This is a genomic window from Parazoarcus communis, from assembly GCF_003111645.1.
Classification (GTDB): domain Bacteria; phylum Pseudomonadota; class Gammaproteobacteria; order Burkholderiales; family Rhodocyclaceae; genus Parazoarcus; species Parazoarcus communis_A.
Map to the genome: position 1 here is coordinate 1,947,782 of NZ_CP022187.1, position 55,318 is coordinate 2,003,099.

Annotated in this window: 57 protein-coding genes, 1 tRNA gene and 2 pseudogenes (2 of these 60 cut by a window edge); 37 read left to right on the forward strand and 23 right to left on the reverse strand. The window is 64.0% G+C overall.

Annotated features, from left to right (window positions below):
- The 11 genes and pseudogenes from CEW83_RS08805 to CEW83_RS08860 form a co-directional block, all read left to right on the forward strand.
- Positions 1-576, forward strand: partial view of an FAD-dependent oxidoreductase gene (locus CEW83_RS08805; RefSeq protein WP_108951292.1) — the 3' portion only. The gene continues 588 nt to the left of window position 1, outside the view; 576 of the gene's 1,164 nt are visible here — the last part of the coding sequence; the start codon falls outside the window, past its left edge; it ends in the stop codon at positions 574-576.
- Between the two features lie 35 nt (positions 577-611).
- Positions 612-836, forward strand: a complete 225-nt coding sequence (gene nrtS / locus CEW83_RS08810) for a nitrate/nitrite transporter NrtS (protein ID WP_108949009.1) — start codon at positions 612-614, stop codon at positions 834-836.
- 288 nt (positions 837-1,124) lie between these two features.
- Positions 1,125-2,522 (forward strand): sodium:solute symporter family transporter, encoded by a 1,398-nt coding sequence (locus CEW83_RS08815; RefSeq protein WP_108951293.1) that lies wholly within the window; start codon positions 1,125-1,127, stop codon positions 2,520-2,522.
- Positions 2,523-2,536: 14 nt separating this feature from the next.
- Complete coding sequence (locus CEW83_RS08820; protein ID WP_108949010.1) at positions 2,537-3,202, forward strand: glycosyltransferase; 666 nt, start codon at positions 2,537-2,539, stop codon at positions 3,200-3,202.
- A gap of 5 nt (positions 3,203-3,207) precedes the next feature.
- Positions 3,208-4,119, forward strand: coding sequence for an HD-GYP domain-containing protein (locus CEW83_RS08825; protein WP_199915251.1), 912 nt, complete (start codon positions 3,208-3,210; stop codon positions 4,117-4,119).
- Between the two features lie 47 nt (positions 4,120-4,166).
- Positions 4,167-4,856, forward strand: coding sequence for a haloacid dehalogenase type II (locus CEW83_RS08830; protein WP_108949011.1), 690 nt, complete (start codon positions 4,167-4,169; stop codon positions 4,854-4,856).
- A 109-nt stretch (positions 4,857-4,965) separates the two neighbouring features.
- Positions 4,966-5,934, forward strand: coding sequence for an arsenosugar biosynthesis radical SAM (seleno)protein ArsS (arsS, locus tag CEW83_RS08835; protein WP_108949012.1), 969 nt, complete (start codon positions 4,966-4,968; stop codon positions 5,932-5,934).
- Positions 5,935-5,939: 5 nt separating this feature from the next.
- Entirely contained in the window at positions 5,940-6,626 is a 687-nt protein-coding gene (locus tag CEW83_RS08840; protein WP_108951295.1) for a TVP38/TMEM64 family protein, read from the forward strand.
- Between the two features lie 7 nt (positions 6,627-6,633).
- Positions 6,634-7,281: a TIGR04282 family arsenosugar biosynthesis glycosyltransferase gene (locus tag CEW83_RS08845; RefSeq protein ID WP_108949013.1), complete on the forward strand. Its 648-nt coding sequence runs from the start codon at positions 6,634-6,636 to the stop codon at positions 7,279-7,281.
- A gap of 152 nt (positions 7,282-7,433) precedes the next feature.
- Positions 7,434-9,593, forward strand: coding sequence for a carboxy terminal-processing peptidase (locus CEW83_RS08850; RefSeq protein WP_108949014.1), 2,160 nt, complete (start codon positions 7,434-7,436; stop codon positions 9,591-9,593).
- A gap of 212 nt (positions 9,594-9,805) precedes the next feature.
- A pseudogene (locus CEW83_RS08860) lies at positions 9,806-10,617 on the forward strand (IS481 family transposase); the annotation flags it as partial.
- Between the two features lie 197 nt (positions 10,618-10,814).
- On the opposite strand, the gene CEW83_RS08865 reads toward CEW83_RS08860, so the two are convergent.
- Together CEW83_RS08865 and CEW83_RS08870 are read right to left on the reverse strand one after the other, a co-directional pair.
- A tRNA-Ser gene (locus tag CEW83_RS08865) sits at positions 10,815-10,907 on the reverse strand.
- Between the two features lie 66 nt (positions 10,908-10,973).
- A pseudogene (locus CEW83_RS08870) lies at positions 10,974-11,784 on the reverse strand (aspartate kinase).
- A 250-nt stretch (positions 11,785-12,034) separates the two neighbouring features.
- Between CEW83_RS08870 and CEW83_RS08875 the strand changes: the two are divergent.
- Entirely contained in the window at positions 12,035-12,328 is a 294-nt protein-coding gene (locus CEW83_RS08875; RefSeq protein WP_108951297.1) for a helix-turn-helix domain-containing protein, read from the forward strand.
- A gap of 40 nt (positions 12,329-12,368) precedes the next feature.
- Here the strand turns inward: CEW83_RS08875 and CEW83_RS08880 are convergent, their stop codons facing one another.
- Positions 12,369-13,223: a radical SAM protein gene (locus tag CEW83_RS08880; RefSeq protein WP_108949015.1), complete on the reverse strand. Its 855-nt coding sequence runs from the start codon at positions 13,221-13,223 to the stop codon at positions 12,369-12,371.
- A gap of 88 nt (positions 13,224-13,311) precedes the next feature.
- On the opposite strand from CEW83_RS08880, the gene queD reads away from it, so the two are divergent.
- A complete protein-coding gene (gene queD / locus CEW83_RS08885; RefSeq protein ID WP_108949016.1) occupies positions 13,312-13,761 on the forward strand; it encodes a 6-carboxytetrahydropterin synthase QueD in 450 nt (149 codons plus the stop codon).
- A gap of 91 nt (positions 13,762-13,852) precedes the next feature.
- Here queD and CEW83_RS08890 read toward each other — a convergent pair whose 3' ends face one another.
- The 7 genes from CEW83_RS08890 to CEW83_RS08920 all read right to left on the reverse strand — a co-directional run bounded on the left by CEW83_RS08890 (position 13,853) and on the right by CEW83_RS08920 (position 20,898).
- Entirely contained in the window at positions 13,853-15,022 is a 1,170-nt protein-coding gene (locus tag CEW83_RS08890; protein ID WP_108949017.1) for a fatty acid desaturase, read from the reverse strand.
- An 89-nt stretch (positions 15,023-15,111) separates the two neighbouring features.
- Entirely contained in the window at positions 15,112-16,443 is a 1,332-nt protein-coding gene (locus CEW83_RS08895) for a mechanosensitive ion channel family protein (RefSeq protein ID WP_108949018.1), read from the reverse strand.
- A 2-nt stretch (positions 16,444-16,445) separates the two neighbouring features.
- Complete coding sequence (locus CEW83_RS08900; protein ID WP_108949019.1) at positions 16,446-17,027, reverse strand: phospholipase D family protein; 582 nt, start codon at positions 17,025-17,027, stop codon at positions 16,446-16,448.
- Positions 17,020-18,327, reverse strand: a complete 1,308-nt coding sequence (locus CEW83_RS08905; protein WP_108949020.1) for an RsmB/NOP family class I SAM-dependent RNA methyltransferase — start codon at positions 18,325-18,327, stop codon at positions 17,020-17,022. The genes CEW83_RS08900 and CEW83_RS08905 overlap by 8 nt, the downstream gene beginning before the upstream one ends.
- A gap of 9 nt (positions 18,328-18,336) precedes the next feature.
- Positions 18,337-19,482 (reverse strand): DUF3108 domain-containing protein, encoded by a 1,146-nt coding sequence (locus CEW83_RS08910; protein WP_108949021.1) that lies wholly within the window; start codon positions 19,480-19,482, stop codon positions 18,337-18,339.
- Positions 19,483-19,495: 13 nt separating this feature from the next.
- Positions 19,496-20,149, reverse strand: a complete 654-nt coding sequence (gene purN, locus CEW83_RS08915; RefSeq protein WP_108949022.1) for a phosphoribosylglycinamide formyltransferase — start codon at positions 20,147-20,149, stop codon at positions 19,496-19,498.
- A 26-nt stretch (positions 20,150-20,175) separates the two neighbouring features.
- Positions 20,176-20,898, reverse strand: a complete 723-nt coding sequence (locus CEW83_RS08920; protein ID WP_234419033.1) for a hypothetical protein — start codon at positions 20,896-20,898, stop codon at positions 20,176-20,178.
- Positions 20,899-21,064: 166 nt separating this feature from the next.
- Here CEW83_RS08920 and mutL point away from each other — a divergent pair, with 166 nt between their 5' ends.
- The gene (mutL, locus tag CEW83_RS08925; protein ID WP_108949023.1) at positions 21,065-22,912 is read left to right on the forward strand and encodes a DNA mismatch repair endonuclease MutL; all 1,848 of its coding nucleotides are present in this window, start codon (positions 21,065-21,067) and stop codon (positions 22,910-22,912) included.
- Positions 22,913-22,948: 36 nt separating this feature from the next.
- Here the strand turns inward: mutL and CEW83_RS08930 are convergent, their stop codons facing one another.
- Positions 22,949-23,527 (reverse strand): YqaA family protein, encoded by a 579-nt coding sequence (locus CEW83_RS08930; RefSeq protein WP_108949024.1) that lies wholly within the window; start codon positions 23,525-23,527, stop codon positions 22,949-22,951.
- A gap of 101 nt (positions 23,528-23,628) precedes the next feature.
- Positions 23,629-24,300, reverse strand: coding sequence for a DUF4124 domain-containing protein (locus CEW83_RS08935; RefSeq protein WP_108949025.1), 672 nt, complete (start codon positions 24,298-24,300; stop codon positions 23,629-23,631).
- Between the two features lie 219 nt (positions 24,301-24,519).
- On the opposite strand from CEW83_RS08935, the gene CEW83_RS21620 reads away from it, so the two are divergent.
- Positions 24,520-26,271: a sensor domain-containing diguanylate cyclase gene (locus CEW83_RS21620; RefSeq protein WP_108949026.1), complete on the forward strand. Its 1,752-nt coding sequence runs from the start codon at positions 24,520-24,522 to the stop codon at positions 26,269-26,271.
- A gap of 506 nt (positions 26,272-26,777) precedes the next feature.
- Positions 26,778-27,353, forward strand: coding sequence for a HupE/UreJ family protein (locus CEW83_RS08945; protein WP_108949027.1), 576 nt, complete (start codon positions 26,778-26,780; stop codon positions 27,351-27,353).
- Between the two features lie 10 nt (positions 27,354-27,363).
- On the opposite strand, the gene CEW83_RS08950 is transcribed toward CEW83_RS08945, so the two are convergent.
- Positions 27,364-28,230, reverse strand: coding sequence for a DNA ligase (locus CEW83_RS08950; protein WP_108949028.1), 867 nt, complete (start codon positions 28,228-28,230; stop codon positions 27,364-27,366).
- Between the two features lie 133 nt (positions 28,231-28,363).
- On the opposite strand from CEW83_RS08950, the gene miaA reads away from it, so the two are divergent.
- The gene (miaA, locus tag CEW83_RS08955; RefSeq protein WP_234419035.1) at positions 28,364-29,350 is read left to right on the forward strand and encodes a tRNA (adenosine(37)-N6)-dimethylallyltransferase MiaA; all 987 of its coding nucleotides are present in this window, start codon (positions 28,364-28,366) and stop codon (positions 29,348-29,350) included.
- A 23-nt stretch (positions 29,351-29,373) separates the two neighbouring features.
- Entirely contained in the window at positions 29,374-29,919 is a 546-nt protein-coding gene (locus CEW83_RS08960) for a DUF1415 domain-containing protein (protein ID WP_108949030.1), read from the forward strand.
- Here CEW83_RS08960 and CEW83_RS08965 read toward each other — a convergent pair.
- Genes CEW83_RS08965 through CEW83_RS08980 form a run of 4 tightly spaced genes read right to left on the reverse strand, consistent with a single transcriptional unit; the run spans position 29,904 to position 31,859 of the window.
- Positions 29,904-30,404: an RDD family protein gene (locus CEW83_RS08965; protein ID WP_108949031.1), complete on the reverse strand. Its 501-nt coding sequence runs from the start codon at positions 30,402-30,404 to the stop codon at positions 29,904-29,906. The genes CEW83_RS08960 and CEW83_RS08965 overlap by 16 nt on opposite strands.
- The gene (locus tag CEW83_RS08970) at positions 30,401-30,862 is read right to left on the reverse strand and encodes a DUF3106 domain-containing protein (protein ID WP_108949032.1); all 462 of its coding nucleotides are present in this window, start codon (positions 30,860-30,862) and stop codon (positions 30,401-30,403) included. The genes CEW83_RS08965 and CEW83_RS08970 overlap by 4 nt, the downstream gene beginning before the upstream one ends.
- Positions 30,835-31,245, reverse strand: a complete 411-nt coding sequence (locus CEW83_RS08975) for a DUF3619 family protein (RefSeq protein ID WP_234419036.1) — start codon at positions 31,243-31,245, stop codon at positions 30,835-30,837. The genes CEW83_RS08970 and CEW83_RS08975 overlap by 28 nt, the downstream gene beginning before the upstream one ends.
- The gene (locus CEW83_RS08980; RefSeq protein WP_234419037.1) at positions 31,242-31,859 is read right to left on the reverse strand and encodes an RNA polymerase sigma factor; all 618 of its coding nucleotides are present in this window, start codon (positions 31,857-31,859) and stop codon (positions 31,242-31,244) included. The genes CEW83_RS08975 and CEW83_RS08980 overlap by 4 nt, the downstream gene beginning before the upstream one ends.
- A gap of 60 nt (positions 31,860-31,919) precedes the next feature.
- On the opposite strand from CEW83_RS08980, the gene CEW83_RS08985 reads away from it, so the two are divergent.
- The 7 genes from CEW83_RS08985 (at position 31,920) to CEW83_RS09015 (ending at position 38,323) form a co-directional block, all read left to right on the forward strand.
- Positions 31,920-33,623, forward strand: a complete 1,704-nt coding sequence (locus CEW83_RS08985) for an acetolactate synthase 3 catalytic subunit (protein WP_108949033.1) — start codon at positions 31,920-31,922, stop codon at positions 33,621-33,623.
- Between the two features lie 48 nt (positions 33,624-33,671).
- Positions 33,672-34,163, forward strand: a complete 492-nt coding sequence (ilvN, locus tag CEW83_RS08990; protein WP_108949034.1) for an acetolactate synthase small subunit — start codon at positions 33,672-33,674, stop codon at positions 34,161-34,163.
- 88 nt (positions 34,164-34,251) lie between these two features.
- Positions 34,252-35,268 (forward strand): ketol-acid reductoisomerase, encoded by a 1,017-nt coding sequence (ilvC, locus tag CEW83_RS08995; protein WP_108949035.1) that lies wholly within the window; start codon positions 34,252-34,254, stop codon positions 35,266-35,268.
- 182 nt (positions 35,269-35,450) lie between these two features.
- The gene (locus tag CEW83_RS09000) at positions 35,451-35,711 is read left to right on the forward strand and encodes a PepSY domain-containing protein (RefSeq protein ID WP_108949036.1); all 261 of its coding nucleotides are present in this window, start codon (positions 35,451-35,453) and stop codon (positions 35,709-35,711) included.
- Between the two features lie 81 nt (positions 35,712-35,792).
- Complete coding sequence (locus CEW83_RS09005) at positions 35,793-36,338, forward strand: cytochrome b/b6 domain-containing protein (RefSeq protein WP_108949037.1); 546 nt, start codon at positions 35,793-35,795, stop codon at positions 36,336-36,338.
- 33 nt (positions 36,339-36,371) lie between these two features.
- On the forward strand, positions 36,372-37,025 hold the full coding sequence (locus tag CEW83_RS09010) for a response regulator transcription factor (RefSeq protein ID WP_108949038.1): 654 nt from the start codon (positions 36,372-36,374) through the stop codon (positions 37,023-37,025).
- Positions 37,022-38,323 (forward strand): ATP-binding protein, encoded by a 1,302-nt coding sequence (locus CEW83_RS09015; protein ID WP_108949039.1) that lies wholly within the window; start codon positions 37,022-37,024, stop codon positions 38,321-38,323. The genes CEW83_RS09010 and CEW83_RS09015 overlap by 4 nt, the downstream gene beginning before the upstream one ends.
- A 19-nt stretch (positions 38,324-38,342) precedes the next feature.
- Here CEW83_RS09015 and CEW83_RS09020 read toward each other — a convergent pair whose 3' ends face one another.
- On the reverse strand, positions 38,343-39,224 hold the full coding sequence (locus CEW83_RS09020) for a cation diffusion facilitator family transporter (protein WP_234419038.1): 882 nt from the start codon (positions 39,222-39,224) through the stop codon (positions 38,343-38,345).
- A gap of 228 nt (positions 39,225-39,452) precedes the next feature.
- Here CEW83_RS09020 and pssA point away from each other — a divergent pair, with 228 nt between their 5' ends.
- From pssA to CEW83_RS09055, 7 genes are all read left to right on the forward strand, one after another.
- Complete coding sequence (pssA, locus tag CEW83_RS09025; RefSeq protein ID WP_108949040.1) at positions 39,453-40,238, forward strand: CDP-diacylglycerol--serine O-phosphatidyltransferase; 786 nt, start codon at positions 39,453-39,455, stop codon at positions 40,236-40,238.
- A 111-nt stretch (positions 40,239-40,349) separates the two neighbouring features.
- Complete coding sequence (locus CEW83_RS09030) at positions 40,350-42,245, forward strand: sulfatase-like hydrolase/transferase (protein WP_108949041.1); 1,896 nt, start codon at positions 40,350-40,352, stop codon at positions 42,243-42,245.
- 22 nt (positions 42,246-42,267) lie between these two features.
- Positions 42,268-42,951 carry a response regulator transcription factor gene (locus tag CEW83_RS09035; RefSeq protein ID WP_108951302.1) on the forward strand — a complete coding sequence of 228 codons (684 nt, stop codon included), beginning with the start codon at positions 42,268-42,270 and terminating at the stop codon, positions 42,949-42,951.
- Entirely contained in the window at positions 42,944-44,206 is a 1,263-nt protein-coding gene (locus CEW83_RS09040; RefSeq protein WP_108949042.1) for a sensor histidine kinase, read from the forward strand. Before CEW83_RS09035 ends, CEW83_RS09040 begins: the two co-directional genes overlap by 8 nt.
- A gap of 106 nt (positions 44,207-44,312) precedes the next feature.
- Positions 44,313-45,008: a class I SAM-dependent methyltransferase gene (locus CEW83_RS09045; protein ID WP_108949043.1), complete on the forward strand. Its 696-nt coding sequence runs from the start codon at positions 44,313-44,315 to the stop codon at positions 45,006-45,008.
- Complete coding sequence (locus CEW83_RS09050) at positions 45,005-45,685, forward strand: lipopolysaccharide kinase InaA family protein (protein ID WP_108949044.1); 681 nt, start codon at positions 45,005-45,007, stop codon at positions 45,683-45,685. Before CEW83_RS09045 ends, CEW83_RS09050 begins: the two co-directional genes overlap by 4 nt.
- Positions 45,686-45,769: 84 nt before the next feature.
- Positions 45,770-46,417 carry a class I SAM-dependent methyltransferase gene (locus tag CEW83_RS09055; protein ID WP_108949045.1) on the forward strand — a complete coding sequence of 216 codons (648 nt, stop codon included), beginning with the start codon at positions 45,770-45,772 and terminating at the stop codon, positions 46,415-46,417.
- A gap of 44 nt (positions 46,418-46,461) precedes the next feature.
- Here CEW83_RS09055 and CEW83_RS09060 read toward each other — a convergent pair whose 3' ends face one another.
- From CEW83_RS09060 to CEW83_RS09070, 3 genes are read right to left on the reverse strand one after another with little or no spacing between them, the layout of a single operon-like run.
- Positions 46,462-47,829, reverse strand: coding sequence for a sensor histidine kinase (locus CEW83_RS09060; RefSeq protein ID WP_108949046.1), 1,368 nt, complete (start codon positions 47,827-47,829; stop codon positions 46,462-46,464).
- Positions 47,826-48,488, reverse strand: coding sequence for a response regulator transcription factor (locus tag CEW83_RS09065; RefSeq protein WP_108949047.1), 663 nt, complete (start codon positions 48,486-48,488; stop codon positions 47,826-47,828). The genes CEW83_RS09060 and CEW83_RS09065 overlap by 4 nt, the downstream gene beginning before the upstream one ends.
- Positions 48,488-48,850, reverse strand: a complete 363-nt coding sequence (locus tag CEW83_RS09070; RefSeq protein ID WP_108949048.1) for a PepSY domain-containing protein — start codon at positions 48,848-48,850, stop codon at positions 48,488-48,490. Before CEW83_RS09070 ends, CEW83_RS09065 begins: the two co-directional genes overlap by 1 nt.
- Before the next feature lie 187 nt (positions 48,851-49,037).
- On the opposite strand from CEW83_RS09070, the gene CEW83_RS09075 reads away from it, so the two are divergent.
- The 4 genes from CEW83_RS09075 (at position 49,038) to CEW83_RS09090 (ending at position 53,161) form a co-directional block, all read left to right on the forward strand.
- Positions 49,038-49,457 carry a DUF1924 domain-containing protein gene (locus tag CEW83_RS09075; protein ID WP_108949049.1) on the forward strand — a complete coding sequence of 140 codons (420 nt, stop codon included), beginning with the start codon at positions 49,038-49,040 and terminating at the stop codon, positions 49,455-49,457.
- 16 nt (positions 49,458-49,473) lie between these two features.
- Positions 49,474-49,968 carry a diheme cytochrome c gene (locus tag CEW83_RS09080; RefSeq protein WP_108949050.1) on the forward strand — a complete coding sequence of 165 codons (495 nt, stop codon included), beginning with the start codon at positions 49,474-49,476 and terminating at the stop codon, positions 49,966-49,968.
- 41 nt (positions 49,969-50,009) lie between these two features.
- On the forward strand, positions 50,010-51,332 hold the full coding sequence (locus CEW83_RS09085) for a ferric reductase-like transmembrane domain-containing protein (RefSeq protein WP_108949051.1): 1,323 nt from the start codon (positions 50,010-50,012) through the stop codon (positions 51,330-51,332).
- A 293-nt stretch (positions 51,333-51,625) separates the two neighbouring features.
- Positions 51,626-53,161 (forward strand): 2-isopropylmalate synthase, encoded by a 1,536-nt coding sequence (locus CEW83_RS09090; protein ID WP_108949052.1) that lies wholly within the window; start codon positions 51,626-51,628, stop codon positions 53,159-53,161.
- Positions 53,162-53,185: 24 nt separating this feature from the next.
- Here the strand turns inward: CEW83_RS09090 and CEW83_RS09095 are convergent, their stop codons facing one another.
- Entirely contained in the window at positions 53,186-53,539 is a 354-nt protein-coding gene (locus CEW83_RS09095) for a DUF2069 domain-containing protein (protein ID WP_108949053.1), read from the reverse strand.
- A complete protein-coding gene (gene wrbA, locus CEW83_RS09100) occupies positions 53,536-54,135 on the reverse strand; it encodes an NAD(P)H:quinone oxidoreductase (protein ID WP_108949054.1) in 600 nt (199 codons plus the stop codon). The genes CEW83_RS09095 and wrbA overlap by 4 nt, the downstream gene beginning before the upstream one ends.
- Before the next feature lie 70 nt (positions 54,136-54,205).
- Between wrbA and CEW83_RS09105 the strand changes: the two genes are divergently transcribed.
- Positions 54,206-55,318, forward strand: partial view of a YihY family inner membrane protein gene (locus CEW83_RS09105; RefSeq protein ID WP_108949055.1) — the 5' portion only. Its footprint extends 102 nt past the window's final position; only the first 1,113 of its 1,215 coding nucleotides appear in the window; its start codon is at positions 54,206-54,208; the stop codon falls past the right edge of the window.

The window sequence follows — 55,318 nt, forward strand, 5'->3', positions numbered from 1 at the left end:
GCGGGCGTCGTCAAGCGCGCACAGCAAAGTCTCAACAAGGCAGGCATCGGGATCCATCGCGCGCGTGCCCGCGCCAGCGAATCCGGACTGGTGCTTGCCGATGGCACGCAGTTTCCGGCCGACAAGGTGATTGCCACGACCGGCGCACGGCCACTGGGCTGGCTCGCGCACTGCGGCCTCAAGCTTGACGCGCGCGGCTACATCCTTGTGGATGCCCACCACCGCAGCCTGTCCCATGCCGACGTCTTTGCCGCGGGCGACACCTGTGCGCGCGCAGACGTACGCATGGCGCGTTCAGGCGTGCACGCGGTGCACGCGGGTCCGGTCCTCGCCCGCAACCTGCTGGCAACGATCGAAGGCGGCGACCTGCAAACCTACCAGCCGCGCCGTCGCTCCCTGTACCTGCTGGCCACCGGGCCCCGGCATGCGATCGCGTCCTGGGGTCGCTGGTCGGCCGAAGGCGCCTGGGTGTGGCGCTGGAAGGACCGCATCGACCGCCGCTTCATGAACCGCTTCGCCCTGCCCGGCAGCGCCATCAGCGCTGCCACGCCGGCCAGCGCCGAGCGCAAGTGCTAAGCATCCACCCCTGCAGACTCACCATTCGACCCAACATGTCCGAAGTCCTCCGCCTCGCCCTCGCACCCGCGATCGTGCGCAATGCGCTGCGCGTCGCCCTCGTTGTGGGCACCATCCTGAACCTGATCAATCAGGGCGCGCCTCTCATCTCGGGGGAGGCCGTATCCTGGTTTCATGTGTTCCTGAACTATCTGGTGCCCTACTGCGTGTCCAGTTACAGCGCGGCGAGCCACGAACAAGCGCGCAGACGCGCCCACTGATCTGCCAGCAACGAAGCAAAGAGAATCAAAGGGGTCAGAGTCGTTTGAAAATTTCAAACGACTCTGACCCCTTTGATTCTGACCCCTTTGATATTGTCCATTGGGCGCTCCGTAAGGATTTGCGCCGCTCGCGCGACGAAACGCAAACGATCCGTTTGTGGAGCCCCTCATGCAGTATCCCGCCTCGAACCCGCGCCAGCGCCAGCGCACCTGCGCCCTGCTTGCCGACAATCCGCTACAGCGCGCCAGCGCGACTGCCACCTCGCACAGGGGGAGCGCATGAGCGGCATGACCGAACTTCAGGGTGTCTTCTTCTGGTCCTTCCTGGTTGTCTTCGGACTGGTGATGTACTGGATCTCGCCGCGCGCACGGGACGAGGCCGGCTTCTTTCACGGTGCCGACGATGCCGGCAGGCCGGCTTCGCAATGGGCGCTGATGATGAGCGTGTTCATCAGCTGGATCTTTGCCAAGTCGGTCACCAATGCCGCGAACCTGGGCGCGGCCTACGGCATTGTCGGCGGGCTGGCCTATGCCGCTTACTGGCTGTCGATCCCGGTGGCCGGCTGGATCATCTACCGCCTGCGCACCCGCGAAGGGGCGACCGGCATGGTGTCCTTCCTGATCGCAAAGTACGGACGCGGCGCGGCGCTGGCGTTTTCGGCCGCCATCCTGGTGCGGCTGTTCAACGAAGTGTGGAGCAACACCGCCGTGGTTGGCGGCTACTACGGTGAATCGGGCTCGGGCGCCTTCATCGCCGCAGCGCTGCTGTTCACTGCGTCGGTGCTGTTCTACAGCCTGAAAGGCGGGTTGCGCAGTTCGATCTTCACCGACGTCATCCAGACGGTGGTGTTCGTGCTCTTTCTCGGCCTGACGCTGCTGTGGGTCGTGCCGACCCACGGGCCGGTGGCCCTGCTCACCGAAGGCGAGTTTGCGCTCGGTTCGGGCGTCGACCTGCTGCTGGTGGCGGTGCTGCAGGTGCTGTCCTACCCCTTCCATGACCCGGTGCTGACCGACCGCGCCTTTGTCACCCGCGAGAAAACCATGCTGCGCGCCTTCATCGTGGCCGGCGTGCTCGGCTTTGTCGCCATCGTGGCCTTCAGCCTGGTGGGCGTGCATGCGCGCCTCGAAGGCATGCCGGTGAGCGGCAACGTGCCGGCGGATGTGGCGCGGGTGCTCGGCGTGGCGGGCTTCTTCGCGATGGCAGTGGTGATGATCTCGTCGGCAGCATCGACGCTGGACTCCACCTTCACCTCGCTCGCGCGCTCGGTCGCGCATGATCTGCCGCTGCTGGCCGGACGCGCGAAATTGCTGCGACCGGTGCTGGCGGGGACGATTGCGATGGTGGTGTTTGCGCTGATCGGCAACCTGCCGATGATCGCCGGCACCGACATCCTGAAAGCCACCACGATCAGCGGCACCATGGTGATCGGTTTGGCGCCGGTGTTCCTGTTTTCGCGCTGGGTGGGCTATTCGCCGCTGTCCTTCCACCTCAGCTTCTGGACCGGCATGATCCTTGGCACCTTGCTGGCGGTCGGTGCAATTCCGCCGGGCTGGGCGATTGGCGACGGCAAGTACGCGCTGCTGCTGGGTACCAACCTCTATGGTCTGGGGCTGTGCATGACCGGCTTCCTGCTGCCGCTGGCTTTCGGCCGTCGCCCGGCGCGCGGCTGCGAAGGCGCGACCTGAGGCGCCACACCAGCATGCCGGATACGCCTGCCCCGCCCAGCGCAGACGACAGCGCAACGCCACGGCTGTCGATCATCGTCCCGGTGCTGAACGAGGCGATGCAGGCGTATGCGCAACTGCGCCTGCTCGCGCCCTTGCGCCGCTGCGGGGTGGAGGTGATCGCAGTCGATGGCGGCAGTACCGACGACACCCTGGCAGTCGCCCGTCGACACGCCGGGCGCGCGATCACGGTACCGGGGCCACCGGCCCGGCAGTTCAACGTCGCTGCCGCGTTCGCCAGCGCCGAGGTGCTGCTGCTGACCGGGGCCGGCATCGTGCTGCCCGCCTTCGCCGACCAGCTGATCGACCAGGCCATGCAGGACGACGCCTGCGAGTGGGGACGCATCGACCTGCGCATCAGCGGCACACCTTGGCGACGCCTGCTGGCCAGCCTGCCCGATGCCATCACCGGTCGCCATGCCGAACGCGAAGTCGCGGCGCCGCTGTTTGTCAGTCGCAGGGCCTTCATGGCCGTGGGCGGGATTCCAGCCGACGCGTGCCCCCCGCTGGCGGCGCTCGCGAACCGGCTCCGCGAGGCCGGCTTCAAGGCCACGAGGGTACGCAAACCCGCACGCGTACGGCGCTCAGCGCAGGCCTCTCCGCCAATGCTACAGTGGCTGGGGAAGCACATCAGAGAATAGCGCGCATGAGTCTGTTCGACTATTTCAAACCTCGACGCAAGGTGGCGGACGACAGGTCGGCCCAGATGCTGGCCAGCCTGCTGGTCATGGCCTGGGTTGTCGAGGCGCGGGACCCGTACACCGGCGGCCACCTGTGGCGCGTGTCGCGCTATTCGGCCCTGCTCGCGGAGGCGGCCGGCATCAGCGGCGGGGCGCTGGCGCGCATCGAGATTGGCGGCTTTCTGCACGACCTGGGAAAGATCGGCATTCCGGACGCCATCCTGCGCAAGGCGGACAAGCTCACCGACGACGAATACGCCGTCATCAGGACCCATCCCGACGTCGGCGCACGCATGCTCGCCGGCCATCCGCTGGCAGCCCTGGTGCGCCCTGCCGTACTGCATCATCACGAGACCCCGGATGGCCACGGCTATCCGCACAGACTAGCGGGCGACGCGATCCCACTGGATGGCCGTCTCGTCGGCGTCTGCGACGCCTTCGATGCCATGACCAGCAGCCGCCCGTATCGCAAGAGCATGCCGATTGCGCAGGCGCTGGACATCATCCGCAGCCGCCTCGGCACCCAGTTCGATCGGGACCTCGGCGCGCAATTCATCACCCTCGGCGAAGCCGGCCTGCTCGACCACATCGCCGGGCACAGCGACGAAGGCATTCCGCTGCAGAACTGCGTGATGTGCGGCCCCACCCTCGTGGTGAGGCGGGAGGCACAGGCGGGGGAAGAGGTGTACTGCCGCTCCTGCGGCGGCGAGTACCACCTAGAGCAAGGTGACGGCGGTCGGCCGCACGCGGTGCCGACCGGGCGCAAGGGCAATCCCGCGGCGCTTGAGCCCGAGGCCGACACCGATCTCATCTCACGCGTAATTCAAAGCGCAGCCGCGCGCGCACCGGTCGAGGATATGATATCGGCAAATCGCTGAGCAGCACCTGAAAGACACTCGCCAACCCCAGGCACGAAGAGGAGACCATGAAAACAGTCAGACTGGATGGCGTCAAAGCCTGCATCTTCGATGCTTATGGGACCCTGTTCGACGTCTCCAGTGTCGCCCGCGGGGCCGAGACCGCGCTCGGCAACAAGGCGCAGGACGTGCTTGAGCTGTGGCGTGCAAAGCAGCTCCAGTACACCTGGCTGCGCAGTCTCGCCGGTCACCATGCGGACTTCTGGCAGGTTACCGGGGAAGCGCTCAGCTTTGCGTTGTCGAGCTTCAATCTGGACCGCCCCGATCTCAAGGTCCAGCTCATGGCCTGCTACATGAGCATCCCGGCCTACCCGGAAGTGAGCGAAACCCTGCAACGGCTCAAGACCGGCGGCATGAAACTCGCGATCCTGTCCAATGGCTCGCCCGCCATGCTGTCGGCAGCGGTTCACCATGCGGGCCTGAGCGCATTCTTCGACGCAGTCATATCGGTCGAGGAAGTCGGGGTGTATAAGCCGCACCCGAGCGTCTACGCCTTGCCCGAAAGGCATCTCGGCGTTGGCGCCGATCGCAGCTGTTTCGTCTCGTCCAGCAGCTGGGACGCGTTTTCAGCGAAGGCTTCCGGCTGTCGGGTGATGTGGTGCAACCGTTTCAGGCAGCCCCCGGAGTGCCTGCCATCGACGCCCGACGGCATGATCGGGGATCTCTCAGCGCTCCCGGAAATCGTGCTTGCGCCCTGAGTTCTGCCGAACCCTGACCCGGATGTAAGGTCACAGCGTCCTTATTCGACTACACGTGCACAGGGCGATCACGCGAACGGTCGCCGCAATTCACGATACAAGGACATCCATGCACGCCACCCTGCCCCTGCTCCAGGCCACCGCCTTCCCCGCTCTGCGCCGCGACCGCCTGACCACGCTGCAGGTCAATCTGGGCTATCGCTGCAACCAGACCTGTCTGCACTGCCATGTCAATGCCGGCCCCAACCGTACCGAGATGATGGACGCCGAGAATCTCGCGCTCGTCACCCAGGTGATCGAGGCCCGCGGCATCGAGACCATCGACCTCACCGGCGGCGCACCCGAACTGCATCCGGCGTTCCGCGAAGTGGTCCGTTCGGCGCGGGCACAGGGCGTGAAGGTGATCGATCGCTGCAACCTGACCATCCTGTTTGAACCCGGTCAGGAAGATCTCGGCCAGTTCCTCGCCGAGCAGCAGGTGGAGGTGGTTGCCTCCCTGCCCTGCTATTCGCTGGAGAACGTCGACAAGCAACGCGGCAAGGGAACCTTTGACAAGAGCATCGCCGCCCTGCAGGCGCTCAATGCGCAGGGCTACGGCAAACCCGGCACCGGGCTGGTGCTGAACCTTGTCTACAACCCCCAGGGCCCGTCACTGCCCCCCGACCAGGTCAGGCTGCAGGCCGACTACAAGCGCGAGCTGTTCGAGCACTTCGGCATCGTCTTCAATGAGCTCTATGCGCTGGCCAACATGCCGATTCAGCGCTTCGGCTCGATGCTGATCTCGAAGGGGCAGTTCAACACCTACATGAAGCTGCTGAAGACGAACTACAAACACGACAACCTTGCCGGCGTGATGTGTCGCAGTCTGGTCAGTGTCGACTGGCAGGGCTATCTGTACGACTGCGATTTCAATCAGCAACTGGGTCTCGCCCTGCCCGGCACCTCGATGCCCGTTCGTCCGCATCTGCGCGACCTGCTCAAGACCAACCCCGCCGGCGATCCGGTGCGGGTGGCGGACCACTGCTATGGCTGCACCGCCGGCCAGGGCAGCAGTTGTGGCGGCGCACTCCAGGCCTGATGACGATGAAGAAGATCGCTCTCGTCCTCGCCGCGGCGCTGCTGGTCGTGCTGTTCTTCGTGTTCGACCTGCAGCAGCTGCTCACGCTGGACGGGCTCAAGGCCGGCATGGACCGCCTGACCGCGCAGCGCGACGCGTCGCCGCTCCTGCTCGGGCTGGCGTATCTGGGCATCTACATCGTGGTCACCGCGCTGTCGCTGCCCGGTGCGGTCATCATGACGCTGGCCGGCGGGGCGCTCTTCGGTTTGCTGTGGGGCATGGTGCTGGTGTCCTTTGCATCGACGATCGGCGCCACGCTGGCGTTTCTCGCCTCGCGCTACGTGTTGCGCGAGACTGTGCAGGCGCGCTTTGGCGACCGTCTCAAGGCGCTCAACGAGGGGGTGCGCAAGGATGGCGCCTTCTACCTGTTCACCCTGCGTCTGGTGCCGGTGTTCCCGTTCTTCCTGATCAACCTGCTGATGGGGCTGACACCGATCCGTGCCGCCACCTTCTACTGGGTGAGCCAGCTCGGCATGCTCGCGGGCACGCTGGTGTATGTGAACGCCGGTACCCAGCTCGCCCGCATCGACGGTCTTGGCGGCATTGTGTCGCCCGGCCTGCTGGCCTCGTTCGCGCTGCTTGGCGTGTTTCCGCTGCTTGCCCGGGCGGCGCTCGGCTGGGTGGGGCGTTACCAGGCATGGCGTCACGGCTGACAGTGGCATGCAAACGTTGAAACCGACCCGCATCATCATCTTTGCCAAGGCGCCCGTCGCAGGCTACGCCAAGACCCGGCTCATCCCCACGCTCGGCGCCGACGGAGCAGCGCGGCTTGCGCAGCGCATGCTGACCCACACCGTCGACAACGCGCTGCGCGCCGGACTCGGACCGGTGGAACTGTGTGCGGCCCCCTCGGCCGCAGATCCGGCCTGGCACGAACTGAACCTGCCACCCAAGCTGCAATGGTCCGGGCAGGGCGAGGGCGATCTTGGGGCCAGAATGGCACGTGCGGCGTCGCGCGGGCTCGACGCCGGCCTGCCGGTGCTGCTGATCGGAACCGACTGTCCGGCGCTCGACAGCGATGTGCTTCGCACTGCAGCGCAAGCGCTGACCGATCATGACGCGGCCATCACCCCGACCGCCGACGGCGGCTATGCCTTGCTCGGGCTGAACCGCTTTCACGCCTCGCTGTTCGACAACATGCACTGGAGTGTGCCCACGGTCGCCACCGAAACCCTCGACCGCATCGGGCGCATCGGCTGGCGCGTCGCCCGGCTCCCGGAACAGCACGACATTGACGAAGCACAGGATCTGGAATGGCTGCCGTCGGGCTGGTACGGTAGCGTGCACAGAGTCCCCGCCACGAACTGATTCGCCTGCCGTGAGTCTTATTCGCGTCAGTCCCGGCTGGTAAGCTTGCGGAATTCGACGATCAGGCCGTTTGCCCGTCGCCCCGTCACCCTGTGCCGGGGCTTTTGCAAGCCCGCATCACGCATCGCGCACACTGCACTGGAGCACCCGACATGAAGCGAAACATCCCCTGGATTCTGCTGGCGCTGGCCACCGCGGTGCAGGCGGCCACCCCGGCACCTGCGCCCATCACGCTGCAGCCGGACGAGACACAGGCGGAGGCAGCGGCGGTCAGCGCCAGACTGCTCAGCCGCTACCATTACGAAGCGGTTCCGCTTGACGACCGCATGTCGGAGAAGATCTTCGACCGCTACCTGAAGTCGCTCGACCCCGAACGGGTGTTTTTCCTGCAGGCTGACATCGACCAGTTCTCTGTCGCCCGCACCCTGCTCGACGATGCCATCGCCGGACAGCAGCTCGACATGCCCTTCACCATCTACACGCGCTATGTGGAACGCGTGCAGGAAAGGCTGGGCCTGGCGCGCAAGCTGCTGGAGAAGGGTTTCGACTTCGAGCTCGACGAACAGTACCGCTACGTGCGTACCGATCTGCCCTGGGCCGCTACCCAGGCCGAGATCGACGACATCTGGCGCAAACGGGTGAAGAACGACTGGCTGCGCCTGAAGCTCGCCGACAAGGACGAGAAGGAGATCCGTGCCACGCTCGACAGGCGGTACGAAACCGCCCTCGCCCGCTCCTTGCGCGCGAAGAGCAGCGACGTCTTTCAGGTCTTCATGAACGCCTATGCCGCGTCGATCGAACCGCACACCAGTTACCTCGGACCGCGCGCTTCCGAGGACTTCGCCATCTCGATGAAGCTGTCGCTGGTGGGTATCGGCGCCGTGCTGCAGGAGCGTGACGACTACGTCACCATCCGCGAACTGGTGGCAGGCGGGCCGGCCAGCCGCTCAGAGCGCCTTGCGGTCGGCGACCGCATCGCCGGCGTCGCCCAGGGCGAGAACGCCCCCTTCGTGGACGTGGTGGGCTGGCGGGTGGACGATGTGGTGGGCATGATCCGCGGCGAAAAGGGCACGACGGTCGTGCTCGACATTCTCCCCGCCGACGCCGGCCCGGACGCCGAGCACAAGCAGGTGGTCATGGTGCGCGACACCATCACCCTCGAGAAGCAGGCGGCAAGCAAGACCATCCTCGACGTCGGCAACACAGATGCCAGGAAGCGCGTCGGCGTGATCACGCTGCCGACCTTCTATCAGGACGTCGGCGCGCGGCGCAATGGTGACGACAACTACCGCAGCGCGAGCCGCGACGTGGCCCGGCTGCTGTCCGAACTGAAAGCCGAATCGGTCGATGCGGTGCTGCTTGACCTGCGCAACAACGGTGGCGGCTCGCTCGACGAAGCCATCGCCCTGACCGGTCTCTTCATCCACACCGGCCCGGTGGTTCAGCAGCGCAACGCGCAGGGGCAGATCCGCGTCGAGAGCGACATGATCCCCGGCCAGGCCTGGGATGGCCCGCTTGGCGTGCTCATCAACCGCGCGTCTGCGTCGGCCTCCGAGATCTTCGCCGCTGCGGTGCAGGATTATGGCCGCGGCCTGATCATCGGCGAGCAGAGCTTCGGCAAGGGCACGGTGCAGACCCTGCTCGATCTCGATGAAATGGCCGCCAGCAGGACGCCCACGTATGGCGAGCTGAAGATGACGGTCGCCCAGTTCTTCCGCGTCTCCGGCGGCACCACGCAGCTGAAGGGCGTCACCCCGGATATCGCCCTGCCCTCGCTGGCAGACAAGGAGAACTTTGGCGAGTCGAGCTACGACAACGCCTTGCCATGGACGCAGGTGCAGCCCGCCACCTTCACCCCGGAAGGCCAGTTCGAGGAATTGCTGCCGGCGCTGACGCTGCGTCACGCAGCCCGGGTGACGAGCGACATCGGTTACCGCAATCTTGAGGAAGACGTCGCCGAACTGAACACCCTGCGCAAGCGCAACGAGATCTCGCTCAACGAGGTCGAGCGTCGTCGCGAACGAAGCATGCAGGAGGCGCGCCTCAAGGCCAGGGAGCTGGCACGCGCAGCGGCAGCCGGCGACAGCGGTGAAGCCGCCCCGGCCGCCATTGCGGCGCTTCGCGACGACGGCCTGATCGCCGGAGAGCGGAGCCTGCGCGCCGAACTGGACGCCGAAAAGTCGGGCAAGAACCGGCGCGACGTCCTGCTCGACGAGGCCAGCGCCATCCTGGGTGACATGGTCGAGCTGCTGCAATCGGAAACCGGACTGGCTTCTCGCAATCCGCCCGCAAGCGGCGCCCGCGTCAACTAGGCTGCCGCAGACGCCCAGCCGGAAGGGATGAGCCGGTTACTGGCTATCGCCTTTCGGCTGTGGCGGTGCGTCCATCCATTTCTCAAACCCGGCCACCGGCATCGGCCGGGCGACGTACCAGCCTTGCAGGCTGGCGTTTTCGAGCGTTTCCACGAAGCGAGCCTGGTTTGCCAGCTCCACACCCTCGGAAACGACGCTTGCATCAATGGGCTGCGCGATGGAGAAGAACGGCCGGGCGGTTTGCACAACCGCTCTTCACGCCCGCACCGCTGCCCGCATGCACTGAGTACCGAACGCCAGCAGATGATCATCGAGCGACGCAAGAGCCGACAGCCATACCATCAAATTTAGCCAGGATCTGGGCGTCGGGCACAGCACGGTGGGGCGTATCCTGTGCCGCGCAGGGCTCAACCGGCTGGCGAACCTTGAGCCGGCCAAGCCGGTGCAGCAGCACTATGAGTACCCGACTCCTGGCGGCCTGTTGCACCTGGACATCAAGAAACATGGGCGCTTTCGTCGCCCTGGGCACCGTGTAACCTGCGATCGTCGGCAAGACTCGCCGGGAGCCGGTTGGGAGTACGTCCATGTGGCAATCGACGATCATTCGCGTATCGCCTTCAGCACCATCTGCCCAGACGAGAGCGGGCGCAGCGCCTGCATCGCTCTGCTTCTGGCGGTGCGCTATTACGCCAGCCTTGGCGTTCGTTTCCAGCGCGTACTGACCGGAAACGGTGCGTGCTACAAGTCCCGAATGTTCAAGCGATCATGCCGGCGCCTGCGACTCAGGCACCTGCGCACCAAGCGATACACGCCGCGCACCAACGGGAAAGCGGAGCGCTTCATTCAGACCGCCCTGCGCGAGTGGGCCTACGCCCGACCCTACGAATCCTCAGACCAGCGCGCGGCCCATTTGCTCTTCTGGTTGCATCACTACAACTGGCACAGACCGCACGCCGGATTGAAATATCTACCGCCGATCAGCCGACTGCCGATTACGAACAACCTGGTGGGCTTACACACCTAGGCAGAAAACTGTGCGCTCCCTCGACCCCCACGACGAAAAATCACCGCCTTCACAGGAAGTGAAGTGTCCCGTGGGACACAAATGGGACAGCGAGCTTATAGATAAGCCGGTATCTCAGGATATGTCACGGTATGCCCCCGAAGACGCAGGCGTAAAAAAACCGCCTGAGAGGCGGTTTTTCCACAACATTTCCGTGATGGCGGAGACGAAGGGATTCGAACCCTTGAGACAGGTTTTGCCCGTCTGCTCCCTTAGCAGGGGAGTGCCTTCGACCTCTCGGCCACGTCTCCATCACGAAGGCGGGACTATATAGACTCCCTGCCTCGCGGTCAATTTCAGTTCACGATATTTTTCGATCACGCCACGGAATCGGGTTCGAAGGCCTTGTGCAGCACGCGCACAGCCAGTTCGAGGTACTTCTCCTCGATCGCGACCGGGATTCTGATCTCGGACGTCGCGATCATCTGGATATTGATGCCCTCCTCGGCCAGCGCACGGAACATCTTCGATGCCACGCCCGGATGCGAGCGCATGCCTACGCCGACGACGGAGACCTTGCACATGGTCTTGACAGCCAAAATCGCTGCCGCGCCGACATGCGACCGCACACCTTCGAGCAGGGCCAAGGCCTTGTCGAGGTCGGCGCGACCGACCGTGAAGGAGAGGTCGGTGCAACCGTCCTTGCCGACGTTCTGGATGATCATGACCACGTCGATGTTGGCCTCGGCAACCGGACCGAGTATCTGGTACGCAATACCCGGCTTGTCGGGCAGGCCCACGACCATGCCTTGCGCAAGATCCTTGCGAATGGACGCTTCATCGATACTCAGGATGCGCGCGCGGGTGTGGGCACTATCGGTCTGGATCTTTACCTGGCCGCCGGTGTAACTCTTCGCCCTGATGCCGATCTGCTGCAGCGCCATGCAAAAATGCCAATCGTGACCTGCTCGCCGGTCGACATGACCACGTCGAGTTTACGCGGTTCCGGATTCAAAGAACCGCCTTGGACAGCGCGATCAACCGGTTGGTCTCACCGCTCATTGCCGACACGGTAACCACCACCTGGCGCCCCTGTTTACAGAACTTCGCCACCCTGCGTGCAACACTCCCGATGCGCTCAGGCCTACCCATCGACGTGCTGCCATACTTCTGGACTATCAGGACCATCTTCGTACCCAAGTACCTGTCGGGAAAGGGCTTGACTCTACTCGATGCCTGTCGTTTTGCAGAACTGCAACAAATCCGGGGGTTTGTACTCTTATGGATTGTGGTTAACCCCGATTCGTGATTTATCACCGTTGTATATTTGGTTGGGCTTGATCTATACTCTGGCCATCCTACAACTTAAGTTGTAGGAATCACATACAGACAAATTCAGTCTCAATATATGTCTGACAACTCGACAAAGGACAAAGTCATGAAAAACTCCGACACCCTTGATGTACGCGAAATCCGCCGCAAGCTCGGCCTCAACCAGTCCCAGTTCTGGTCCAAGATCGGTGTCACGCAGAGTGGCGGTTCCCGCTACGAGAGCGGCCGCAACATTCCGCGCCCGGTTCAGGCCCTGCTTCGCCTGGTTCACGTCGAACAGATCGACATCAACAAGGTCAAGCGCGACGACGTGGATGTGGCCGAGTACCTGAAGGCCAGCAACCCGGAGCTGTACAAGACCCTGAAGAAGGAAGCCAAGGCCAAGCGCAAGGCTGGCTAATGGTGGGGAGTGCCGCCCGCAAGCCGGGCGCATGCATGAATCAGGGGCTGACGCGAACCGTCAGCCCTTTTTCCTTGATGCGAGCAGCGATCTCTTCGAGTTCATCGAGCCTCAGCGCCGAAAGGTGGGATGCCTCGGGCTGCCTCGACTCGCGCGCGATGCCGTATAGAAGCACCCCCTGCAGATTTTCGATGCCTGCCGCCGTCAGCACCTCGAGATAGGCGTCGATGTCATGCCGGGACGGCAGTTCGCCGTCCCAGCGGAACATGCAGGTCTGAACCCAGGTCGGACAGCGCGCGGCACACAGCGCCAGGTGGCGGGAAATGGCCTCGGGCTCGAGACGCACACCGTTGATGCGCTCGATTGCGTCAACATCGCCCCCATCGACCTTGAACCAGACCTCACCGTTCGCCGCTGCGAGCAGACTCACCCCCTCCTGCACCCGCGCCTGCGCCATCAGGCTGCCATTGGTGATCAGACGAACGGGAACGCCAGCCCCCAGTCCGAACTCATCATGCAGGCGTGCCACCAGCGCGACCGCTTCGGGGAACACCGCCGCACTGGTCGGCTCGCCGTTTCCCGAAAACGCGATGTCACGGATCTCACGCAGCCCCTCGGGCGCATTGTGCTCGAGCCAGTCGCCGTGCACCAGTGCGTTGAGGAAGCCGCGCAGCTCCGACTCGAGTTGCGCGAGATCGATCTCCGGCGCCTTGCCACGCACCAGGTTCGGCACCTGACAGTAGGCGCAGTGCCAGTTACAGGCGTTGTTGGGATTCAGGTTGATCCCGATTGAAACCCCGCCCGCACGCCGGGACAGCACCGGATAGACATAGGTCAGTCCGGCGAGCTCACGGTCATGATTGTGGATGGTCAGGATCTGCGAGGTCGAAATCATTTTGGGCTCAGTAAGTTGCGTTCGCACGGACAGCGGGAGCGGATTCAGGCAAATGCTATAATCCGCCGCCTTTCAAGCGAGGTTAACCATGCGCATCACCCGTCGTCTCGAATTCGACGCTGGACACCGGATTCCGGATCACGCCAGCCAGTGCCGGCATCTGCACGGTCATCGCTACGCGCTGGAGGTGACGCTGTCAGGTAACATCATCGACGCCGCAGGACAGGCGGTCAACGGCATGGTGATGGACTTCGCCGACGTCAAGAAAGTTGCCAACGAAATGATCGTCGACCGCTGGGACCATGCATTTCTGGTGTACCGCGATGATACCCAGGTGGCCGCGTTCCTCGCCTCGATGCCGGGACACAAGACCGTCACCCTCGATGTGGTGCCGACAGCCGAGAACCTTGCGGCCGAGGCCTTCCGCGTTCTGGACGGTGCCTATCAGGACGTCTACGGAAACCAGCTCCAGCTCGAACGCGTAAGGCTGTACGAAACGCCGAACTGCTGGGCAGACGCGGTACGCGGCGAGCGCTGAGCCGAAACACGGGCGGTGCAGCGAACTTGCTGCACTCAACAGCGGAAAAGCAAACGGGCGGATGGTTTCCGCCCGTTTGCCTTGTGTCGTGTCAGATTGCGTAGCGTCGCAGCCGCATGGAGAAGTCCTGCAGTTGCTGGATGCCGCTCTGCTCGGCGCGCTCGATCCAGTCGTGCAACTGCTTGAGCAGTTGCTCGTGTGTCGCGGTGGAACGCGCCCAGATTGCGGCCAGCTCCTCACGCATGGACACCACGGTGGCGAGGGCCTTGCTGTCGCCGATCACCTCCGCAAGCTGTGCCTTCTGCACTTCGCCCAGGTGCCGCTCTTCACCCGACAGGACCCAGCGCCGCATGGCGCGGGCGTCGAACTTGCCTGCATGGCTTTTCTTGAGACGCTCGATTTCCTCGCTGCAGGTGTGCTTGAGCGACTGCATGTAGCGCGTCATCACGTCATAACGGTGGGTGATGATGGCCTGCAGGGTGTCGAGATCGGGCTGAGGCTTGGCGTCGCTGAACTTCGGCATCGGAATGACCTTCTTGGCCTTGGCCAGGCCCAGGATCTCAAGAATGCGGATGTACATCCAGCCGATATCGAACTCGTACCACTTCGCCGACAGCTTGGCCGAGGTGGCGAAGCTGTGGTGGTTGTTGTGCAACTCTTCGCCGCCGATCAGGATGCCCCAGGGCACGAGATTGGTCGATGCGTCGGTGCAGTCAAAGTTGCGGTAACCGATGTAATGCCCCAAGCCATTGACGACGCCGGCGGCCCAGATCGGGATCCACATCATCTGCACGGCCCAGATCGTCAGACCAATTGCGCCGAAGGCCACCACGTCGATGAACAGCATCAGCGACACCCCGACCACGGAGCGGCGATAGACGTTGCGCTCAAGCCAGTCGTTGGGCGTGCCGTGGCCGTAGCGTGCAAGGGTTTCCTTGTTGTCGGCCTCGATCCGGTACAGTTCGGCGCCCTCCAGCAACACCTTGCGGATGCCGCGTGTCTGCGGGCTGTGCGGGTCTTCGGGCGTCTCGCATTTGGCGTGGTGCTTGCGATGCACCGCAGCCCACTCACCCGTGACCATGCCGGTGGTCAGCCACAGCCAGAAGCGAAAGAAATGGCTTGGCAACGGGCTCAGCTCAAGCGCGCGGTGAGCCTGATGGCGATGCAGATAAATGGTGACTGACGCAATGGTGATGTGGGTCATCACCAGCGCGACAACGACATAGCCCCACCAGGGAAGCTCGAAAAGCCCGGAATACATTCCTTAGAAATCCTTATACAAGAGAAACCTGTGCACCCGCGACACTACACGAGCCACAGCAAACCACCAAACAGTGGCCTTGCCGGCATTCAGACCGGCTCTGTAAACCCTTCGACAGCGGGCGCGGGAGAAAGTGGCGGGAGCAGACGCACTTCTCGCTGCGGATACGGGATACCAATGCCCGCAGCCTTGAATCGGCGCCACACTTCCATGTTGATCTCGGAGGTAATGGCCAGCGTACCCTCCTGCGGGTCTGCAATCCAGCACCCCAGCCGCAGGTTGATGCCATTGTCGCCGAAACCCGTCAGAAAGGCCTTCGGTGCCGGATCGGCAAGCACCCGCGGCTGCGTACCCGCCACGGCAACGAGAATCGCCAGCGCCTGATCGAGATCCGCATCGTAGCTCACCTGAAACACGAGCGGCAGCGCCACCTGGGTATCGCTGAACGTTTCATTCTGCACCACCGAGCTCACCAGCACTTCGTTCGGCACGATGGATTCGATGCCATTCGGCGCCCTGATCACGGTATAGCGGGTGGTGATCTCCTTGACCACGCCCCGCTCGGCGCCAACCGAGATCAGGTTGCCGATACGCAATGAACGATCGACCAGGATGATGAAACCCGATACGTAGTTTGCAGCGATCTTCTGCATGCCGAAACCGAGGCCGACACCAAGCGCGCCGCCGAACACCGACAAGGTGGTGAGGTTGATGCCGACCATCGGCAAGGCCACCAGAAACGCGACCAGGATCAGCAGTGCGCGCATCACCCGCGTCAGCACCAGGCGGACACTGGCATCGAGCCCCGTCGCGCCGGCCAGCCGGCGCTCGAGCACGCCAGCCAGCCACATGGCGACGAGCAAGGTGAGCAAGACCATCGTCAGACCCTTCATCAGGGTCCAGGCCGACAGCTTCTGCCCGCCAAGGGTAATGGACATCGAGTCCAGCCCTTCGATGACCTCGGGCAGCCAGCCCAGAATGTAGAGCGCAACCACGCTCCAGGCCAGGGCCGAGACAAACCTCTCCAACGCGCCCAGCCAGCTCGTGCGGCCGACTGCCTGCCGCAGGGCAAACACGACGAAACGGATCACCGCCAGCGAGGTCAGCAAGGGCACGGCCAGGTCGAGCAGATGGACGGGCTGATAGCGCGCAAGCACTGCCCGCGCAACGACGACCAGCAACAAGGCGGTCAGGGGAAACAGCACGCGCTTGGCGCCATGCTGCCCGAAGCGCCGCGCGGAGTTGAGCGGCTCGGGATCGAGCTGCAGCAGACGGCGATCCCAGGCCCGCTGAATGAACCATCCCACGACAAGCGCACAGACGATGACGGCGAGCTGGCGCAGCATGGCGGCCTGGCCGAGGCCCGACCAGGCTCGCGCAATATTGTCGGCCAGGGCGACCAGATTCGGACCTTGCTGCATGCTCACGGTTTCCAGGGCAGGCGCCGGACGGGCGTCGCTTCGGCGCGATGGCGCCGCCAGTTGTTGCGGTAACTGCGTGCCAGCGGGCAATGCGCACGCATCACCAGCAGATTCTCCGCGTTCCGGTTGTTGGCCGACCAGGTGAAATTGTATGAACCGGTCACCACAGTGCAGCCCGGCCCTTCGGCATCGGCAATCACGACCTTGTTATGCGCTGCGCGATAGCGGGTCTCGAAGGCGACCGGCACCCCACCCGCGAGCAGGCGTGGCACGGCATTCCCGCGCTCGCGCCGGTTCATGCCGGCGTCGGCGAGCACCTCAACGCGAACACCACGTTTATGGGCGGCCACCAGCGCATCGGCAAACGTGCGGCTGGTAAAGGCATAGGCCTGTACCAGCACGCTGTGGCGCGCCTTCCTCACCACGTCGAGCAATAGCTTCTCCGGATCGTCCCAGGGCGCGAAGGCGAGTTCGATCTCGCCCTGCGCGCGAAAGGTCTGCGAAGCGGATGCGCTGCCTGCCAGCGCTACGAGCAGAAACACCTGGAACACCGCCAGCGCCACGCGCCGCCAGCCATCAGTCATCGGCAGCGCCGGGCACTGAAGACTGGCGCTCGAGCACCGCGGCAAAGAAGCCGTCGGTATTGTGCTCGTGCGGCGACAGGCGCAGACGTTCGCCGGTGGCCAGGGTCACGCCCTGACGCTCGAGCACTTCCTGGGCGGACACGGCCTTGAACGCCGGGTTTGCAGCCAGGAAAGCGTCGACCACGGCGTCGTTTTCTTCGGCGAGCAGGCTGCAGGTTGCATACACCAGGCGGCCGCCGGGGCGCACGAGCCGGGCCGCTGCGGCGAGAATGGAGCCCTGCTTGACGACCATTTCATCCACCGACTCGGGCGTCTGGCGCCACTTCAGGTCGGGATTGCGGCGCAGGGTGCCCAGCCCGCTGCAGGGTGCATCCACCAGCACGCGGTCGGCCTTGCCTGCCAGGCGCTTTACCTTGGCATCGTTCTCGTGCGCGATGAGCACCGGATGGACGTTGGAAAGCCCCGAACGCGCCATCCTCGGCTTGAGCTTGGCCAGACGCTTCTCGGACACATCGAAGGCATACAGGCGCCCGGTCGAACGCATCATCGCGCCCAGCTGCAGGGTCTTGCCGCCAGCGCCGGCGCAGAAATCCACCACCAGCTCACTGCGCTTGGGCTGCACCAGCAAACCAAGGAGCTGGCTGCCTTCGTCCTGAACCTCGAAGCCACCTTCGAGAAACAGCGGGTACTTCTGCAACGCAGGCTTGCCCGCAAGCCGGATACCTTGCGGCGACATCGTGCAGGCTTCCGCGGCGAAACCATCCTCGTTCAGCTTCGCGAGCACGGCATCGCGGTCGGCCTTGAGCACATTCACCCGCAGGTCGAGCGGCGCCGGCCTGTTCAGGCTGTAGGCAAGCTGCAGCACCGCTGCTTCGTCGTGACTGGCGAGCAGGCGCTCGGTCAGCCAGTCGGGGAGGTCGGCGCGCTCGGCAACCGTACCCTCGTCCAGCGTGGCCGACTTGATGGACTCGATCCAGTCCCGCTCCGTGGCTGACGCAAGGCCTTCGAACTGACGCATCGGCCAGCCTTCGCCACGAGCCAGCCAGGCCAGCAGCAGCTGACGCGGTGTGGCAGTGGCGCCGGCGATACGACGCAGCCAGCGCAGGCGGCGCACGATGCCATAGACGGTCTCGGCGATGAAGCCGCGATCGCGGTGACCGAGATCGCGATTCTCGCGGAAATGCCGCGACAGAACCGCATCGGCGGGGTGTTCGAAAGACAGCACGGTGCCGAGCACCTGTGTGGTCTGAATGATGAGACCGCGCGAGATGGCCTCGGCTGCCTTGACTGTTTTCTGCATGATATCCGTTCAGTTCGTATAAAGATTGGCCAACGGTTCTGTCGGCGCTTCTTCCTTGAGTTCAATACTGTCGACCGCAGCTGCGGTCTCGCTCGCCTTTCCGTCCGGCGGTGCAAGCCTGAGCTGCACGGCTTGCTGGTCGAGCACTTCGCCCTTGTCGTCCACCATCCTGATGCGCACCGGCAACATGCCGTAATTGCGCGCCAGCCAGATGTCTATGGTCAATACGCCGGTCTGCGCCTGCGCCCTGACGCGCAAGGTTTCGAGCCGCCCGATGGGCAGGCTCAGCCCTTCGTCCCCGACTGCCTCGAGCAGTGCAGGCGTGGCTTCCTTGTTGCTGACCACCATGATCTCACGCGGCAGCCCTGCGGTACCGACGATACCGATCTGGTGCCACAGACTGAGCACATCCTGATCGCCGGTCTGCAAGGCTGCGTTGCGACGCTCCCGCTCTCCGCGCCGGATGCTCACCTTCGCATTGTCCCAGTCGAACAGGGCACTTTCCAGTTTCTTGCCCTTCTGCGCAACGGTGAACTGATTTGGCCTGAGCCCCTCCGGCCCCAGTTCGCCTTCGCTCTTCTGCACGTAGTGAAAACCGTGGAGCAAGGCCGCCAGCCCGGTCGTTTCGAGCGTGACCTGCATGCGGTAACTCGTATCGTCATGAAACCAGTCATGACGGGCTTCACCCACCTGCAGGCCGGCCGAGCCCAGATAGACGCGATATACGATGGCACCGTGTGCGGGCCAGCCGTCGAGCGCGAACGACTCACCCAAGTCGGGCGCAGCGGACTCGGCTTCAGGTGCAGCTTCGGCTTCGGCGAGTTCAAGCGGAGGCTCCAGCGCCCCAGGCGCCGCTGCCTGCTCAAACAGCGGCTCGGGCGCTGCATCGCTGATCACGTCGGTCGGCGGGGACGACGCAGCAATCGGTGCGAAGGCAGGCGGCGCCTGCTTGCGCGCCGGCGGGGCTGCAGGCGCTGCCGCAGCCACCACCGCGGGAGCTGTCGTCACCGGCACCGCGACCGTTCGCAGCGCTGCACTGAGCGTCTGCGCCGTTTCGGGCTCACCGTCAGCCCAGTGCCAGCCTTCGCCCGCGAGCAGCGTGCCATGGGCCAGCACAGACAGACCCAGCGCCGCGATGAGGCCTCGATCGATCATGATCCGGCCGTCCTCAGCCTGCCACCTGCTCGACTGCGGGCACTGCGCTCGGGGCCACGGCGAAGTCCGCATCGGCAACACTGACGCGGGCATCGGCACCCAGTGCAATCCGTCCCTCGACAAACCAGCGCACGGCCTGCGGATAGATTCGATGCTCCTGTTCGAGCACGCGCGCAGAAAGTGTTGCCTCGTCGTCGCCGGCGTGCACCGGCACGACGGCCTGTATCACGATCGGTCCACAATCAAGCGTCGCCGTCACGAAATGAACGGTCGCGCCATGCACCCTCACCCCGGTTTCAAGCGCCCGGCGATGCGTGTGCAGCCCCGGAAAGGACGGCAGCAGTGACGGATGAATGTTGATCAGGCGCCCCTCGTAATGACGAACGAAGTCATCCGTGAGCACCCGCATGAACCCTGCCAGCACCACCAGATCGGGCTGATGCGCGTCGATTGCGGCAGCCAGCGCGGTGTCGAAGCCGGCGCGGTCGGCATAGGCCTTGTGGTCGATTGCCACGGTGGCAATGCCGCGCGCAGCGGCAAAGGCAAGCCCCGCCGCATCGGGCCGGTTACTGATCACGGCTGCAATGCGGGCACCCGGTATGGCGGCCCGCACAATGGCTTCCATGTTGCTGCCGCGACCGGAAACTAGAATAACGATGGACTTCATGATCCTCGAAGGGGATGGCGGTGTATTCAATACACCGGCAGGAATACTGCAGTTGCAAGGTTCTGGACCACTCGGGTGACAGTACGTTCGGTCTTTTCCTCGACCACGTCGGAAAGCGCTTCGAGCAGACCGATCACACGGCCGAAATCGCGCTCGAAACTGAGATTGGTGACGTCCCCCATCTCATTCGACAACAGCAGCAGATGACCATCCGCGCCGGTTGCGTTGCCCAGTTTCCAGGCTGCAATCTCGACATTGCGGGCCGCATTGTAGAGGTGCTGGGCGTCAAGATCATCCAGAAGATAAAACTCCTCACGATCGCCGAAGGCCGACTGCACCATGCTGGCCAGTCCGACAATGTACGCCTGAACCCGGTCGCCGCGATAAGCGGGGTGCAGGGCAACCGTCAGCGCATCGAGATCGCGCCGGTAACCGAGCGACTCCAGACGCCAGCCGTGCGGCTCGTCGAAGATATGCGAAACCGCCGCCTCGATGCTGCGGGCATCGGACTTTCGCCATTCACGCGGATTGCGCTTGTAAAGCTTCTCCGCCAGGCGCCGCAGACTGATGAAAATACGCTGCTGATGCGCTTCGGCGAAGCGATTGAAGTCCGTTTTCACCAGATGCTGCGCAGCAAAGCCCGGCAAGCGCCCGGGCTTCGGCCCCGTACCGGGCGACGAACAGGCCATCAGGCCGGCGGCCGCCATGACCAGCAGCAGACAACGCCAGCGCTTGCGCTCAGCAGCCATTCACCCTCCAGCCGGGGTTCGCACCCCGGGTCGTATTGAATAGTTTCGGAGCAAATCATACCGGATCGGGGACGCTCGCACGCCAAACCCCGCGTGCTGGCTGATGGCCGCACGCCCCGTATAATCCCCGATCCAACCCCGCTCGTTGCAGCCACCCTGTCCGCACATGCCCTCAATACATCGCCTTTCAGACCTCCTCGTCAACCAGATCGCTGCCGGCGAGGTGGTGGATCGCCCGGCCTCAGTGCTCAAGGAGGTTCTCGAAAACGCAGTCGATGCAGGCTCGCGTGCCATCGAGGTGCAACTCGAACAGGGCGGCGTGCGCCGCATCCGGGTCAGCGACGACGGCTGCGGCATCCAGCAGGACGAACTCGCGCTCGCGCTCGAGCGTCACGCCACCAGCAAGATCGCCAGTCTCGACGATCTCGAGCGGGTTGGCACCATGGGTTTTCGTGGCGAAGCGCTGGCGGCGATCTCGGCCGTTGCGCGCACCACCATCACCAGCCGCGCCGAGGGCGCCGGACATGCGTGGCGTATCGACGGCGACAGTGGTGAACTCACGCCGGCGGCACTCAACCAGGGCACGGTAGTCGAGGTCGCCGACCTGTATTACAACACCCCGGCGCGGCGCAAGTTTCTCAAGAGCGAAGGCACCGAGTACGCGCATTGCGACGAGATGTTCCGTCGCGTCGCCCTCGCCCGCCCGGACGTCGGCCTGCAGCTTTCGCATAACGGCCGGGTGGTGCACCGCCTGCCACCGGGCGAGCCGATTCGTCGCGTCGGCACCCTGATGGGTGACGACTTTCTCGAGCACGCGCGCGAGGTGCGCGCCGAGGGCAGCATTCTTTCACTGGGTGGCTTTGCCTCCCTGCCCGCCTATTCGCGCAGCAGCCGCGACGCCCAGTACTTTTTCGTCAATGGCCGCTACGTGCGGGACAAGCTGCTGACGCACGCGGTGCGTCAGGCCTACACCGACATCCTGCACGGCAGCCGCCATCCGGCCTATGTGCTGTTTCTCGAACTCGACCCTGCGGGCGTGGATGTCAACGTCCACCCGGCCAAGATCGAGGTCCGCTTCCGCGATTCGCGGGCAGTCCATCAGTTCGTGTTTCATGCCGTCAGCCGGGCGCTGGCCGAATCCGGCGCCGGACGGGCGCTCGACGAACCGCTTTACGCCGAAACCTCCGTCCCTGCGCAATCGGTGCAACCCGCGGCGCACTCGACCGCGCAGACACCAAGCCCCTACGGCAGGCCGCCGGAAAGCGCCTGGAACCGCCCCCCGGTGCAGGGGCAACTGGCAATGGACTCGGCCAGCCGGGCCTACTTCGACTTTGCAGCGAGCGCACGGCCCGCACCTGCAGGCGCGGGCGCAGATGCGCCCCGGCCATCATCCGCGCCCGTCGCGCCGCCGCCCCTGCCATCGGGCGACAATGGCGCGCCGCTGGGCTATGCGCTGGCGCAGCTGCACGGGGTCTATATCCTGGCCCAGAACGCAAATGGCCTGATCCTCGTCGACATGCACGCCGCCCACGAACGCATCCTGTACGAAAAACTCAAGACCGTGCTCGACGGCACGCCGGCGGTACAGCGCCTGCTCATTCCCGCCGTATTTTCCGTCAGCGCGAAGGACATGGCCGCAGCCGACGAGTGCGCCGACGTCCTGTCGCGCATGGGATTCGAGATCGCCCCCGCGGGGCCGCAGGAGCTTGCGGTTCGCAGCGTGCCGGCGCTGCTGGCAAACGCGCCGGTGGCCGAACTCCTGAGAAAGCTGCTGGAAGAACTGCGCGAATTCCCCGCATCCGACGTGGTCACGGCGCGGCGCAACGAGCTCCTCGCCACCATGGCCTGCCACGGCGCGGTGCGCGCCAACCGCCACCTGACGCTACCGGAAATGAACGCCCTGCTGCGCGACATGGAGGCAACCGAGCGCGCCGATCAGTGCAACCACGGCCGCCCGACCTGGACCCAGCTGACGATGTCCGACCTCGACCGCTTCTTCATGCGCGGGCAGTGAGGGCACGCCACCACGCTGCGGCCCGCCACCCCGCTGTCAGGCGCGATACAGGACGATGCCCGCCACGACCGCAATGACCGTTGCCCAGCCGAGGCGGTCGATGTAGCGCTGGAGCATGACCTCCATCCGTTGCCCGCCCCAGGCCATCAGCCCGGCCACCATGAAGAAGCGCAAGCCGCGCCCCACCAGCGAGGCCAGGGTGAAGGGAATCAGGGCCATGGAGAGCGCACCGGCGGCAATCGTGAACACCTTGTACGGAATCGGCGAAAAGCCAGCGACGAAGACCGCCCAGAAGCCCCATTCGTGGAACCACTCGACTGCGGTCGAGTAGCTCGACCAGTAGCGACTGGCGCGCAACCAGGGCTCAATCATTTCGAAGGCGTAGCTGCCGATCACGTAGCCCAGCAACCCGCCTGCCACCGATGCGAGCGTGGTGATGAGCGCAAACCACAGTGCCCGCCGGGGATTGGCGAGACTCATCGGCGCCAGCATCACGTCGGGCGGAATGGGAAAGAACGACGACTCCGCAAAACTGAGGCCGCCCAGAAACCACGGCGCACGGCGGTGGCGCGCCCATTGCATGGCGCGCTGATATAGCGGCGAAAATATCTTCACGAAAAGTCCTCGAAATCCGGCGACGCAGCACGGGCCGTAAACGGCCGCCATGATAGCTGGTTGGCAAGAAACTTATTGCACTGGATGCCGCGGCGCAGCAATCAAGGCCGGCGCTCCGGGCGCTCTTCGCTGCGGGACGCATTGCCGGCTTCCCTGCGACCTTCCCCGCCTTCGTCCCGTTTGCGCGCGGAATCGCTCTCGGCGCCACGCCGGCGCTCGCCCTCCTGCGCCTCCCGGCCGCCCCGCTGATCACGACGCAATGCCCGCTCGGACGCCAGATCGCGCCGAGCGCTGCCAGCATCCCGTGCCGGATCCCGATGCAAGGGTCGGACCGTCGGCATCCCCGGCAGATGCGGAAACGGCCGCGGCGGCACCACGATGTATCGCTTTCCGGCCGGTTCGCCGTCGTCGTCACAGGGCTCCCGGTAGCGCGCCTCGCACTCGGCTTTCAATTGCGCGCGCTCAAGCTCGCGCGCCTGCTCCGCCGCCTCCGCGTCGAGACGCAACTGGCGTTCGGCTTCGAGTTCGCGCTCCAGCCGATCCAGGCGCGTTTCCGGTGGCGGCGGGGGTGGCACAGGCGGCAGAACAGGCGCCGGCACCACCGTCAGCCGGCCCCGGCCTCCGACCGGCTCCGCGTCCACACCCGGCGGCGGCATGTTGCCGTAGTTGATGCGGCCTTCGCGGTCCTTCCAGCGAAACACCTCGGCGTCGTCCGCGCACACCGAAAATGCAATCAGAATCCCTGTACCGAGCACCAGCCAATTGCGGTTCATTACCCTCTCCGCGCCATGCCTGCCATTCCCTGCACTGCAGGAGCCTCCAGCTTACTGCAGCAGGCGTCCTGGCCGGCGCACAAAGCGCAACAAGGGATTGCAGCCCCCCTTCAGGATCATCAGATAAACCACGCGGCATTGCACAATATGGCTTTCCTGTAGAGAATCAATCCCTTCCACCTTTCGTGTCTTGCCATAACCGGCTGGGCAGTTCAGATCATGTCGAAGCCGTCAGCCCCCCTCTCGCTCAAGCTGGTCCTGATTGTTCCCTACGTCGTGCTGGTGATTGCACTTGCGGTCGCGGTGGGCTCGCTGTCGTATTCGGCCGGGAACCGGGCCGTGTCGACGGTCTCGGAGCACCTGCTGCTCGAAACCGTGGGACGCATTGCGCAGGCAGTGGACCGTCACATCGTCGGATCGGGCGCGGTGCTCGAGTCAGCCTTCCCGGACGGCATGGCAGCGCCGGAGAAGATCGAATCGGATTTCCATGAGCTCCGGACGCGCTTCTGGATTGCGACCTCACTGCATATCGACCCTAACAACTACGTCTATTACGGCAACGAATCCGGGCAGGGGCTGGGCCTGTACCGGCACTCCCTGCAGGACGCCGAACTGCGGATGAAGATCAATGCCGACGAACACCGGGCAATCTATCGCTTCACCGGTATCGACGGCCCTTTGAATTTCGAACGGCGCGAAACGAAGCTCTTCGACCCCCGCTCCCGCCCCTGGTATCAGGACGGCAAACGGGTCACAGGTCATACTTGGACCTCGGTATACATTGATTTCGGCACGCGGGAACTGCTCGCCACACGGGCGCGCAGAGTGCTGTCGAGCGCAGGCGCTTTCGAAGGCGTGGTCGCGACCGACATTTCCCTGCGCGCGCTGAACGACTTCGTTGGCCGGCTCAAGGTGTCTCCCAACGGCATCGCCTTCATCATCGAGCAGGACGGCAACCTGATCGCGTCCTCGGCGAGCCCCAACATCCGGGAGTTGCCCGATGGCAGCAGCGCCCGTCTGAAGGCGCGCGAAAGCTCGCATCCGCTGCTCAGATCAGCCTACCGCCTGGTGCAGGAGCGCCTGGCCACCCCCGATGCCACCTCGCTGCCAAGAGTACTGACCTTTGTCACCGAAGAAGGCGAGGAAATCCATGTCGCCTTCGACCGCATCCAGGACAAGGCCGGCCTGAACTGGATTACCGTCGTCGCCATGCCGACCAGCGACTTCATGTCCGGGGTGACCGAGAACGCAACCCGCACGGTCATGCTGGCGGCCGCGGCGGTCGTGATCGCCATCGTCATCGGACTGCGCATCCTCGGCTGGGTTGCGGGTGATCTGAGGCGCATTGGCGAGGCCGTGCGCAAGGTGGGCGAAGGCGAGCTCGACGCACCGGTCGGTGTGGCGCGAAACGACGAGATCGGCGCCCTGGCGCGCAGCTTCGAGGCCATGCAGACCCGCTTGCGCACGGACAAGCTCACCGGACTCGCCAACCGCGACGCCTTCATGCAAAAACTCAACAAGCGGGTTGAGCTGGCTCGCAGCGATCGCCGCGCTGCGAAGCTGGGTGTGCTGTTCATCGATCTCAACCGCTTCAAGCAGATCAACGACCAGTATGGACACGACGCCGGCGATCTGGCTTTGCAGGAGATCGCCGAGCGCCTGCGGACCAACGTCCGCGGAGGTGACCTCGTCGCCCGTTACGCCGGTGACGAGTTCGTCATCCTGCTCGACCAGGTAGCGAGCCGCGAAGCCGTGGGCCACATCCGCCGCCAGATCGAGGAGGTTCTGCGTCAGCCCCTGTGCTGCATCGAAGCTGAGAGCACGGTCGAGATCAGTGTCGGCGGTGCGATCGGAGAAGCCCTGTATCCGGACGATGGCCTCGATGCGCAAAGCCTGCTCAAGAGCGCGGACCGGGCCATGTACGTGCATAAATTTGCCGACCGCGCTGAACGGGGAGATGCGCCGGCTTGAAACCCCGGCTTATCCCCACCGGGCGTAGACAAGATGCGTGACAAGCTGTGGACAAGTGCCTCAAGTATCTGACGATGAAGATCAAATTCGCACTGCTGCGAAATCGGGCAGTGGCGGATGGGCATCCACCCGCGCTGCGCCAGTGGCACCGCTGCCTGCATGGACTTTCGTGCGCATCCGGGCGCACCGGGGCAGTGCAACGCACCAGAAAAGTGCATTCGGATGCGAATATCCAGATGTCAAAGCCCCATCGCGGCCCTCCACCCCCCGGACCACCACGTCCCCCCGCAAGAATGCGCCTGAGAGCCTCCGTCAGGCCGGATGCAACACGCGGCACGCAATTTGCTATTCTCCCGCAAAGCACGCCGTTGGGCGCTGCGCAGCGGCCTCGCCGGTCGATGAAGTCGATTCCGGCGCTTCACAACCGCTACCAGCCGCAACGGCAAGCCGGCCGGATTCACCCGGCCGCAATCCAACACCCGAATGACCGCTCACCGGAGAAACACATGTCCAAGCCGCGCGCCCTTGTTGCCCTCACCCTGTTGCTCACAGCCGGCGCTGCCGTTGCACACCCCGGCCACGAAGCCATGAGCTTTGCCAGTGGGCTCAGTCACCCGCTCGGCGGGTTCGACCACCTTCTGGCGATGCTGGCAGTGGGCCTTTTCGCAGCACGCCAGCAGGGCGTCGCGCGCTGGGCGCTGCCTGCAGGATTCGTCGCCGCCATGCTGGGAGGCGCTGCGCTGAGCACAAGCGGAATCGAACTGCCGGCTGTCGAGGCCGGCATCGCGACGTCGGTACTCGTCTTCGGCCTGCTGATCGCTTTTGCGGCACGCCTGCCACTGGCGGCGGCCATGCCGCTGATCTCCGTGTTCGCCCTGTTTCACGGCCATGCACACCACGCGGAGATGGGCAGCAACACGCTCCTGACCTACACGGCCGGTTTCACGCTGGCCTCTGCAGCCCTGCATGGCGTCGGCTACCTCGCAGCCCGCCACCTCCCCGACTCGCGGTTTGGCAAATACGCTCAGCGCGCAATCGGCATGACGATCGCCGGTGCCGGCGTGCTGCTGATCGGCGCCTGAGCGACATGGATCAGGGCAAGTCCCTGATCCTGAGAAACGACGGAAAACGGGGCAGCCCCTTGCCCGTCAGCTCGCGGTAGCGGTAGGTCACCAGCGTGCCGGGTGGCGGTGGCTCGCGGCGCTGGGCATCGGTGAAGCCGGTTCCAATCCGGAACCGGCGACCGTCCGGCGCCTCGACCAGCAGCGCACCAAGCATGCCTGTGTATTTCCCCTTGCCCTGAACGTGGGCGATCACCCTCGCCTCGTCGTCCAGCCAGGGCACGTATTTCAGGATGGCATCGGTGCGCCCGGCCACCCGCAGCGCATCTGCCCGGTGCAGCATCAAACCCTCGCCCCCCGCCCGCACAACCCGCTCGAACTCGCGCTGCAAGGCCTCACGGTCGGCAACGCGGCGCTGTGCGACGCGTTGCAGCCAGGGCCGGCCCGCACCGCTTACGATGCGCGCCATGGCGTCGATGCGCTCGGTGAAGGTGCCACCATGGGCGGGCAGATCGAAGACCATGTACTTCACCTGCCGCCATGCCGCATCGTCGGGCTCCTGAGTGCGCACCGCACCCACGAGTTGTTCGAAGCGGCCACGGCCGACCCAGAGTTCGCCATCGAGCGGCTCCGGCGGCAGGCCGGCAACAAACCACGCTGGCGCAGCCACCGGGTTTCCGCTGCGAAACAGCAGCTGCTGCCCATTCCACAGCGCACGCACGCCGTCCAGTTTCTCGCTCACCCAGTACCCGGCCGGATCGACATCCGCGTGATAGCGCCCTGCGAGCATCAGCGGAGGCAGTTGCGCCCATGCGGGGCAGGACAGCGCGAGCAGCGCAAGAGTCAGAACACGGGCAATCGCCTGCCCGGCAGGCACGGGGCGTCTCCTTGTTCGCATTGCGGGGATTCTCCGGAAAGGATACGATTATGCCATTCTCATTTTTCGAACGCATCTCCGGGAACCTGACCCCACGCCAACTTCCGCCAGGCACTCCGATCCGGATACCCCAAAGCGCCACGGCACGAGGATAATGCGAGGCCATCTCCCAGTCCTGACCCCGATGCCGCACACCGACCTCCCACCCGCCCTGCTTCTGCTCGGCCCGACCGCAAGCGGGAAGACCGCCAGCGCGCTGGCCCTGGCGCACGCGTTGCCGGTCGAGATCATCAGCGTGGATTCGGCCCTGGTGTACCGCGACATGGACATCGGCACGGCCAAGCCGACGGCGGCAGAACAGGCGGTCTGCCCCCACCATCTGATCGACATCATCACGCCGGAAGAGGCCTACTCGGCGGCGAGCTTTCGCGACGACGCGCTGCGCCTGATGGCCGAAATCACCGCTCGCGGGCGAATTCCGGTGCTTGCCGGCGGCACCATGCTGTACTTCAAGGCATTGCGCGACGGCCTGTCGGCACTTCCGCAGGCCGACGCCGGGCTGCGCCGGCAGATCGACGATGACGCCATGCGTCTCGGCTGGCCTGCGATGCACGCGGAACTCGCGCGCCTCGACCCCGAGGCTGCAGGCAGGCTCGAGCCCGGCGACTCGCAGCGCATCCAGCGCGCACTCGAGATCGTTCGTGTCACCGGAAGACCGCTGGCCGAAAGCTACGCCCGCCGCGAAATGACACCCCCGCCCTTTCGCCTGCTGCCAATCGCGCTTGCGCCCTCGGACCGCAAGGTGCTGCACGACCGTATCGCAGATCGATTCGTGCAGATGCTGGATGGCGGACTCATCGACGAGCTTGCGCAACTGCGCCAGCGCTACACCCTGAATACGTCCATGCCCTCGATGCGCTGCGTCGGCTACCGCCAGGCATTGGCCTATCTCGACGGCGAAGACGATCTTGAAACACTCCGCTTCAAGGGCATTGCCGCAACCCGTCAGCTCGCCAAGCGCCAACTCACCTGGCAGCGCCAGTTCCGCGACACCTGGCCGGAACTGGTCGAACTCGACTGCCTGCGTGCCGATCTCGCCACCGCGGTGCGCGACACTGCGCTCGAACGCCTCGAACCCTGAAACAAACCCGGAAACCAGACCCAATGGACCAACAGATCATCAGCGACGTACGCCAGTGGCTCGACGACGTCGTCATCGGACTCAACCTCTGCCCGTTCGCGGCCAAACCCCGTGCCGAAGACCGCGTGCGCATCTGCGTAAGCCACGCCACCACCGACGAAGCACTGCTCGACGACATGCAGGCCGAACTCGAGCGCCTCTCGGACACCCCCGCCAGCGAACTCGAGACCACGGTCCTTGCGATCCCGGACATGCTGTCCGACTTCGAGGACTACAACCAGTTTCTGGACCTGGTCGATCTGTGGCTGCAGCAGTTCGGCTGGGAAGGCGAACTCCAGGTCGCGAGCTTTCACCCCGACTACCAGTTTGCCGACACCGAAGCGGACGACGCCGGCAACCTCACCAACCGCTCGCCGTGGCCGCTGCTGCACATGATCCGCGAAGAAAGCCTGGAGCACGCCCTGGCGCACTTTCCCGACCCGGAAGGCATTCCCGAGCGCAATGTGCTGCGCATGGAGCAGCTGAGCGAGGACGAGCGGAAGCGGCTGTTCCCCTATCTTTTCGGCTGACCCGGCAGCAGGACCACGCAGCTGCCACCAAGGCGATCGTGCAGGAACTGGCGATCGCGATCGAAGATGGCCCAGATCAGACCGACGCCACCGATCAGCACCGACGGCCACGCCAGTGCATAGCGCAGCCAGCTGCGCGCTGCGCTGAGCGGCTGGCCGCTGACCGAATCCACGACCTTGAGCCGCCAGGTCTGCATGGCCAGGGTCTGCCCCTGGCGGTGCCAGTACCAGACGAAATAGAAGCCCAGCACCAGGAACACGTGAATCCACGCCAGCCAGCCCGGCGGCGCAACCTCGAAGATCATGCCGATCAGCAGGTTGGGCACCATGAAGGTCAGCGCCAGCACCCCGAGCAGCAGCATCGTTTCGTACAGCATGCTCGCCAGCCGGCGGCGCAGGCCGGCCAGTTCAACCACGGTGGGCGAGCGCCCGGGTGCTGCGGCCTGAGCTCCGGCCGCCGGTGTCTTGTTGCCTTTACGACTCATTGAAATATATCTACCTGTCCTTGAAGCGCCGCACCGGGTCGGCGTGGCGCAGGCGTCACCGCTTCGGGGCGGCGTCCTTCAGGGGGCAGATTCTGATAGCGTTCCCACTCCGCGTGCAAATTACTGCGTCGATCAGGCGGCAGTTTCTGCATGGCACGGTACTGCATCCGCGCGCGGCTGCGCTCGTCCGGGTTGAGTCGCGCCCAGTCCCGCATCCGCACCTGGATACGCGCCTGCTCGTCCGCCGACAGACGATCGTAACGGTCGCAGATGCCCAGCCATTTGCGCCGGCTGACCGGCGTCATCCCGTCCCAGTCTGCCTCAAGGGGCGCAAGTACCTCATGCTGTCGCGCATCGAGCTCGGCCCACGCCGGTGCGGCCAGCGGCAGAACGCCCGCCGACGCCACCGCACTGCACAGCAGGCACGCGATCAGGATGAGGAATCTTGCTGCAGCCATGCGGGAAAATCCGAATCAAGATATGCGTCGATGGGGAGTTCGTCCGTCAGCAGCGCCGCGTCGACCTCTTCGAGTTCGAGCAGCATGGACGTCGTCGTCCAGTGGTCACCCGCAAAAACGAGCACGACAACCGCCACCAGTGCCACCGACTGACGCAGCACCGGACGCAAGGACCACGCGGCCCGCATCGTCGCCAGCAGCCTGGCGGTCACGCCGCGCCGCGGGCGATGCGCCTCGAGCGCGCGCAGTCGCGCTGCCCTGAGGCGCTCAGCGACCCGCTCGTCGGTGTAATGGGCAGCAACCGAAAGACTGCCGACAATGCGCCGTGCGACCGCTTCGTCGCTCAACCTGTCGCCCCCTGGGCGCTGATGCTGATCGGTCATGGCATGAGCCCCTTTGCGCTGAGGGCCGCGGCAAGCGTCTGGGTGGCACGCGAGCAGTGCGTCTTCACACTGCCCTCGGAACATCCCATGGCCGCGGCCGTTTCGGCGATATTCATTTCCTCCCAGTAACGCATCAGGAACGCCTCCCGTTGACGATTCGGCAGCCGGGCGATCTCGCGCTCGATCTGGACAAGCACATGGCGACGCTCGAACAGACCATGAGGCGTTTCATGCTCTGCCCCGTCGCGCTCGTCGGCCACGCTCTCGAGCGGGTCGCCTTCGTCCTCGTTTGCGCCCTTGAGCACGGACAGCGGCGACACCCAGAAGCGGCGCACCTTGAGTCGCCTGTGCGCATCGAGAATCACGTTCTGCAGGATGCGCTGAAACAGCATCGGAAACTCGTCGGCCGGGCGCTCACCGTAGCGCAGCGACAGTTTCAGCATCGCATCCTGCACCGCATCGAGCGCGGCGTCGTCATCGCGCAGGGACCAGACAGCCTGCTTGAACGCACGTTTTTCAACGCTTTCAAGAAACGCGGAGAGTTCGGTGCGGGTGGCCAGCTGGGAATCCTTGAAAGAAGCGCCTATTGGACCGGCATTTACAGCCTTGACCAAACTCCCTCGGAGCGGGTACTGTTATCCGTTTCTTCAAACGAATTACAGGGCGACTTTGCGATGGTGCTGACTGGAGCGGAAATTGTAATCAGGTGCCTGCAGGAAGAAAAGGTCGAATACGTATTCGGCTATCCAGGCGGCGCCGTGCTGTACATCTATGACGCACTTTTCCAGCAGGAAGAGGTTCGCCACATTCTCGTACGCCACGAACAGGCCGCTGTCCATGCCGCTGACGGCTTTGCACGCAGCACGCAAAACGTGGGGGTTGCACTGGTGACCTCGGGCCCGGGCGCGACCAATGCCGTTACCGGCATCGCCACCGCCTTCTGCGATTCGATTCCGATGGTGATCATTTCCGGACAGGTACCGACGGCAGCGATCGGCCAGGACGCCTTCCAGGAAGTCGACACCGTGGGCATCACCCGCCCCTGCGTGAAGCACAACTTCCTGGTGCGCGACGTCAAGGACATCGCCACGACCATCAAGAAGGCTTTCTATCTGGCACAAAGCGGCCGTCCCGGCCCGGTGCTGGTCGACATTCCCAAGGACATCACGATCGCCAAGTGCGAATTCGAGTATCCGAAGGAAATCTCGATGCGCTCCTACAACCCGGTGGTCAAGGGCCACCAGGGTCAGATCAAGAAAGCCGTGCAGTTGCTGCTCGAAGCCAAGCGTCCGATGATCTACGCCGGCGGCGGCGTGGTGCTGTCCGACGCGGCCGAGCAACTGACCAAGCTCACCCGCATGCTGGGCTATCCGATCACCACCACCCTGATGGGTCTGGGCGGCTACCCCGCAAGCGATCGCCAGTACCTCGGCATGCCCGGCATGCACGGCACCTACGAAGCCAACATGTCGATGCACTACTCCGACGTGCTGCTGGCAGTCGGCTCGCGCTTCGACGACCGCGTGATTGGCGATCCGGCCAACTTCGCCGAAGAGCCGCGCAAGATCATCCACATCGACATCGACCCGTCGTCGATCTCGAAGCGCGTGCGCGTGGATGTGCCGATCGTGGGCGACGTCCGCGAAGTGCTCGACGAAATGATCCGCCAGCTCGAAGCCGGCGCCGCCCGCCCCGACATCAGCGCGTGGTGGAAGCAGGTCGAGGAATGGCGCAGCCGCAACTGCATGGTGTACAAGAACTCCGACACCATCATCAAGCCGCAGTTCGTGGTGCAGAAGCTGTGGGAAGTGACCGGCGGCGATGCCTTCGTCACCTCCGACGTCGGCCAGCACCAGATGTGGGCGGCGCAGTATTACCGCTTCGACAAGCCGCGCCGCTGGCTCAACTCCGGTGGCCTGGGCACGATGGGTGTCGGCATGCCCTATGCCATGGGCGCCCAGCTTGCCCACCCCGATGCGCAGGTTGCCTGCATCACCGGCGAGGCCTCCATCCAGATGAACATCCAGGAGCTGTCGACCTGCAAGCAGTTCCGGCTGCCAATCAAGATCTGCAACCTGAACAACCGCTACCTCGGCATGGTTCGCCAGTGGCAGCAGCTGTTCCACGGTCAGCGCTACTCCGAGTCGTACATGGATTCGCTGCCCGATTTCGCCAAGCTGGCAGAGTCCTATGGTCATGTGGGTTTCCGCATCGACAAGCCCTCCGACGTCGAAGGCGCGCTGCGTGAAGCTTTCACCACGCACAAGAAAGATCTCGTGTTCCTCGACTTCCAGGTCGATCAGACGGAAAACGTGTATCCGATGGTTCAGGGCGGCAAGGGTCTCACCGAGATGATCCTGTCTGCCGAAGACCTGTGATCCGCGCCACCGTCCAGTCAATCATCTGAATCCAGGACCGAAATCATCATGCGTCACGTTATTTCCCTGCTGATCGAAAACGAATCCGGTGCGCTGTCACGCGTGTCCGGCCTTTTCTCCGCGCGCGGCTACAACATCGAATCCCTGACCGTGGCGCCCACGGAAGATGCGTCGATGTCGCGCATGACCATCGTCACCATCGGCTCGGAAGAAATCATCGAGCAGATCACCAAGCAGCTCAACAAGCTGGTCGAAGTGGTCAAGGTGGTGGACATCTCTGAAGCCGCGCATATCGAGCGCGAGCTGATGCTGATCAAGGTCCGTGCTACCGGCAAGGACCGAGAGGAGATGAAGCGCACCGCTGACATCTTCCGCGCTCGCATCATCGATGTCACCGACGCGTCATACGTGATCGAGCTCACGGGCAATCAGTCCAAGCTCGACGCCTTTACCAAGGCCATCGATCCGGCGCTGATCCTCGAAACCGTGCGCTCCGGCGTCTGCGGTATCGGGCGCGGCGACCGTGTTTTGAAGCTCTGACCCCTCCCATCCGTTTTGCGCCCGGCCGACCTGCCCTTATGATGTCGGCCGCAGGCGATTACTGCCCTTGATATCTGAAAGGAAAACCATGAAAGTTTATTACGACAAGGACGCCGACCTCTCCCTCATCAAGGGCAAGAAGGTCACCATCGTCGGCTACGGCTCGCAGGGCCACGCCCACGCCCAGAACCTGAACGACTCCGGCGTCAAGGTCACCGTTGCAGTACGCAAGGGCGGCCCGTCGTGGGACAAGGCCAAGGCCGCAGGCCTCAAGGTCGAAGAAATCGGCAAGGCGGTCAAGGCCGCTGACGTCGTCATGATCCTGTTGCCGGACGAGAACATCCCCTCCGTGTACAAGGAAGAAGTCGAGCCCAACATCAAGAAGGGCGGCGTGCTGGCCTTTGCCCACGGCTTCAACGTGCATTACAACCAGGTCGTGCCGCGTGAAGACCTCGACGTGATCATGGTCGCCCCCAAGGGCCCCGGTCACACCGTGCGTTCCGAGTACCTGCGCGGAGGCGGCGTGCCGTCGCTGATCGCCGTGTATCAGGACAAGTCCGGCAAGGCCAAGGACATCGCGCTGTCGTACGCTGCTGCCAACGGCGGCACCAAGGGCGGCGTGATCGAGACCAACTTCAAGGAAGAGACGGAGACCGACCTCTTCGGCGAACAGGCCGTGCTGTGCGGCGGTGCAGTCGAGCTGGTCAAGATGGGTTTCGAAACCCTGACCGAAGCCGGCTACGCCCCCGAGATGGCCTACTTCGAGTGCCTGCACGAGCTCAAGCTGATCGTCGACCTGATGTACGAGGGCGGCATTGCCAACATGAACTACTCCATCTCCAACAACGCGGAGTATGGCGAGTACGTGACCGGCCCCGAGGTGATCAACGAGCAGTCGCGCGCCGCCATGCGCAACGCCCTGAAGCGCATCCAGACCGGTGAATACGCCAAGATGTTCATCCAGGAAGGCAAGACCAACTACCCGAGCATGACCGCGCGTCGTCGCCTCAATGCAGAGCACGCGATCGAGCAGGTCGGTGGTCAGCTGCGCGACATGATGCCGTGGATCAAGGCCAAGGCCCTGGTCGACAAGTCGAAGAACTAAGACGTCTTCGTCACGGTTCAGAAGGCCGGAAGCGCAATGCGCTTCCGGCCTTTTCTTTTTGTTCGCTGCAGCAACGAATCGATACATCTGCTGAGCCCAGCTTAAGCTTGGCTTCATGCTGGCGGGTTTAAATGCATTCCGTCGCCCCAGCCGGGGCGCTTCTATCGATAAAGGAAGCCAGTATGAAAAAGCTCTTTGCCGCCGCCATCATCGCCGCCACCGCCACGACCGCCTTCGCCGGCCCGACCTGCAACGCGCCGGAAGAGAAGTGGATGAAGGAAGCAGACTTCAAGGCCAAGGTTGAAGCTCAGGGTTACCAGATCAAGACCTTCAAGGTTTCGAAGGGCAAGTGCTACGAAATCTACGGCTACGACAAGGCCGGCAAAAAGGTCGAAATCTACTTCGACCCGGTCACCGCCGACATTCTCGAAACCAAGTCCTGATTGCCGTATTCACTGTAGCTACTAACCATACCGGATCGACCTTGAAATGCGTCGATCCGGACTGCAACGAGGACTGCTGACATGAGCGCTTCAGAAGCCGCCACCTCTATTCGCGTATGGGACCGCTTTGTCCGCGTGTTCCACTGGAGCCTCGTGCTGTGCATCCTCACCAACTACTTCATCATCGATGACGGTGAGCTCATCCACCAGTGGATTGGCTATACCGCGAGTGGACTGGTTGTTGCACGGATAGTCTGGGGCTTCGTCGGCAGTCGCCATGCACGGTTCTCTGATTTCTTCCCGACCCCCGCCCGGCTGAAGCAACATGTCAGCCGCGTCGTCGCGGGCGAGCCTGATTTTCATCCCGGACACAACCCGCTGGGCGCGCTGATGATGCTGGCGCTCATCACGCTGGTACTGGCGCTGGGTGCCACGGGCTTCATGCAGACGCTCGACGCCTTCTGGGGTGAAGAATGGCTGCAGGAACTGCACGAAATACTTGGCTCAACACTGATCGGCTTTGCCGTGCTGCATGCTGCCGCAGCGATTATCATGAGCCGTATTGAAGGCATCAATCTCGTTGGCGCCATGATCACGGGCGTGAAGACCCGCAGCGGAAAACCCTAAACGACTTGAGACTCCCGCCGGATAGCCTGATACATGCGCCTGCTGCTACTGGAAGACGACATCACACTGGGTGAAGGCCTAAAGGACTTTCTGCGCAGCGAAGGGCATGTGGTCGAATGGTTCATGTCAATTTCGGAAACAAGGGGCTTGGCACAGGAGGCCTTTGATCTGCTGCTGGTCGACTGGAACCTGCCCGACGGCTCGGGCACCGACTGGATCGCCAGCTTGCGCAGACACGGCAACACAACGCCTGCTGTGGTCCTGACTGCCCGCGACCGTCTCAGTGACCGTATTCAAGGGCTCGACAGCGGTGCAGATGACTACATGGTCAAACCGTTCGCACCGGAAGAGCTTGCTGCCCGGGTGCGTGCAATGGGGCGCCGCCTGAGCGGCGTATCCAACCACCTGCGCAAGTTCGGCGACGTGGAAATCGACCTGACAGCACGCGCGGTCCGGGTTGACGGAAAGCCCGCACAGATCACTGCCCGGGAATGGGCCCTGATCGAGGCGCTCGTGCTCCGCTGTGGACGAATCGTCTCGAAGAACGACCTCGAAGCGCTGGTCAGTGGTTTTGACGGAGAGGTCATGAGCAATGCCCTTGAAGTGCACGTGAGCCACCTGCGCCGCAAGCTCGGGAAGGATCTGATCGAAACCGTCCGCGGCATGGGTTATCGCATTCCCGCATGAAAACCCCCACATCGATTCGAAGCAGACTCTCGACCAGCGTCGTACTGATCGCGCTGGTCTGGAGCGTAGCGGTCACTGCTGCAGTATGGACTGTCGTCCGTCACGAAATCGACGAACTACAGGACAGCGCCCTGGATGAGTCAGCGCAGATCATATTTGGGTTACTTTCGCGCCACCTGCAGCGCACGCCCCTCAGCGATGAGCAGACAACAATGCCGGCTCCGACGCATGTCGAGCACCTGATCTGGCAGGTAGTGGACATGAACGGTCGAAGCGTGATGCGCTCTCATGACGCGCCTGAACGACCTCTGCTCGACACCCGAACACCCGGACTTTCCAATGCAGGCGACGCATGGCGGGTCGTCACCATGGAGATTCCTGGCGCTGAAAACCTCGTTCTGCATGTCGCGCAGGATGCAGGAGAGCGCAGGGAGATCGGTTTCGAAGCCGCCCAATACACAGCCCAGTTCGCCTTGGGCATTAGCTTGATATGCGTTTTGTGGTTGAGGTGGCGGCTCAAACGCGAACTTATCCCTGTGGCTGAGTTGTCGGATGCCGTGCGTACATTCGACCCGCTCGACCAGCGCGCGGCCTTGCCTGCGGTAACGCGTGTCGAGCTTGAGCCGATGCACCACGCCATTACCGCGCTCAGTGGCCGCCTGATTCAGCGCATCGCCAATGAGAAGGCATTTTCGGCTCACGCCGCGCATGCGCTGCGCACCCCTCTGGCCGGACTGGACGCACAACTGGCTGTCGCCTTGCGCGAGAGTCCGGCTGAACTTCGTCCACGCCTGTTGCGCACACGCGCCGCCGCAAATCGACTGCAGCGCGTTGTTACCGCCTTGCTCGCCCTGTTTCGCAGCGGCTCCGAGCCTGTCATGCAGTCATTTTGCATGCACGACCTCGTGACCCACCTGACTTTCGATGGATTGACGACAACAACAGACGGCGTTGACTGCATTCGGGCAGATCCCGACCTGATCGCCGCTGCCTTGATGAACCTGCTCGACAACGCGACCCGCCACCATGCCGACAGCGCACGCATCACCGTCCGCGAGGAAAACGGCATCATCATGCGGGTGAGCGACAACGGCAGTGGCATCCCACCGGCGAAGCGAGCCATGCTGCAGCAGGCGATCAGCGCCCAGACCTACTCAGAACATACAGGGCTGGGCCTGATGCTGGCCGACCTTGTGGCACGGGCGCACGGCGGCACACTGACCCTGTGCGATGAAGCAGCAGGGTGCTCGATCGAACTCTCGCTGCCGTATGGCAGCGTTGACAGCGGACACAGCTAAAGCAGGCAGCCGTCGAAACTCAGGTCTCGGACTTTCGCGGTTCGGGATGGGTGAATGCGTGGGCTCCGGGCACCGCACGCTGAATGGCGAGCTCGATTTCGTCGAGCGTGTCGTGTGTGCGCACAATATTCCAATCTCTGGGCACCAGCACATCCACGTACACGAAACTCGCGGCACCAGCCCGACGCGTGCGCAGGTCTGCGTACTCCACACCACGCTCCGCAAACCCGCGCAGCACACCCTCGATCGTTTCGATCATCTCGCCCGGCAGTGCGGCATCCATCAGACCATGCGCTGAACTGCGAATCAGCCCCCAGCCCTCACTCAGAATATGCAGCCCCACCAGAATGGCCACGATCGCATCGAGCCACAGCCATCCCGTGGTGCTCGCGAGGATCAGCCCAACGACGACACCTGCCGAAGTCCACACGTCCGTCATCAGGTGCCTGGAACTGCCCTCGAGTGCAATCGAGCGCAGTCGCACGGCAGCACGACCCAGTGAAATGGCCACACCGAGGTTGAGCAGGCTGCTCAAGATCGAGAAAGCAAGGCCGACGCCGATCGACTCGAGCGGCATGGGGGAAAACAGGCGCTCCACAGCTGACCAGATGATCGCACCCGCGGCACCGAAGATCAGCACACCCTCGAAACCAGCCGAAAAGTACTCGGCCTTGCCGTGCCCCAATGGATGGTCTTCGTCCGGTGGGCATTTTGCGATCGTAATCATCCACAGCGCAAAACTCGCACCAGCGAGGTTGACGAAGGACTCCATGGCGTCCGACAGCAGACCGATTGATCCCGTTGTCCACCAGGCGAGGGTCTTGAGCAGAATGGTGACCACCGCGGCCGCGGTGGCCAACCAGAAATAATGACGCGCTTCCATGTTCTTGAACGGGGACATCGACGAATTCCGGACTGTCAAAAGCGACAAGGGCTGTGTAGCACGCTAAGCGTGAATTGGAGATGAACAATCCGCTGACACCTGCCTGCGCGCAACAGCGCATGATCAAGCACGCATCCGCTACGTTCAGATACACCCAAGTTTATCGGAGACCGGGCAGAAGGTGCCCGATAGGCTAGAATCTGGCATTCTCTCAAGTCAGCTTTTCAAGTGGACCACACTGACCGCATGCCTCTGATCACACCCGAGAAGCGCCGCCGCGGCATTTACATCCTGCCCAACCTGTTTACCACTGCGGCGCTGTTTGCCGGATTTTTCGCCATCGTGCAGGCGATGAACCAGCGCTTCGAGGTTGCCGCCGTTGCAATCTTCATTGCCATGGTGCTCGATGGACTCGACGGCCGCATTGCTCGCCTCACCCATACGCAGAGCGAGTTCGGCGCCGAATACGATTCGCTGTCAGACATGGTCTCCTTTGGCGCGGCCCCTGCCCTCGTGGTGTACGAGTGGGCTCTCAAGGACATGGGCAAGCTTGGCTGGATCGCAGCCTTCATCTACTGCGCCGGTGCCGCGCTGCGTCTGGCGCGTTTCAACACCAACATTGAAGTGGTCGACAAGCGCTACTTCCAGGGTCTGCCCAGCCCGGCTGCGGCAGCGCTGGTTGCGGGACTGGTCTGGGTGGTCATCGACAACGGTATTGCGGGCAGCGATGTGCGCTGGTACGCCTGCATCCTGACGATGTTTGCCGGCATCTCCATGGTCAGCAATGTGCTGTTCTGGAGCGGCAAGAGCATCAACCTGCGCAAGAGCGTGCCCTTCATCGTACTCATCGCGCTGGTGCTCGCGTTCGCGCTGGTCTCAAGCTATCCGCCGGGCGTTCTCTTCGGCCTCTTTGTCATCTATGCGCTGTCGGGCTACGTCATGTACGTGCTGCGCTGGCGCAAGCGCCGGCAGCGTCCGGACGCCAGACCCGTCGCCGAGGAGCCCCGGGCAGCCGATACGCCGCCGGAATGACGCGGTTCTAACTGCGCTGTTCAGGCGCTTTCACAAACTTTTCACACTTCCTTGAGCTTCCGGCGACACCACCGAGATCATGATCCGTGGTCCATGTCTCCGGAGCTCCGAATGCAGCCCGCGCGGTCCCGTCTTCCCAGCAACGCCCAGTTCAACCGCTTCCTGCTGCTGTCATGGCTGATCTGTCTGGCGCAGGTGCTGCTGTTCCAGACCGCGCGTGAGTTCTCCGAACCCGCCGTGGCCGGCTGGAGTCTGGCGACGACGCTGAGCTACGCCGCGTTCTACCTCCTGCCCACCGCGCTGCTTGGCCATCTCGGCCTGCGGGTGCTGAGATCGATACCTGGCCTGAAGTCCGCTGCGGCATTGATGGCCGTGCTGGCCGTGGGCCTGGCCGGCCTCACCCAGACCCTGCTGTTTGCCGACCGCATGATCTATGGCATGTACGGCTTCCATATCAATGGCTTTGTGATTGACCTTGTGTCCACGCCGGGTGGGATTGCATCGCTCGGCGCCAGTCGCAGCACGGAACTGACGGCGACCGCCATCGTTGTCGCGCTCATCCTCGCCCAGGCAGGCGCCTATCTGCTTGCGCTGCGTGCGCACACAGGCGCCACCCCGGCGCGCAGCGGACGCTGGCGCTGGGTTCTCGCCGCCTTCCTCGCGCTCACGCTCGGCGAGCGGATTGCCTATGGATTCAGTGCCGTGCTGCACTACGAACCGGTGCTCTTCGCCAGCGAACGCTACCCGCTCTACCAGCCCATGACCTTCGACAAGTTCGCCCGCAAGATGGGGATCGAGGCGGAAGCGGCCGAGAGCAATGGCGTGCGCATCCGGAGCGGCTCGCTGAGTTACCCGCGCAAACCGCTCGAAACCGTTGCGCCCGCCGCACCGCTCAATATCGTGTGGCTGGTTGCGGAGTCGCTGCGCTTCGACATGCTCGACCCGAAGATCATGCCCAGGACGTGGCAGTTCTCGAACGAGGCACTGCGTCTGGAGAAGCATTTCAGCGGCGGAAACATGACACAGATGGGTGTGTTCTCGATGTTCTACGGGCTGTACGGAAACAACTGGTTCCCCATGCTTGCCGCCCGCCGCGCGCCGGTGCTGATGGACGTGATGCAGCAACAGAACTATCAGTTCAGCCTTCACACCAGCCAGCGCTTCACCTATCCCGCCTTCGACAAGACCGTCTTCGCCAACATGCGCGCGGAAGACCTCCACCCCATCGAGAACGGCGCACCGGCCTGGCAGCGCGACGTCCAGAACATCGACAACATGCTCGGATTCATTGATGGTCGGGACAAGGCCCGGCCCTTCATGACCTACATGTTCTTCGAGTCGACGCATGCCAACTACGACTTCCCGGAACGGGCCGTGATCGCAAGTCCGTATCTCGAGGACTTCAACTACATCACCACCAACCTGTCGGAGCAGATCGGCGCGATCAAGAACCGCTACATCAACGCTGCGCATCACGTGGACGCCCAGATCGGTCGCGTGATCGAGCACCTGAAGGCGCAGGGCCTGCTCGAGCATACCGTGGTGATCGTGCTCGGCGACCACGGTGAAGAGTTCATGGAGCGCAAGCGCTGGGGCCACAGTGCGGAGTTCAACCGCTTCCAGACCGGCACCCCCGGCGTCATATACGTACCGGGCGCCGCGCCGCGCGTCATGACGGGCATCAGCAGCCACCTCGACATTCCGGCCACCCTGCTGCCCCTGCTCGGCGTGAGCAACCCGCCCGAGGACTACTCCAACGGCCACAACCTGCTCGCGAGCGACTTCCACCGCGATTACGCCGTCGCCGCCGACTGGAACCGGATCGCCTACATCGGTGACGACTACAAGGTCACCTTCCCGATCAATGCGGTGGGCGCTGCGCGCAATGAGATCACCGACGGTGACGACAACCCGCTCGCCGACGGCGATGCCGCACGAATGGCGATCCGCAAGCCGATGGTCGAAATCATGGATACACTCACACGTTTCACGCGTGCGCCCGGCTGAGGCGCATCATTGAGGCATGACCATGCGGCTGCTACTGATCGAGGACAATCGTGACATCCTCGCCAACCTTGCGGACTACCTCACGCTCAAGGGCTACGAGGTGGACTGCGCCCAGGACGGACTGACCGGACTGCATCTTGCCGCCGTCAATCACTACGAGCTCATCGTGCTCGACGTGATGCTGCCCGGAATGGATGGTTTCACCCTGTGCCAGCGTCTGCGCGAGAGCGAGCGCAGCGACACGCCGGTCATCATGCTCACGGCACGGGATGCGCTCGACGACCGCCTGACCGGCTTTCGCGCCGGTGCCGACGACTACCTGACCAAGCCCTTCGCGCTGTCAGAGCTGGCCGCCCGCATCGAGGCAGTCCTCAAGCGCAGCCGCGGCGGCGGCAGACGGCTGCTGAAGGTCGCCGACCTCAGCTACGACCTCGACACCCTCGAAGTCACCCGTGGCGGCCAGCTGCTCCACCTGGGGCCGATCGGCCTCAAGCTGCTCGCAGTGCTGATGCAGAAGAGCCCCGCGGTCGTACGCCGCGAAGTGCTCGAAACCGCGCTCTGGGGCGATGAGCCCCCCGACAGCGACAGCCTGCGCAGCCACATTCATGCCCTGCGCCAGCAACTCGACAAACCCTTCCCCTCTCCCCTGCTGCAGACTGTTCATGGGGTGGGCTTCCGTCTCGCTGCACTCGCAGGCGATGGCTGAGAGAAGCCTTTCCGGGCGTATCGTCACGGCGTTTACGCTGATGACGACGGTCGTCGCCGGCCTGTTCGCGCTGGCCATCGTGATCTTCATCAACCAGGCTGAGGTACAGCTTGTGGCAGAAGGCCTGAACCGCCAGCTCGATGTCATCACCTCCACCGTCAGCGAAGGTGAGAAGCCCTATCTGGGGCCGGAGCTGACGCTGTACCGCGCGCCCTCGGCAGACGACGCGACCCTGCCCGACTGGCTGCGCAACCTGACGCCCGGCTTCAGCGAGATCGAACACGACGACGTAGACTGGCATGTGCTGACCCGCGACGAGGCCGGGAAGCGGTTCATCCTGGTGCTCGACCAGGTTGAGTTCGAAGAGCGTGAAAACCGCCTTTACATCGCGGCCGTCTCGGGCTTCGCGCTGAGCCTGCTGGCCGCATTCATCATCGGCACGCTGACCGCAGGCAAGGTCATCGCCCCGGTCATCCGCCTGTCTGGCCAGGTGCGACATCGCGACCAGTTGCTGTCGCTGGCGCCACCACTTGCAACCGACTATCCGGCGGACGAGGTGGGACAACTGGCGGCGGCCTTCGACGACACCCTGAACCAGCTGCGCGAAGCGCTCGACCGTGAGCGCCTGTTCACCAGCGATGTCAGCCACGAACTGCGCACACCGCTGATGGTAATCGCCAGTTCCTGCGAACTGCTGCTCGAAACCCTGCCCCACGACGCACGCGAACGGACGCAGATCGAACGCATCCAGCATGCCAGCGAGGAGATGCGCGAGCTCGTCGAAACCTTCATGTGGCTCGCCCGCGGCGAGCAGGCCAAACGTCAGCCGGCGTCGATGAACACGCTGCAACACATCGCCGAAGAGCAGTTCCGACGCTGGAGCCCGGACGCCGAGCAGCGCAGGCTTGGTCTGCGGCTGACGGTCGAGGCACCGGACGACACGCTCTACCCAACACCGATGCTGCGCGCCGTGATCGCCAACCTGCTGCGCAACGCCCTGCATTACACCGACAAGGGCGACGTGCAGCTGGTGCTGCAAGGCAGGCGCTTCAAGGTCATCGACAGCGGCGCCGGCATCCCGATTGCGGAACGGCTGAGCGTCTTCCGCCCCTTCGTCCGCGGCGGAAGCAGTCGCGGAGACGGTATCGGCATCGGGCTCTCCCTGGTTCAGCGCATCTGCGCACAGCAGGGGTGGAAGATCGAGCTCTCGGATGCCGCCGGTGGCGGTTGCGTGTTCGAAGTCGACCTGGGGTGAAACCGGCCGGTTGAACGTCACTTCACGATAATTTGACACCTGTACGACGGCGGGGTCACAGCAGCCTCGCCAGACTGCGCACTTTGAATCACTGCGGAGTCAGCTCGTGCACACGTCCAGCCAATCGCCTACCCGTCTGCCCTTCTCGGAGAAATACGACCTCCGCCACGCAAGGGCCTACTTCGAGAAGCATCAGGATGGCCTCGCACGCCGTCTCTCAAACTATCGCGACATCCAGATTGCCCGCCAGGCCCTGCACCTGGCCGGAGACCCGACCCTGGTGCTGGATCTGCCCTGCGGTGCAGGACGGTTCTGGCCACTGCTCGCGGAGCAGCCCAACCGGGTGATCCTCGCTGCGGACAACTCGGCGGACATGCTCTCCATCGCCACCCAGTCCCAGTCGCCAGAAATCGTTCGGCGGGTGAAGACCTTCCAGACTTCGGCGTTTGACATCGACCTTCCCGATCGTGCCGTTGACAGCATTTTCTGCATGCGCCTGATGCACCACATCGGCGAACACGAACACCGACTGGAGATGCTGCGGGAGTTTCACCGCGTCACCCGCGACACGGTCATCCTGTCCATGTGGGTGGACGGCAACTACAAGGCATGGAAGCGTGCACGGCTTGAGCACAGGCGCGACCGCAGGGAAAACCGCGGTCCCCAGAACCGTTTCGTGATCCCGGCAAAGCAGATTGAGAGCGAGTTTCGCAGCAACGGTTTCGAGATTCTTGGCCACTACGACTTTCTGCCGATGTATGCTATGTGGCGGACCTATGTACTGCGCAGGATCGATAGATGAACAGACTCGCACCCTCACTGTCTGCCACAACCGCTAAGCAGGACGACTTCGAGCACTGGTGGACACTGCCGGGCGAATGGGTGGAAACACCCAATGAGAGGCGTGACGGCTGGAGTGGGGTGATTCGCGCCCTCACCGATCACACCCTGTGTTACGTCAAGCGCCAGCGCAATCACCTGTGCCGCACCCTGAGCCACCCGCTGGGCTGGCCGACGGCGAGCAGGGAAGCCCACTTTCTCGACGCGGTGCGCAACCTCGGCTTGCGCGTGCCGGAAACGGTCTACCACGGCGTGCGCAAGTATTCGCGCGGAACCGAAGCCGTTCTCGCCACCCGTGCGCTCGATGGTTTTACCGCGCTGTCCGAGCACACCGGCTTGAGCGCAGCACAACGCGAGACCCTGGCAACCGAGCTCGGCCGGGTGCTCGGCGTGCTTCACCGTGCGCGTTTTCAGCACGGTTGCCTTTACGACAAGCATGTGATGGTGCGCTGGCAGGGCGAGCAACCCGACGTCGCCCTGCTCGACCTCGAGAAAATGCGCCGCCGCTTCAGCGCGGACGCTGCGGCCAAGCGCGACCTCGACCAGTTGAAACGTCATCAGTCGATCCTGACCCCGGCGCAGTGGGACATGATGCTCGAATCGCACCGACAGGCACTGCGCGAAAATACCGACGTTTGAGCTTTTCTTCACAGCAGCAGCACACTTCGCCAACACCCGGCAGCCCAAACTCCCTGACACCATCATCACTCAGGGAGTTGCAACATGCACAGTCTCACCGCCGGGTACCGCGGACGCTTCAAGTACGACAGCCGGACCGCGACCGCCTACCAGCAGGTGGATCCGGACAAGCATCAGGCTGAAATGCGCCTGGTGGACAAGGTGCTGTCCATGGTTCCCCCTGCACACCGCGTTCTGGATTTGCCATGTGGCGGCGGCCGTCTGAGCCTGCATGTGAGCCAGCGCGGCTATCAGGTGACCGCAGCGGACCTGTCGGATGCCATGATCGCCATCGCGGGCAGCACGCTGCACGCACACGGACTGACACACGGTGTCGACAAGCAGGACATCGAGCACACCACCTACCCCGACCGGGCCTTCGATACGGTGTTCTCCTTCCGCCTCTTCCATCACTTCCCCAACGCCGACATTCGCCAGCGTGCGGTCAGCGAGCTGTGCCGGATCTCGGGCAGGTATGTGGCGATGTCCTATTTCAGTCCCTGGTCCGTCACCTCGATCAAGCGCCGCATCCGCGTACTGCGCGGCGGACGCCCGTCGGAGAAGCACTCAACTTCGCTGCGCGAGGTCGAAGCGTACTTCGCACGCGCCGGCTTTCGACTGGTGCGGGACTTCGCCCGCAGCCCCTTCATTCACACACTGCATCTCGCGCTATTCGAGCGCATCGAAGCCTGAGCACCGACGGCACCGTTCGCAGCGCACGGCCCGGGGAGCGGCGCTCATCCGGCGGGCAGGCTCAGGACCGCGCGCAGCCCGCCGCCGGGCGATGCTTCGAGCACGACGGACCCGCCGTACAGGCGGGCGAGATCATTCACGATGCCCAGACCAAGGCCGGACCCCGGCACCAGCTCGTCGGTGCGCACGCCACGCTCGAACACCGCCTCCCTGACCTCCGGCGCCAGACCGGGACCGTCGTCGTCGATACTGACGACGAGCCCCTGCCCGCTCACCGACACCTTGACGTCGACCCGTGATGCGGCCCATTTGCACGCGTTGTCGAGCAGATTGCCGAGCATTTCCTGCAGATCCTGTTCCTCGCCACGGAACACCGCATCGCCTGCCGCACCACGCCACTCGACCGACAGCACCCGATCCGGATGCAGGCGCTGCATGACCCTGAGCAGCGCCTCGAGCGCCCGTCGCAAGGGGGTGCGCACCCCGGGCACCTGCACCGCAGCAGCGGCGCGGGCGCGGGCGAGGTGGTAATCCACCTGGCGACGTGCGGCACCGACCTGTTCAGCAACGAGGCGTGCAAGGGCGCTGTCCTCCGCTGCCGCCGCATTCGCAAGAATGGCCAACGGGGTCTTGACCGCATGCGCGAGGTTGCCCGCCTGCGTGCGCGCACGCATGACCACCTCTGCGTCGCGCCCCAGCACCGCATTGAATTCATCGACCAGCGGACGCACCTCATCCGGGAACCGCCCCTCCAGCGCGCGGCTGCGCCCGTCCCGAACGTCGGCGAGACCGCGGCGCAGACGCCGCAGCGGTGCCAGGCCTGCCCACACCTGAATGAAGACCGCCGCAGCCAGACCGGCGGCCAGAATGCACAAGGCCAGCACGAGCAGGCCGACGAATTCGCGCACCGGGCCTTCCATCGTCTGCTCATCGACCGCCACGATGAGGCGCAGGGGCAGACCGGGGTGGTCCGCCAGCCTGACCACACGCTCCATCATGACCAGCGTGGCGCCGTCCGGACCGCCGATGCGGTGGATGTGCACCTGGCCGTCATCAAGGCGGTCGGCCGGCACGGTGAGCACCGTGTCCCACAGCGAGCGTGAGCGCAGGTGTCCGATACCGTGGGCGCCCTCCCCGTCGACCTGCCAGTAGAGTCCAGAGTACGGCTTCTGCAGGCGCGGATCGCTCAACGCAGACAGGAGCCTGGGACGCAGATCCTCGCCGAACTCGACATTGGCGGTGAGCTGGTCGAGCTGAACCCGCAACTCTGCATGCAGACGGGCAGCAACATGCTCGCGGAAGAGATCAGCGAGAAAGAAACCCGACAGCGTGAGCGCTGCCAGGATCCATACAAGGCTGCCGGCAAGCAGCCGGAACCGCAGCGAACCGACACGCGGCAGCGCCTGTTTCATTCCGGCGTCACGAGCCGATAGCCCAGTCCGCGAACGGTCTCGATCAGGCCGGCCGGCAGCTTCTTGCGCAGCCGCCCGATGAACACTTCGATGGTGTTGGAGTCGCGGTCGTAGTCCTGCGCATAGATGTGCTCATTCAGATCGGTGCGCGACACGACCTCACCCTGGTGATGCATCAGATAGGCAAGCACCCTGAACTCATGACTCGTCAGGCTCACCGGCTGACCGTTCAGGCTGACCCTGCCGGCACGCGTATCGAGTACAACCGGACCGCACGCAAGGCTCGCGCTCGCATGCCCGCCCGCCCGCCGGATCAGGGCCCGCATCCGGGCGAGCAGCTCTTCCATGTGAAACGGCTTGGTCAGGTAATCGTCAGCGCCCGCATCGATGCCAGCCACCTTCTCGTGCCAGCCATCGCGCGCGGTCAGGATCAGCACCGGTACGGTCATCCCGTCTGCGCGCCACTTGCCCAGCACGGTGAGCCCGTCCATGCGCGGCAGGCCGAGATCGAGAATAACCGCATCGAAGGTTTCCACGGCCCCGAGAAAGTGCGCATCCTCACCGTTGTCAGCCGTGACAACCGCATAGCCCGCCGCATCGAGCGCCTGCTTAAGCTGCCCGGCGAGCGTCGGCTCGTCTTCCACCACGAGAATGCGCATCAGTGCCGCTCCTCCTTGCTTCGCTCGTCGCCGGTCCTGCGTCCGCGCACCGACAGTACGCTGCCGTCTTTCGCATCGACGAGCAACCTGGCCATGCTGCCGTCGTCACGCAGCAGCTTCAGTTCGTACAACCAGCGCCCATCGTCCCGCTCAAGCTCGATCTCGATGATCTGCCCCGGATGCGACTGCTCCACGCGCTCGATGATGTCGCGCAGCGGGATAACCTCCCCGGCCTCGAGCGCACGCCGCGCCCGGTCATGGTCGTGCGCATCGGAAGCCCGTGCCGGCATGCTGACAGCGGCTGAGCACAGCACTGCCATGGAAAGCAGGGGGGCAAGAAGGCGTGCAGCAAAGGAACGCATTACGACGGACTCCTTTCGGGGGCGAGGCTTGAATGATAACGACACGGCAGTTGCGAGGCCTGCATCCATGGCTCTCACTTATAGCCGTGGCCGACTGAACCCGCGATGAACGTCCGCTTCAGGATGCATTCAGCCGCCGGCGCCCATCATGGCGCCATCTTCCCAGTCACGCTCACCGGAGGCAGACATGCCCGGCAATCGCTTCAATCTTTCCATCCTTGTTCTTGCACTCGCCGTTCCCGCACTTGCCGCGGCGGGTCCGCGCGACGAACTCCTCAACCGCTACAGGGCCGAGGCGCGCACGGCCGATGCAAGCTTCAGCGCATTCTCCGCTGCGCGTGGCGAGGCGCTCTATCGCGACCGCCATGACGGTGGCAAACCGGACACCCCAGCGTGCACATCGTGCCATGCCAAGGACCCGCGCAAGCCCGGCCAGACCCAGACCGGAAAGCGCATCGACCCTGTCGCGGTATCGGTCAGCCCGGATCGCTATACCGATCCGGCAAAGGTCGAGAAATGGTTCAGGCGCAACTGCAACGAAGTCCTTGGCCGCGAGTGCACTGCGCTCGAAAAAGGTGACTGGCTCACCTGGATGATCAGCCAGTAATCCGCAGGAGACCATCATGAACATTCCCGTCCGCCCCCTCGTATCCGCCTCACTCATTCTTGCCGTCAGCGCCTTCGTCCTCACGGGTGCGGTTGCCGACGGCGGGCACTACTTCCCGCCGGTCGCAGACAAGACCACTGCAGACGAATGCGGCAGCTGCCATCTCGCATTCCCGCCCTCCATGCTGCCTGCAGCATCGTGGCGCAAGCTGATGGGTCAGCTCGACCAGCATTTCGGCGACGACGCGAGCGTCGACGCTGCAAGCGCCGACATCATCACCCGCTATCTGACCGCCAATGCGGGCGACAGCAGCGGGCTTCGCTTCAGCGGCAAACTGCTGCGCGACCTCGCCCCCGGCGCAGCTCCGCTGCGCATCACCGACCTCCCGCGCTGGAAGCGCGAGCACCGCAAGATCCGCGCGGCCGAGTGGGCCGACCCGAAGGTTAAATCGAAAGCCAACTGCGCCGCCTGCCACGAGGGCGCTGCCCGCGGCTACTTCGATGACGACTGATCGCCTCCGGTCATGACGCTTCGTTCTCCAGGACAATACCCATGAAACGCGTTCTGCTCCCCTTCCTCTGCACCGTCACACTCGCGTGGTTCGGCGCCTTGCTCGTCGAAGCGGCGCCAGCCGGTACCGCGCTGCCCTGGGCGTTCCGGCAGCAGGCGCTTTATCTCACAGGCCTGTGGTCCTTCGCGCTCATGTCGCTGATCATGGTGCTGGCAACGCGCCCTGCCTGGCTTGAAGCACCGCTGGGCGGCATGGACCGCATCTATCGTATCCACAAATGGGCAGGCATCCTCGCCGTGCTCTTCGCCGCTGCGCACTGGCTGATCGAGATGGCGGACGACGTGATCAAGGCCGTCTTCGGCCGCGCAGGCCGGATCCCCGGAAACCACGACGGCGGCTTTCTCGCCATGATGCAGGATGTCGGCGAGGACCTCGGCGAGTGGGCCATCTATGCCTTGCTGGCCATGCTGCTCATCACCCTGTGGCGCAAGTTTCCCTACCATCTGTGGCGTTACCTGCATCACGTGATGCCGGTGCTCTACCTGATGCTGGCAATCCATGTCGCCTTTCTTGCACCCACGGTGTGGTGGTCGCAACCGGTCGGGTGGATGCTCGCAGTGCTCATCACGATGGGCGTTGCGGCGAGCGTGGTGTCGCTGACAGGGCGCATCGGCAGACGCCGGCGCGTCGCCGGTACCATCGAGTCGGTGCATGCCACGGCTGATGGCATCTGCGAAATCGACTGCCTGCTGGACCCGCAATGGAAAGGTCATCGCGCCGGACAGTTTGCATTCGTGACCTTCGATGCCATCGAGGGCGCCCACCCCTTCACCATCGCCAGCGCCGACCGTGGCGATCATCATGTCCATTTCAAGATCAAGGCGCTGGGCGACTACACCCGTGGTCTGGAGCGAAAGCTACGGGCCGGACAGTCGGTTCAGGTCGAAGGCCCTTACGGCCGCTTCGACTTCCGCCGCGCGTCACGCAAGGCAGCGCAGATCTGGATTGCGGGTGGCATTGGCATCACGCCTTTCATCGCCTGGCTCGAATCGCTGCAGAACATGTCCGACAGTGCGCCCGAAGTCGACCTCTACTACAGCACCCGATGCCGTGACGACGATCCCTTCGTCAGCCGTCTGGAATCGCTGTGCGCGGGCCTCGCATCGGTCAGGCTGCATGTCGTCAGCACCGACCGCGACCCGGTGCTGAACGCCGAATGGCTGCAGCGGCAGCACGGCGCGGCAAAGCACACCGAGCTCTGGTTCTGCGGTCCGCGCGCATTCGGAGATGCCCTGCGCACGGGCATCTCCCGCCTCGGGATGCGAGGTGTACGTTTTCATCAGGAAGCATTCGAGATGCGCTGACAAGGCCGAAACCGCGTGGGCGGGCGCGATCGAAGGCGATGATCGCACCCGCCCATGCGCTGCGACTTGCCATGACGCAAATCGCTGCCTTATAGTGCGGCACATGAAACCCGAACGCGACCTCCTCTCCCTGTCGCTTCGCCTCCTGCCGGCGGGTGTGCTGCTGCACGCCCGACTGCTGCGCCCCGCGCGCTGAATACATTCCCCCCTCCCTTCGTGCCACACCCCACTGCCCGCGCACCCATGCAGGCAGTCGAGCCGTATACGCAATCAGACCTTAGCCGGAGCCGACCATGAAAGACGCCTTGATCATTTTCGATACCACCTTGCGCGATGGCGAACAAAGCCCGGGCGCGTCGATGACCCGCGACGAAAAGCTGCGCATTGCCCGGCAACTCGAGCGCATGCGGGTTGACGTGATCGAGGCCGGCTTTGCTGCGGCCTCGAACGGTGACTTCGAAGCCGTGCGTACCATTGCCGAGGCGATCAAGGAATCCACCGTGTGCTCGCTGGCACGCGCCAACGAGAACGATATCCGCCGCTCGGGCGAAGCCATCCGCCCCGCCGCCCGCGGCCGCATCCATACCTTCATCGCCACCAGTCCGATCCACATGGAGAAGAAGCTGCGCATGACGCCGGACCAGGTGGTGGAGCAGGCGGTGAAGGCGATCGGCTGGGCGCGCGAATATACCGACGACGTCGAATTCTCTGCCGAAGACGCAGGCCGTTCGGACATCGACTTCCTGGTGCGGATCTTCGACGCGGTGATCAAGGCCGGCGCAAAGACCATCAACGTGCCCGACACCGTCGGCTACAACGTCCCCGAGCAATACGCCGCCACCATCCGCACGCTGATCGAGCGCGTGCCGAACTCGGACAAGGTGATCTGGTCGGTGCACTGCCACAACGACCTCGGCCTTGCGGTATCCAACTCACTGGCTGCAGTGATGGCCGGTGCGCGTCAGGTGGAATGCACCATCAACGGCCTCGGCGAGCGTGCAGGCAACGCCTCGCTCGAAGAAATCGTCATGGCCGTGCGTACCCGGGCCGACGTGTTTCCGGTCGAGTCCCGCATCGACACCACCCAGATCGTGCCCGCGTCGCGCCTGGTGTCGCAGATCACCGGCTACCCGGTGCAGCCGAACAAGGCCATCGTCGGCGCAAACGCCTTCGCGCACGAATCCGGCATTCACCAGGACGGCGTGCTCAAGCACCGCGAAACCTATGAGATCATGCGCGCCGAAGATGTGGGCTGGGGCGCAAACAAGCTCGTGCTCGGCAAGCACTCGGGGCGCAACGCCTTCCGCGCCCGCCTGCTGGAACTCGGTATCGAGATTGGCTCCGAAGAGCAGCTCAACCTCGCCTTTGCCCGCTTCAAGGAACTGGCGGACAAGAAGCATGAGATCTTCGACCAGGATCTGCACGCACTCGCCAGCGACGAGGCGATCACCCCCGAGTTCGAGCACTACCGCCTGGTATCCACCCGCTTCCACTCCGAGACGGGCGAGACGCCGCTGGCCGAGATCACCCTGACCGCAGGCGGCCGTGAAACCCACAGCAAGTCGAGCGGCTCAGGCCCGGTCGACGCCGCCTTCAAGGCGATCGAATCGGTGGCAGCCAGCGGCACCGAACTGCTGCTGTACTCGGTGAACGCCATCACCACCGGCACCGATGCCCAGGGCGAAGTGACCGTGCGTCTCGCGCGCGACGGGCGCATCGTCAATGGACAGGGCTCAGACACCGACATCATCGTCGCCTCGGCGAAAGCCTATCTGAACGCGCTCAACAAACTGCACGCCGGCAGCGAGAAGCTCAATCCGCAGGTATGAGCCAGGCCCGCGCCAGTTGCAGGCTCAGTCCTGCGGCTGGCGCGACGGCGCCGTGTTGCGTGCGTAGAACATGGTGCTGAGAAACAGCACGATGGACAGCGCCACCTCGATATAGGCCAGCGTGCCGCTGAGCCCGGCATCGTTGGTACGCAGCACGCCCTCGGTGAGGTAGAGCAGCACCAGCATCGACATCCACTGGTAGGTATAACGCTTGCCACGCAGGATGCCGAATACGGCAAGCATCAGCGGCAGGACCTTGAGCATCATCCACGAACCGCCCGGACGCAGGGGCGCGAGCCACACCTCCCACAGCACGCACAGTACGATCAGCGACAGCAGCGCCACGCTCGATATCAACGACAGCAGACGTGGGCTCATCGCGCACCTCCCAGCTTCAATGCAATCTCCGCAAGGCGACGCCCCTGAGCCTGCGCCAGCACGATTTCCTCCTCACTCAGCTGCGACAACCCGTCCGCACCGGCGACGTGGGTGACACCGTAGGGCGTCCCTCCGCTGCGCGTCGCGTTGAGCGCGGGCTCAGTGTAAGGCAGCCCCACCAGCACCATGCCGTGATGCATCAGCGGCAGCATCATGGACAGCAGCGTGGATTCCTGGCCGCCGTGCTGGCTCGCGCTCGATGAGAACACGCAGGCGGGCTTGCCGGCGAGCGTGCCATTGACCCATGCGCCCGCAAGGCCATCCACGAAATACTTTACCGGCGCCGCCATGTTGCCGAAGCGGGTCGGACTGCCGAGCGCCAGCCCGATGCACTCTTCGAGATCGCACGCCTCGACATAGGGCGGGCCGTCGGCGGGAATGTCCGCCTCCACCGCCTCACACACGGCCGACACCTTGGGCACCGTGCGCACACGCGCTGCAACGCCGGGAACCTGATGGATACCACGGACGATCTGCTCGGCCAGCGCGCGAACCGAGCCGCGGTGGCTGTAATACAGCACGAGGATTTCCTGCATGACGAACCGAAGTGGATAGAATGCGCGGATTATACCTGCCCTCCCTGCCGGCCCCGTCCGCTCAATCCACATGTCGCTGCAGTCACTCCGCGATTTCGCCGAGCTCTTCTCGGCGCGCTTCAATGCGACCCGCTGCCCGCAGGTTGCAAGCAGCCTGGCCTTCACCACCCTGCTTGCCCTGGTGCCGCTGATCACGGTCACGCTTTCGGTGTTCAGCAACCTGCCGGGCATGGATCAGCTGGGCATCTCGCTCAAGATCTTCCTGCTCGAGAACCTGCTGCCAGACCGTGCAGGCAAGATCATCACCACCTACGCGATCCAGTTTTCGCAGAAGGCCGCCCGCATGACGCTGATCGGCACCGGCCTGCTCGCGGTGACGGCGCTGATGCTGCTGGCCACGATCGAGCGCGTGTTCAACCACATCTGGGGCGTGCGCAAACCGCGCCCGATGCTGCTGCGAATCACCGTCTACTGGTTCATGCTCACCCTCGGCCCAGCCATTCTGGGCGGCAGCGTCTTCGCCACCGGTTACCTGGTCAGCTCTTCAATGGAGTGGTCCGCCCATCTGCCCTGGATCAGCGAGCTCGCGGCACGCACGCTGCCACCGCTGCTGCTGGGGGCCCTGTTCAGCTTTCTCTACTACGCGGTACCCAATCACCCGATCCGCCCGCTGCACGCAATTACCGGAGGGGTTTCGGCTGCGGTCGTATTCTTCCTGATGCAGCGGGCCTTCGGCATGTTCCTCGCCCAGTTCCCCACCTACACGCTGATCTACGGGGCGTTTGCCGTGCTGCCGATCTTTCTGGTGTGGCTCTACCTGTCGTGGATCGTGATCCTGCTTGGCGCCCTGGTGACGGCCACCCTGCCCGCCTTTCTGGAGCGACGCCTGCACTCCCCCTGCTTTCCCGGCAGCGAGGCCTGGGCTGCGGTCAGCGTGCTGCTCGAACTCGCCCGCGCCCAGCAGGACGGCCGGACGACACCGTTTACCCAGCTCCGCGCACACACCGGACTCTCCGAACCCGAGGCCGAGACCTTGCTCGGAAAACTTGGCGAAACCGGATGGACGACACGCGCCGAAAGTGGCGAATGGGTGCTGACCCAGGCGCCAGAGCGCATTCCGCTTAGCGAGGTCATCCGCCGCTTTGCCCTCGACGATCTCGCCTGGCAGGCTGCGTCGGAAGGC

Excerpts from the sequence above, each read along its gene's own strand:
- CEW83_RS09090 (WP_108949052.1), top strand. The coding sequence starts at position 51,626 with ATGAAAGACGCCTTGATCATTTTCGATACCACCTTGCGCGATGGCGAA.
- CEW83_RS08910 (WP_108949021.1), bottom strand. The coding sequence starts at position 19,482 with ATGATCGATCGAGGCCTCATCGCGGCGCTGGGTCTGTCTGTGCTGGCC.
- CEW83_RS08890 (WP_108949017.1), bottom strand. The coding sequence starts at position 15,022 with ATGTATTCCGGGCTTTTCGAGCTTCCCTGGTGGGGCTATGTCGTTGTC.
- purN (WP_108949022.1), bottom strand. The coding sequence starts at position 20,149 with ATGAAGTCCATCGTTATTCTAGTTTCCGGTCGCGGCAGCAACATGGAA.
- CEW83_RS09005 (WP_108949037.1), top strand. The coding sequence starts at position 35,793 with ATGAGCGCTTCAGAAGCCGCCACCTCTATTCGCGTATGGGACCGCTTT.
- CEW83_RS08850 (WP_108949014.1), top strand. The coding sequence starts at position 7,434 with ATGAAGCGAAACATCCCCTGGATTCTGCTGGCGCTGGCCACCGCGGTG.
- miaA (WP_234419035.1), top strand. The coding sequence starts at position 28,364 with ATGCGAGGCCATCTCCCAGTCCTGACCCCGATGCCGCACACCGACCTC.
- nrtS (WP_108949009.1), top strand. The coding sequence starts at position 612 with ATGTCCGAAGTCCTCCGCCTCGCCCTCGCACCCGCGATCGTGCGCAAT.
- CEW83_RS09055 (WP_108949045.1), top strand. The coding sequence starts at position 45,770 with ATGCACAGTCTCACCGCCGGGTACCGCGGACGCTTCAAGTACGACAGC.
- CEW83_RS08900 (WP_108949019.1), bottom strand. The coding sequence starts at position 17,027 with ATGACTGATGGCTGGCGGCGCGTGGCGCTGGCGGTGTTCCAGGTGTTT.
- CEW83_RS08935 (WP_108949025.1), bottom strand. The coding sequence starts at position 24,300 with ATGAACCGCAATTGGCTGGTGCTCGGTACAGGGATTCTGATTGCATTT.
- CEW83_RS08825 (WP_199915251.1), top strand. The coding sequence starts at position 3,208 with ATGAGTCTGTTCGACTATTTCAAACCTCGACGCAAGGTGGCGGACGAC.
- pssA (WP_108949040.1), top strand. The coding sequence starts at position 39,453 with ATGCCTCTGATCACACCCGAGAAGCGCCGCCGCGGCATTTACATCCTG.
- CEW83_RS08845 (WP_108949013.1), top strand. The coding sequence starts at position 6,634 with ATGCAAACGTTGAAACCGACCCGCATCATCATCTTTGCCAAGGCGCCC.
- CEW83_RS09015 (WP_108949039.1), top strand. The coding sequence starts at position 37,022 with ATGAAAACCCCCACATCGATTCGAAGCAGACTCTCGACCAGCGTCGTA.
- CEW83_RS09065 (WP_108949047.1), bottom strand. The coding sequence starts at position 48,488 with ATGCGCATTCTCGTGGTGGAAGACGAGCCGACGCTCGCCGGGCAGCTT.
- ilvC (WP_108949035.1), top strand. The coding sequence starts at position 34,252 with ATGAAAGTTTATTACGACAAGGACGCCGACCTCTCCCTCATCAAGGGC.
- CEW83_RS09070 (WP_108949048.1), bottom strand. The coding sequence starts at position 48,850 with ATGCGTTCCTTTGCTGCACGCCTTCTTGCCCCCCTGCTTTCCATGGCA.
- CEW83_RS09085 (WP_108949051.1), top strand. The coding sequence starts at position 50,010 with ATGAAACGCGTTCTGCTCCCCTTCCTCTGCACCGTCACACTCGCGTGG.
- ilvN (WP_108949034.1), top strand. The coding sequence starts at position 33,672 with ATGCGTCACGTTATTTCCCTGCTGATCGAAAACGAATCCGGTGCGCTG.
- CEW83_RS09075 (WP_108949049.1), top strand. The coding sequence starts at position 49,038 with ATGCCCGGCAATCGCTTCAATCTTTCCATCCTTGTTCTTGCACTCGCC.
- queD (WP_108949016.1), top strand. The coding sequence starts at position 13,312 with ATGCGCATCACCCGTCGTCTCGAATTCGACGCTGGACACCGGATTCCG.
- CEW83_RS09000 (WP_108949036.1), top strand. The coding sequence starts at position 35,451 with ATGAAAAAGCTCTTTGCCGCCGCCATCATCGCCGCCACCGCCACGACC.
- CEW83_RS09060 (WP_108949046.1), bottom strand. The coding sequence starts at position 47,829 with ATGAAACAGGCGCTGCCGCGTGTCGGTTCGCTGCGGTTCCGGCTGCTT.
- CEW83_RS08970 (WP_108949032.1), bottom strand. The coding sequence starts at position 30,862 with ATGGCTGCAGCAAGATTCCTCATCCTGATCGCGTGCCTGCTGTGCAGT.
- arsS (WP_108949012.1), top strand. The coding sequence starts at position 4,966 with ATGCACGCCACCCTGCCCCTGCTCCAGGCCACCGCCTTCCCCGCTCTG.
- CEW83_RS08975 (WP_234419036.1), bottom strand. The coding sequence starts at position 31,245 with ATGACCGATCAGCATCAGCGCCCAGGGGGCGACAGGTTGAGCGACGAA.
- CEW83_RS08920 (WP_234419033.1), bottom strand. The coding sequence starts at position 20,898 with ATGGCTGCTGAGCGCAAGCGCTGGCGTTGTCTGCTGCTGGTCATGGCG.
- CEW83_RS08945 (WP_108949027.1), top strand. The coding sequence starts at position 26,778 with ATGTCCAAGCCGCGCGCCCTTGTTGCCCTCACCCTGTTGCTCACAGCC.
- CEW83_RS09020 (WP_234419038.1), bottom strand. The coding sequence starts at position 39,224 with ATGTCCCCGTTCAAGAACATGGAAGCGCGTCATTATTTCTGGTTGGCC.
- CEW83_RS08950 (WP_108949028.1), bottom strand. The coding sequence starts at position 28,230 with ATGCGAACAAGGAGACGCCCCGTGCCTGCCGGGCAGGCGATTGCCCGT.
- CEW83_RS09040 (WP_108949042.1), top strand. The coding sequence starts at position 42,944 with ATGGCTGAGAGAAGCCTTTCCGGGCGTATCGTCACGGCGTTTACGCTG.
- CEW83_RS08815 (WP_108951293.1), top strand. The coding sequence starts at position 1,125 with ATGACCGAACTTCAGGGTGTCTTCTTCTGGTCCTTCCTGGTTGTCTTC.
- wrbA (WP_108949054.1), bottom strand. The coding sequence starts at position 54,135 with ATGCAGGAAATCCTCGTGCTGTATTACAGCCACCGCGGCTCGGTTCGC.
- CEW83_RS09035 (WP_108951302.1), top strand. The coding sequence starts at position 42,268 with ATGCGGCTGCTACTGATCGAGGACAATCGTGACATCCTCGCCAACCTT.
- CEW83_RS08820 (WP_108949010.1), top strand. The coding sequence starts at position 2,537 with ATGCCGGATACGCCTGCCCCGCCCAGCGCAGACGACAGCGCAACGCCA.
- CEW83_RS09050 (WP_108949044.1), top strand. The coding sequence starts at position 45,005 with ATGAACAGACTCGCACCCTCACTGTCTGCCACAACCGCTAAGCAGGAC.
- mutL (WP_108949023.1), top strand. The coding sequence starts at position 21,065 with ATGCCCTCAATACATCGCCTTTCAGACCTCCTCGTCAACCAGATCGCT.
- CEW83_RS08875 (WP_108951297.1), top strand. The coding sequence starts at position 12,035 with ATGAAAAACTCCGACACCCTTGATGTACGCGAAATCCGCCGCAAGCTC.
- CEW83_RS09010 (WP_108949038.1), top strand. The coding sequence starts at position 36,372 with ATGCGCCTGCTGCTACTGGAAGACGACATCACACTGGGTGAAGGCCTA.
- CEW83_RS08880 (WP_108949015.1), bottom strand. The coding sequence starts at position 13,223 with ATGATTTCGACCTCGCAGATCCTGACCATCCACAATCATGACCGTGAG.
- CEW83_RS08840 (WP_108951295.1), top strand. The coding sequence starts at position 5,940 with ATGAAGAAGATCGCTCTCGTCCTCGCCGCGGCGCTGCTGGTCGTGCTG.
- CEW83_RS08960 (WP_108949030.1), top strand. The coding sequence starts at position 29,374 with ATGGACCAACAGATCATCAGCGACGTACGCCAGTGGCTCGACGACGTC.
- CEW83_RS21620 (WP_108949026.1), top strand. The coding sequence starts at position 24,520 with ATGTCGAAGCCGTCAGCCCCCCTCTCGCTCAAGCTGGTCCTGATTGTT.
- CEW83_RS09030 (WP_108949041.1), top strand. The coding sequence starts at position 40,350 with ATGCAGCCCGCGCGGTCCCGTCTTCCCAGCAACGCCCAGTTCAACCGC.
- CEW83_RS08830 (WP_108949011.1), top strand. The coding sequence starts at position 4,167 with ATGAAAACAGTCAGACTGGATGGCGTCAAAGCCTGCATCTTCGATGCT.
- CEW83_RS08895 (WP_108949018.1), bottom strand. The coding sequence starts at position 16,443 with ATGCAGCAAGGTCCGAATCTGGTCGCCCTGGCCGACAATATTGCGCGA.
- CEW83_RS08965 (WP_108949031.1), bottom strand. The coding sequence starts at position 30,404 with ATGAGTCGTAAAGGCAACAAGACACCGGCGGCCGGAGCTCAGGCCGCA.
- CEW83_RS09095 (WP_108949053.1), bottom strand. The coding sequence starts at position 53,539 with ATGAGCCCACGTCTGCTGTCGTTGATATCGAGCGTGGCGCTGCTGTCG.
- CEW83_RS08985 (WP_108949033.1), top strand. The coding sequence starts at position 31,920 with ATGGTGCTGACTGGAGCGGAAATTGTAATCAGGTGCCTGCAGGAAGAA.
- CEW83_RS08905 (WP_108949020.1), bottom strand. The coding sequence starts at position 18,327 with ATGCAGAAAACAGTCAAGGCAGCCGAGGCCATCTCGCGCGGTCTCATC.
- CEW83_RS09080 (WP_108949050.1), top strand. The coding sequence starts at position 49,474 with ATGAACATTCCCGTCCGCCCCCTCGTATCCGCCTCACTCATTCTTGCC.